General features: G+C 67.3%; 51 protein-coding genes and 1 pseudogene (1 of these 52 only partly in view). 30 read left to right on the top strand and 22 right to left on the bottom strand.

From position 1 onward, the window contains the following. The 3 genes from B5X90_RS18670 to B5X90_RS18660 all read left to right on the top strand — a co-directional run. Positions 1 to 960, top strand: partial view of a zinc-dependent alcohol dehydrogenase family protein gene (locus tag B5X90_RS18670; protein WP_079555420.1) — the 3' portion only. The gene continues 96 nt to the left of window position 1, outside the view; the window shows 960 of its 1,056 coding nt (coding positions 97-1,056); its start codon lies off the left edge, out of view; it ends in the stop codon at positions 958 to 960. Positions 961 to 1,115: 155 nt separating this feature from the next. Beyond that, entirely contained in the window at positions 1,116 to 2,753 is a 1,638-nt protein-coding gene (locus B5X90_RS18665) for a DUF4389 domain-containing protein (protein WP_079555419.1), read from the top strand. Between the two features lie 91 nt (positions 2,754 to 2,844). Next, entirely contained in the window at positions 2,845 to 3,624 is a 780-nt protein-coding gene (locus tag B5X90_RS18660; RefSeq protein ID WP_079555418.1) for an SDR family NAD(P)-dependent oxidoreductase, read from the top strand. 6 nt (positions 3,625 to 3,630) lie between these two features. On the opposite strand, the gene B5X90_RS18655 is transcribed toward B5X90_RS18660, so the two are convergent. The 4 genes from B5X90_RS18655 to B5X90_RS18640 all read right to left on the bottom strand — a co-directional run bounded on the left by B5X90_RS18655 (position 3,631) and on the right by B5X90_RS18640 (position 7,724). Continuing rightward, positions 3,631 to 4,290, bottom strand: a complete 660-nt coding sequence (locus tag B5X90_RS18655) for a GntR family transcriptional regulator (RefSeq protein ID WP_079555417.1) — start codon at positions 4,288 to 4,290, stop codon at positions 3,631 to 3,633. Positions 4,291 to 4,425: 135 nt separating this feature from the next. After that, the gene (locus B5X90_RS18650; RefSeq protein ID WP_079555416.1) at positions 4,426 to 5,418 is read right to left on the bottom strand and encodes a transketolase family protein; all 993 of its coding nucleotides are present in this window, start codon (positions 5,416 to 5,418) and stop codon (positions 4,426 to 4,428) included. Then, entirely contained in the window at positions 5,415 to 6,296 is an 882-nt protein-coding gene (locus B5X90_RS18645) for a transketolase (RefSeq protein ID WP_372702899.1), read from the bottom strand. The genes B5X90_RS18650 and B5X90_RS18645 overlap by 4 nt, the downstream gene beginning before the upstream one ends. Positions 6,297 to 6,386: 90 nt before the next feature. Further along, positions 6,387 to 7,724: an MFS transporter gene (locus tag B5X90_RS18640; protein WP_079555414.1), complete on the bottom strand. Its 1,338-nt coding sequence runs from the start codon at positions 7,722 to 7,724 to the stop codon at positions 6,387 to 6,389. Positions 7,725 to 7,918: 194 nt separating this feature from the next. On the opposite strand from B5X90_RS18640, the gene B5X90_RS18635 reads away from it, so the two are divergent. From B5X90_RS18635 to B5X90_RS18615, 5 genes are all read left to right on the top strand, one after another. Continuing rightward, positions 7,919 to 8,743, top strand: coding sequence for a sugar phosphate isomerase/epimerase family protein (locus B5X90_RS18635; protein WP_079555413.1), 825 nt, complete (start codon positions 7,919 to 7,921; stop codon positions 8,741 to 8,743). Positions 8,744 to 8,841: 98 nt separating this feature from the next. Next, the gene (locus B5X90_RS18630; RefSeq protein ID WP_079555412.1) at positions 8,842 to 9,615 is read left to right on the top strand and encodes an SDR family NAD(P)-dependent oxidoreductase; all 774 of its coding nucleotides are present in this window, start codon (positions 8,842 to 8,844) and stop codon (positions 9,613 to 9,615) included. A gap of 45 nt (positions 9,616 to 9,660) precedes the next feature. Beyond that, positions 9,661 to 11,403, top strand: a complete 1,743-nt coding sequence (locus B5X90_RS18625; RefSeq protein ID WP_079555411.1) for a dihydroxyacetone kinase family protein — start codon at positions 9,661 to 9,663, stop codon at positions 11,401 to 11,403. A 14-nt stretch (positions 11,404 to 11,417) separates the two neighbouring features. Further along, positions 11,418 to 11,882: a ribose-5-phosphate isomerase gene (locus B5X90_RS18620; protein ID WP_079555429.1), complete on the top strand. Its 465-nt coding sequence runs from the start codon at positions 11,418 to 11,420 to the stop codon at positions 11,880 to 11,882. Positions 11,883 to 11,952: 70 nt separating this feature from the next. Continuing rightward, complete coding sequence (locus B5X90_RS18615) at positions 11,953 to 12,834, top strand: cytochrome c oxidase assembly protein (RefSeq protein ID WP_079555410.1); 882 nt, start codon at positions 11,953 to 11,955, stop codon at positions 12,832 to 12,834. Between the two features lie 24 nt (positions 12,835 to 12,858). On the opposite strand, the gene B5X90_RS18610 is transcribed toward B5X90_RS18615, so the two are convergent. The 4 genes from B5X90_RS18610 to B5X90_RS18595 all read right to left on the bottom strand — a co-directional run bounded on the left by B5X90_RS18610 (position 12,859) and on the right by B5X90_RS18595 (position 16,654). Continuing rightward, entirely contained in the window at positions 12,859 to 13,980 is a 1,122-nt protein-coding gene (locus B5X90_RS18610; protein ID WP_079555409.1) for a sulfite oxidase, read from the bottom strand. Positions 13,981 to 14,142: 162 nt separating this feature from the next. Then, a complete protein-coding gene (locus B5X90_RS18605; protein WP_079555408.1) occupies positions 14,143 to 14,997 on the bottom strand; it encodes an SDR family oxidoreductase in 855 nt (284 codons plus the stop codon). 3 nt (positions 14,998 to 15,000) lie between these two features. After that, positions 15,001 to 16,005, bottom strand: a complete 1,005-nt coding sequence (locus tag B5X90_RS18600; RefSeq protein WP_079555407.1) for an aldo/keto reductase family protein — start codon at positions 16,003 to 16,005, stop codon at positions 15,001 to 15,003. A 40-nt stretch (positions 16,006 to 16,045) separates the two neighbouring features. Next, a complete protein-coding gene (locus B5X90_RS18595; protein ID WP_079555406.1) occupies positions 16,046 to 16,654 on the bottom strand; it encodes a hypothetical protein in 609 nt (202 codons plus the stop codon). A 290-nt stretch (positions 16,655 to 16,944) separates the two neighbouring features. Between B5X90_RS18595 and B5X90_RS18590 the strand changes: the two genes are divergently transcribed. Beyond that, complete coding sequence (locus tag B5X90_RS18590; protein ID WP_079555428.1) at positions 16,945 to 17,373, top strand: YchJ family protein; 429 nt, start codon at positions 16,945 to 16,947, stop codon at positions 17,371 to 17,373. Between the two features lie 26 nt (positions 17,374 to 17,399). Here the strand turns inward: B5X90_RS18590 and B5X90_RS18585 are convergent, their stop codons facing one another. The 4 genes from B5X90_RS18585 to B5X90_RS18570 all read right to left on the bottom strand — a co-directional run bounded on the left by B5X90_RS18585 (position 17,400) and on the right by B5X90_RS18570 (position 21,366). Continuing rightward, on the bottom strand, positions 17,400 to 18,224 hold the full coding sequence (locus B5X90_RS18585) for a hypothetical protein (RefSeq protein ID WP_079555405.1): 825 nt from the start codon (positions 18,222 to 18,224) through the stop codon (positions 17,400 to 17,402). A gap of 116 nt (positions 18,225 to 18,340) precedes the next feature. Then, entirely contained in the window at positions 18,341 to 20,377 is a 2,037-nt protein-coding gene (locus tag B5X90_RS18580; RefSeq protein ID WP_079555404.1) for an acyl-CoA dehydrogenase family protein, read from the bottom strand. A gap of 63 nt (positions 20,378 to 20,440) precedes the next feature. After that, positions 20,441 to 20,779 (bottom strand): hypothetical protein, encoded by a 339-nt coding sequence (locus B5X90_RS18575; RefSeq protein ID WP_079555403.1) that lies wholly within the window; start codon positions 20,777 to 20,779, stop codon positions 20,441 to 20,443. A gap of 203 nt (positions 20,780 to 20,982) precedes the next feature. Further along, on the bottom strand, positions 20,983 to 21,366 hold the full coding sequence (locus B5X90_RS18570) for a PepSY domain-containing protein (protein ID WP_143264813.1): 384 nt from the start codon (positions 21,364 to 21,366) through the stop codon (positions 20,983 to 20,985). Positions 21,367 to 21,530: 164 nt separating this feature from the next. Between B5X90_RS18570 and B5X90_RS18565 the strand changes: the two genes are divergently transcribed. The 3 genes and pseudogenes from B5X90_RS18565 to B5X90_RS18555 all read left to right on the top strand — a co-directional run bounded on the left by B5X90_RS18565 (position 21,531) and on the right by B5X90_RS18555 (position 27,657). Beyond that, positions 21,531 to 23,003, top strand: a complete 1,473-nt coding sequence (locus B5X90_RS18565) for a DUF3375 family protein (protein WP_079555401.1) — start codon at positions 21,531 to 21,533, stop codon at positions 23,001 to 23,003. A gap of 2 nt (positions 23,004 to 23,005) precedes the next feature. Then, a pseudogene (locus tag B5X90_RS18560) lies at positions 23,006 to 23,860 on the top strand (DUF4194 domain-containing protein); the annotation flags it as partial. A 233-nt stretch (positions 23,861 to 24,093) separates the two neighbouring features. Beyond that, complete coding sequence (locus tag B5X90_RS18555) at positions 24,094 to 27,657, top strand: ATP-binding protein (protein WP_079555400.1); 3,564 nt, start codon at positions 24,094 to 24,096, stop codon at positions 27,655 to 27,657. A 113-nt stretch (positions 27,658 to 27,770) separates the two neighbouring features. Here the strand turns inward: B5X90_RS18555 and B5X90_RS18550 are convergent, their stop codons facing one another. The 4 genes from B5X90_RS18550 to gabT are packed head-to-tail and all read right to left on the bottom strand — an operon-like array spanning position 27,771 to position 32,786. Further along, complete coding sequence (locus B5X90_RS18550) at positions 27,771 to 28,643, bottom strand: 3-hydroxyacyl-CoA dehydrogenase family protein (RefSeq protein WP_079555399.1); 873 nt, start codon at positions 28,641 to 28,643, stop codon at positions 27,771 to 27,773. Between the two features lie 14 nt (positions 28,644 to 28,657). Then, positions 28,658 to 30,145: an aldehyde dehydrogenase family protein gene (locus B5X90_RS18545; RefSeq protein WP_079555398.1), complete on the bottom strand. Its 1,488-nt coding sequence runs from the start codon at positions 30,143 to 30,145 to the stop codon at positions 28,658 to 28,660. A 54-nt stretch (positions 30,146 to 30,199) separates the two neighbouring features. After that, positions 30,200 to 31,360, bottom strand: coding sequence for an acyl-CoA dehydrogenase family protein (locus B5X90_RS18540; RefSeq protein WP_079555397.1), 1,161 nt, complete (start codon positions 31,358 to 31,360; stop codon positions 30,200 to 30,202). 31 nt (positions 31,361 to 31,391) lie between these two features. After that, on the bottom strand, positions 31,392 to 32,786 hold the full coding sequence (gene gabT / locus B5X90_RS18535) for a 4-aminobutyrate--2-oxoglutarate transaminase (protein WP_079555396.1): 1,395 nt from the start codon (positions 32,784 to 32,786) through the stop codon (positions 31,392 to 31,394). A gap of 112 nt (positions 32,787 to 32,898) precedes the next feature. On the opposite strand from gabT, the gene B5X90_RS18530 reads away from it, so the two are divergent. Both B5X90_RS18530 and B5X90_RS18525 read left to right on the top strand, forming a co-directional pair. Then, positions 32,899 to 34,122, top strand: coding sequence for a PucR family transcriptional regulator ligand-binding domain-containing protein (locus B5X90_RS18530; protein ID WP_079555395.1), 1,224 nt, complete (start codon positions 32,899 to 32,901; stop codon positions 34,120 to 34,122). Further along, positions 34,097 to 34,432, top strand: coding sequence for a helix-turn-helix domain-containing protein (locus tag B5X90_RS18525; protein ID WP_218670212.1), 336 nt, complete (start codon positions 34,097 to 34,099; stop codon positions 34,430 to 34,432). The genes B5X90_RS18530 and B5X90_RS18525 overlap by 26 nt, the downstream gene beginning before the upstream one ends. Here the strand turns inward: B5X90_RS18525 and B5X90_RS18520 are convergent. Next, a complete protein-coding gene (locus tag B5X90_RS18520; RefSeq protein WP_372702898.1) occupies positions 34,401 to 35,684 on the bottom strand; it encodes a CaiB/BaiF CoA transferase family protein in 1,284 nt (427 codons plus the stop codon). The genes B5X90_RS18525 and B5X90_RS18520 overlap by 32 nt on opposite strands. Positions 35,685 to 35,933: 249 nt before the next feature. Between B5X90_RS18520 and B5X90_RS18515 the strand changes: the two genes are divergently transcribed. From B5X90_RS18515 to B5X90_RS18495, 5 genes are all read left to right on the top strand, one after another. Beyond that, the gene (locus B5X90_RS18515; protein WP_143264812.1) at positions 35,934 to 36,707 is read left to right on the top strand and encodes a FadR/GntR family transcriptional regulator; all 774 of its coding nucleotides are present in this window, start codon (positions 35,934 to 35,936) and stop codon (positions 36,705 to 36,707) included. Then, positions 36,700 to 37,452 carry a cache domain-containing protein gene (locus B5X90_RS18510; RefSeq protein ID WP_079555393.1) on the top strand — a complete coding sequence of 251 codons (753 nt, stop codon included), beginning with the start codon at positions 36,700 to 36,702 and terminating at the stop codon, positions 37,450 to 37,452. The genes B5X90_RS18515 and B5X90_RS18510 overlap by 8 nt, the downstream gene beginning before the upstream one ends. A gap of 119 nt (positions 37,453 to 37,571) precedes the next feature. Beyond that, positions 37,572 to 39,005: an aminobutyraldehyde dehydrogenase gene (locus B5X90_RS18505; protein WP_079555392.1), complete on the top strand. Its 1,434-nt coding sequence runs from the start codon at positions 37,572 to 37,574 to the stop codon at positions 39,003 to 39,005. A gap of 113 nt (positions 39,006 to 39,118) precedes the next feature. Further along, complete coding sequence (locus tag B5X90_RS18500; RefSeq protein ID WP_079555391.1) at positions 39,119 to 40,636, top strand: APC family permease; 1,518 nt, start codon at positions 39,119 to 39,121, stop codon at positions 40,634 to 40,636. After that, a complete protein-coding gene (locus B5X90_RS18495; protein ID WP_372702897.1) occupies positions 40,548 to 42,065 on the top strand; it encodes a flavin monoamine oxidase family protein in 1,518 nt (505 codons plus the stop codon). The genes B5X90_RS18500 and B5X90_RS18495 overlap by 89 nt, the downstream gene beginning before the upstream one ends. A gap of 33 nt (positions 42,066 to 42,098) precedes the next feature. Here the strand turns inward: B5X90_RS18495 and B5X90_RS18490 are convergent, their stop codons facing one another. Then, on the bottom strand, positions 42,099 to 42,593 hold the full coding sequence (locus B5X90_RS18490) for an FBP domain-containing protein (RefSeq protein ID WP_079555389.1): 495 nt from the start codon (positions 42,591 to 42,593) through the stop codon (positions 42,099 to 42,101). Between the two features lie 539 nt (positions 42,594 to 43,132). On the opposite strand from B5X90_RS18490, the gene B5X90_RS18485 reads away from it, so the two are divergent. From B5X90_RS18485 to B5X90_RS18460, 6 genes are all read left to right on the top strand, one after another. Further along, a complete protein-coding gene (locus tag B5X90_RS18485; protein WP_079555388.1) occupies positions 43,133 to 44,242 on the top strand; it encodes an iron-siderophore ABC transporter substrate-binding protein in 1,110 nt (369 codons plus the stop codon). Between the two features lie 9 nt (positions 44,243 to 44,251). Continuing rightward, a complete protein-coding gene (locus tag B5X90_RS18480; RefSeq protein WP_079555387.1) occupies positions 44,252 to 45,319 on the top strand; it encodes a FecCD family ABC transporter permease in 1,068 nt (355 codons plus the stop codon). Positions 45,320 to 45,453: 134 nt separating this feature from the next. After that, positions 45,454 to 46,476 carry a FecCD family ABC transporter permease gene (locus tag B5X90_RS18475; RefSeq protein ID WP_143264815.1) on the top strand — a complete coding sequence of 341 codons (1,023 nt, stop codon included), beginning with the start codon at positions 45,454 to 45,456 and terminating at the stop codon, positions 46,474 to 46,476. A gap of 1 nt (position 46,477) precedes the next feature. Further along, the gene (locus tag B5X90_RS18470) at positions 46,478 to 47,308 is read left to right on the top strand and encodes an ABC transporter ATP-binding protein (RefSeq protein ID WP_079555386.1); all 831 of its coding nucleotides are present in this window, start codon (positions 46,478 to 46,480) and stop codon (positions 47,306 to 47,308) included. After that, positions 47,305 to 48,351: a siderophore-interacting protein gene (locus tag B5X90_RS18465; RefSeq protein ID WP_079555385.1), complete on the top strand. Its 1,047-nt coding sequence runs from the start codon at positions 47,305 to 47,307 to the stop codon at positions 48,349 to 48,351. Before B5X90_RS18470 ends, B5X90_RS18465 begins: the two co-directional genes overlap by 4 nt. Positions 48,352 to 48,491: 140 nt before the next feature. Continuing rightward, positions 48,492 to 49,346, top strand: coding sequence for an SGNH/GDSL hydrolase family protein (locus tag B5X90_RS18460; RefSeq protein ID WP_079555384.1), 855 nt, complete (start codon positions 48,492 to 48,494; stop codon positions 49,344 to 49,346). 10 nt (positions 49,347 to 49,356) lie between these two features. Here B5X90_RS18460 and B5X90_RS18455 read toward each other — a convergent pair whose 3' ends face one another. Further along, the gene (locus B5X90_RS18455; RefSeq protein WP_018776102.1) at positions 49,357 to 49,644 is read right to left on the bottom strand and encodes a YciI family protein; all 288 of its coding nucleotides are present in this window, start codon (positions 49,642 to 49,644) and stop codon (positions 49,357 to 49,359) included. A gap of 102 nt (positions 49,645 to 49,746) precedes the next feature. Between B5X90_RS18455 and B5X90_RS18450 the strand changes: the two genes are divergently transcribed. Both B5X90_RS18450 and B5X90_RS18445 read left to right on the top strand, forming a co-directional pair. Continuing rightward, a complete protein-coding gene (locus B5X90_RS18450; protein WP_079555383.1) occupies positions 49,747 to 50,226 on the top strand; it encodes a MarR family winged helix-turn-helix transcriptional regulator in 480 nt (159 codons plus the stop codon). Positions 50,227 to 50,308: 82 nt separating this feature from the next. Then, entirely contained in the window at positions 50,309 to 51,070 is a 762-nt protein-coding gene (locus tag B5X90_RS18445) for an SGNH/GDSL hydrolase family protein (protein WP_079555382.1), read from the top strand. A gap of 9 nt (positions 51,071 to 51,079) precedes the next feature. Here B5X90_RS18445 and B5X90_RS18440 read toward each other — a convergent pair whose 3' ends face one another. From B5X90_RS18440 to B5X90_RS18430, 3 genes are read right to left on the bottom strand one after another with little or no spacing between them, the layout of a single operon-like run. After that, positions 51,080 to 51,850 carry an FAD:protein FMN transferase gene (locus tag B5X90_RS18440; RefSeq protein ID WP_079555424.1) on the bottom strand — a complete coding sequence of 257 codons (771 nt, stop codon included), beginning with the start codon at positions 51,848 to 51,850 and terminating at the stop codon, positions 51,080 to 51,082. 40 nt (positions 51,851 to 51,890) lie between these two features. Continuing rightward, positions 51,891 to 52,406 (bottom strand): FMN-binding protein, encoded by a 516-nt coding sequence (locus B5X90_RS18435; RefSeq protein ID WP_079555381.1) that lies wholly within the window; start codon positions 52,404 to 52,406, stop codon positions 51,891 to 51,893. Then, a complete protein-coding gene (locus B5X90_RS18430) occupies positions 52,403 to 53,845 on the bottom strand; it encodes a ferredoxin reductase family protein (protein ID WP_079555380.1) in 1,443 nt (480 codons plus the stop codon). Before B5X90_RS18430 ends, B5X90_RS18435 begins: the two co-directional genes overlap by 4 nt. A gap of 503 nt (positions 53,846 to 54,348) precedes the next feature. On the opposite strand from B5X90_RS18430, the gene rpmB reads away from it, so the two are divergent. From rpmB to rpsN, 3 genes are read left to right on the top strand one after another with little or no spacing between them, the layout of a single operon-like run. Further along, a complete protein-coding gene (rpmB, locus tag B5X90_RS18425) occupies positions 54,349 to 54,585 on the top strand; it encodes a 50S ribosomal protein L28 (protein ID WP_011693744.1) in 237 nt (78 codons plus the stop codon). Then, a complete protein-coding gene (rpmG, locus tag B5X90_RS18420) occupies positions 54,585 to 54,752 on the top strand; it encodes a 50S ribosomal protein L33 (protein WP_003798558.1) in 168 nt (55 codons plus the stop codon). Before rpmB ends, rpmG begins: the two co-directional genes overlap by 1 nt. 4 nt (positions 54,753 to 54,756) lie before the next feature. Continuing rightward, on the top strand, positions 54,757 to 55,062 hold the full coding sequence (gene rpsN / locus B5X90_RS18415; RefSeq protein ID WP_026266887.1) for a 30S ribosomal protein S14: 306 nt from the start codon (positions 54,757 to 54,759) through the stop codon (positions 55,060 to 55,062). Positions 55,063 to 55,689: the final 627 nt, after the last annotated feature.

Below are 55,689 nucleotides of genomic sequence, written 5' to 3'. Positions count from 1 at the left end.
GACACGACCACCATCTGTGGGACCGATCTGCACATCCTCAAAGGCGACGTCCCCGCGGTGACCAAGGGCCGCATCCTGGGCCACGAAGGGGTCGGCACCATCACGGAGATCGGCGCCTCCGTGACCAGCCTCAAGGTCGGGGACCGCGTCATCATTTCGTGCATCAAGTCCTGCGGGCACTGCGCCAACTGCAAGACAGGTCTGTATTCCCACTGCCTTGGGGAGGAGGGAACCTCCGGCATCGGCTGGGTTTTCGGACATCTGATCGACGGCACCCAGGCCGAGTTCGTCCGCGTACCCTACGCAGAGAACTCCCTGCATCTCTTGCCTGAGGGAGTCAGCGACCAGCAGGCCGTCATGCTCTCCGACATCCTGCCCACCGGCTTTGAGATCGGCGTGCAGTACGGCCGGGTCAAGCCCGGCGACACTGTTGCCGTCATCGGCGCGGGCCCCGTGGGACTTGCCGCGATCTCCACCGCCGGACTCTACGGCGCCGCCACGATCATCGCCGTCGACCTCGACGCGAACCGGCTCGAGAAATCCCGCGAATTCGGAGCCACCGATGTGGTCCTCTCATCCGATGCCGACTGGAAGGAGCAGCTCATGCTCCTGACCGACGGGCAGGGCGTGGACGTGGCGATCGAGGCCGTGGGTGTCCCGGCGACCTTCACGATGTGCACCGACATCGTGCGTCCCGGCGGCACCGTGGCCAACGTGGGCGTGCACGGCAAAGCCGTGGAACTGCACGTCGAGGACCTCTGGATCCGGAACATCAACATCAGCATGGGCCTGGTGAACACCAACACCACCCCCATGCTGCTCAAGCTCGTGGCACAGCAAAAGATCCCCGCGGACAGTTTCGCCACCCACCACTTCACCTTTGACGAGTTCATGGAGGCATACGACACTTTCGCCCGCGCCGCGGAGACGAAGGCCCTCAAAGTTGTAATCACGGCATGAAAGCGTTCGTTGTCCTCCGCGCCGGCAGTGCCGGCGCGATCGACGAAGCCAAGCCGTTCGTGATCTCGCTCGGGCGGTAGCGGCCCGGGCCGCCAGCTTCCGGAAGCCACGCCCGGCCGGGCGTGGCAAACGGACCATCTGAAAGGACGGCGGCCATGAAGGCAGGCCGGATTGTCATGCTGGTGATCGGCTCGCTGTGCGCGCTGGTCGGTTTGGGACTGCTGACGGGCGCTGGCTTTGCGGGCTGGGTCAACTACCAGCAACGTGACGGCAGGTACTTCATCACTCCGTCGGCGCCTTTCTCGGGCAACTCCTACGCGCTGACGACCCCCCGGCTGGACCTCATGACCGGCGGCGGCGTGGACGACGGCGTTCCAATGGACATTGCGGGCAGTGTGCTGCTCCGCGGTTCCTCCACCGATCCCGGCAAGGAAATCTTCATCGGGATTGCGCCGCGGGCCGACGTCGCGACATACCTGGCCGGTGTCCGGCGCACCGAAATCGTCGACGTCAGGTTCAACCCCTTCCGTGCGCAGTACCGCGAAGTGGCCGGCTCCCAGATCCCGTCCAATCCGGCGCAGCAGACCTTCTGGGCCGCGACTGCCACAGGCCCGGGGGAACAGGAACTGACCTGGAACCTCCGCTCCGGATCCTGGGCAGTGGTGGTCATGAATGCCGACGCGACCTCTCCGGTGAGCGTGAATCTGCAGGCAGGGGCACGGACAGATCTGCTCCTGCCGGTGTTCATCGGCCTGCTGATCGGCGGACTAGTGATGCTGCTGATCGGCGTGCCGCTGATAGTGCTGGGCGCCGTTGGACTCGGCCGTGGCAGCCCCGGCCAAGGCGGGACGGGCAGCGGTGTCCCTCCCGGCCACTTGCCGGCCCAGCCCGGCCAGCCGTATCCCGCGGGTCCCTACCCGCCCAGGGCCACGCCCGGCCGGCAGAACAGTGCGGCCCCGCCGGGTGCCGTGGCGGCCTACGCTGCCCCGCCGGGGAGTCCGTATCCGATGGCTCCGGGTGCTACGACCCCATATGTGTACCCAGCCCGCCTCCACGGCTACCTCGACCCGAACCTGTCACGGTGGATGTGGCTCGTGAAGTGGTTCCTGGCCATCCCGCACTTGATCGTCCTGTTTATCCTCTGGTTCGCCTTCGGAGTGGTCACGATCGTGGCGTGGTTCGCGATCCTGTTCACAGGACGCTACCCGCGCTCGCTGTTTAATTTCAGTGTCGGCGTGATCCGCTGGAACTGGCGTGTGGCCTTCTACGCCTTCAGCGCGATCGGCACGGACGCCTATCCCCCCTTCACCCTGGCCCGCACCGATTACCCGGCGGATTTCGACGTCGACTATCCCGAAAGGCTGTCCCGCGGCCTGGTGCTGGTGAAATCGTGGCTGCTGGCCATTCCACACCTGCTGCTTATCAGCCTGCTGACGGGGACCGCGAGGACGTGGGAGTACCGGGACGGCGAGTGGGTGCAGCAAAGTGTGGGCATCTCTCTTTTGGGGCTGCTGGTCCTCATCGCCGGCGTGATCCTGTTGTTCACGGGCCAGTACCAGCGGGGACTCTTCGACCTCCTGCTCGGCCTGAACCGCTGGATCTACCGCGTCATCGCCTACGTTGCCCTCATGCGGGACGAATATCCGCCGTTCCACCTTGATATGGGTCCGGTCGATCCGGCCGAACTGCCGGTGCCTGCATACGCCGGACCCGCGCTCGGAACCGGAGGACCCGCCCCCGGGCCCGTTGGGCCTGGACCAGCCACCGGACCCGGAGGGCTGCCCAGAAGCTGATGCCGCGCTGCGCCCGGTCCTCTTGCCACCCGCCCTCCGCAAGAACATAGTTGAGGGAATTCACGTACTCCGCGGCACTAGGCAGGCGACCATGGTGAACATCGGGATTCCGGAAAACGGCGTGCTTCACGGCAAGACCGCCCTGATCTACGGCGGCGGCGGGGCGGTCGGCGGGGCGGTGGCAAGGGCTTTAGCGGCCGACGGCGCCACAGTGCACATTGCCGGAAGGACGGAATCGCGGCTGGAAAAAGTAGCCAATGACATTCGCGAGGCAGGCGGCACAGCCGAAACCGCCGTCGTCGACGCCCTGGACGAAGAGCAGGTGGATGCCTTCGTAAGCCGGGTGGCGAAGAAGAGCAAGAGGATCGACATCTCCTTCAACGTGATTTCATTCGGCGACGTCCAGCAGCCACTCATGGAGATTGATGTGGATGACTTCACCCAGCCCATCACCCTGGCTGCGCGGACGCACTTCCTGACCACCCGCGCGGCCGCCGCCTACATGGTCAAGCAACGCTCCGGCGTCGTGCTCATGTTCGGCGGCTCGGGCCCGCAGACGATCCCCGGCCTGGGGGGTTTCAAGGTGGCGCTCGACGCGATGGAAGGACTGCGCCGGCAGTGGGCCCTGGAACTGGGAAAACACGGCATCAGGGTGGTCACCATGGTCACCGGCGGCATTATCGAAACCATCCCGTGGCAGGCCGAGGGCCGCGACGAGATCGTGGTGGAGATTGCCAGGGCTGCGCATTTGAACCGGACGGCCACGCTGACGGACGTCGGTAACGTGGCCTCCTTCATCGTCTCGGACAAGGCGGCGGCCATCACGGACGCGACCGTCAACATCTCCGCCGGCGCGATCGTGGACTACTGAGGCCGGTCAGGCCACCAGGTTGGCTGCGGCGACGTCCATGTGTTCGAGGACAGTCGTGCGGGCCAGTGTCGCGTTGCCGGTCTCGATCGCGGCGACGATGTCGTGGTGCCGGTCCACGCTCATGTTCTTGACGGCCCTCTCGATCCCGGCAAACATGATGGACATCCGAATGGAGCCCTCAAGAGACTCCCAGGAGTGCAGCAGGGTCTCGTTTCCGGTGAGCCGGCACAGTGTTCGGTGGAACTCCAGATCGGATTCAATCCGTTCCTCCAGGCTGGCCTCGGCGGCCGCGGCCATGGCATCGACGGCCGAGCGCAGGGATGCAATCACGGAGGTCCGGTCCGGCAACTCACACAGTGTCCGGACCGCAAGCGATTCGAGCGCAGCCCGGACAGCGAAGATGTCCCGGATTTCCTTGCCGTCCAGGTGCCGCACAGACAGCCGGCCCCGCGGTCCGGCCGACAGCAGTCCTTCTTGCTCCAGCTGACGCAGTGCCTCGCGCAGTGTTCCGCGACTGATCTGGAGCATGTCGGAGAGCTCGGTCTCCACCAGATGCCGCCCTGGCTCCAGCTCTCCGCTCGTGATGGCCGTGCGCAGGGCGGATAGCGCCTGCTCGCGGAGGCTCTTCTTTTCCAGTCCGAGAAGCGGGGCTGTTGCTCCGGCCATCGTTAGTCCTCACGCTCAGCGGTCAACTTTTTGTCAGCGGTCAACTGTTTCAGTGGTCAACTGTTTACAGTTGGTGTGTTAACAGTTGATGGTACGGCATGGGCGGAGCCGGCGACTGCCGGCCCCGCGCCATCGTCAGCCAAGTTCGGCGAGCACCTTGGCTACGACCCTCTGCACCGAGAGGCCGTAGCGTTCGTGCAGGGTGGGCAGTGCGCCCGCGTCCAGGAATTCGTCCGGCAGCGCCACCGGCACCACCCGTTTGCCCAGCCCCGCGGTGACCACGGCCGAGGCCACGGTCTCGAACAAGCCCCCCACCACACTGTGGTTCTCCAGCGTGACCGCGAGTCGGTCGGTGTTCAGCTCGGCGAGGACCGTCGCGGTGTCGAACGGCTTGATGGTGGGCGCGTGGACGACCGCGACATCCACGTGGTGCGCTGCCAGGGCCTCGGCCGCCTGGAGGGCCCGCATGGTCATGAGCCCGCTGGAGATGAAGACGACGTCACGGCCGCCGCGCAGGACTTTCGCCTTGCCGAGTTCGAACGTGTAGTCGTACTCGTCCAGCACGGTGGGGACGTTGCCGCGCAGCAGACGCAAGTATGTGGGCCCCTCGCTGGCCGCCAACTGCGGGACCGCCTGCTCGATGTCCAGCGAGTCGCAGGGATCCACGATGGTCAGGTTGGGCATCCCGCGGAAGATCGCCATGTCCTCGGTCGCCTGGTGGCTTGGACCGTACCCGGTGGTCAGCCCCGGGAGCCCGCCGACGATATTGACGTTGAGGTTTGGCTCGGCGGCATCCAGGCACAGGAAATCGTAGGCGCGCCGGGCAGCGAACACCGAGTACGTCGAGGCGAACGGGACAAGTCCGATCTCAGCCAGGCCGGCAGCGGCGCCGAAGAGCAGCTGTTCGGCCATGCCCATCTGGAAGAAGCGTTCCGGGAAGGCCTGGGCGAAAATGTGCATGTCCGTGTACTTGCCCAGGTCCGCGGTCAGTCCCACGATCTTGTCATTCTCCTGCGCGGCCTTGACCAGGGCATGCCCGAACGGCGCGGACGCGGTCTTCTGACCCGGGTCCGCGAAGGAGGCGATCATGGCCGAGGTCTTCAGCTTCGGTGTTGTTGCGGTACTCATCGTGCGGCCTTTCCTTCGAAACCTGTGGTCAGCTGCTCGCGGCAGAGCTGCCATTCGTGTTCTTCGATGCGCATGAAGTGGGCTTTTTCGCGGTCCTCGAGCAGCGGCACGCCCCGGCCCACCTTCGTGTCGCAGAGGATCACGGAGGGACGTCCGACGGCGGCCGCCTGGGCGGCTGCGTTGTCGAACGCGGCCAGCAGCGCGCCGACGTCGTTCCCGTTCACGCGCTGGGCGTACCAGCCAAACGCCTGCCACTTTTCGGTGACGGGCTCGGTGCGCAGCACGGTGTCGGTCTTGCCGTCGGCCTGCAGGGCGTTGATGTCCACCATGGCGGTGAGGTTGCCGAGCCGGTGGTGGTGGGCGCCCATCGCGGCCTCCCACGTGGAGCCCTCGTCGAGTTCGCCGTCGGAGAGGAAGTTATAGACCCGGGAACCCGAACCCTGGTAGCGCAGACCCAGGGCGGCGCCGACGGCGATCGAGAGGCCGTGGCCGAGGGAGCCGCCGGAAATCTCCATGCCCGGGGTGTAGGTGGACATCCCAGACATCGGCAGCCGGGAGTCGTCCGAGCCGTAGGTCTCCAGTTCCTTGACCGGGATGATTCCGGCCTCGGCGAGAGCCGCGTAGTGGCCGATCGCGTAGTGGCCAGTGGAGAGCAGGAACCGATCGCGGTCCTCCCACTCAGGATCCTCGGCCCGGAACCGGAGCTGGTCTGCGTAAACCGCGGCGAGCATATCGGCCGCGCCGAGGGCCTGGCCCACGTAGCCTTGGCCCTGGACTTCGCCCATGTTCAGGGCATGGCGGCGGATCCGGTAGGCGGCTCCTTCGACCCGTGCCAGGCGTTCTGCCTCGACGTCGGAGGCTTTGCCTCGGGTGGTTATTTCCTGTGTTGAAACCACGATTCTGCCTTTCAAATATGACGTGACGAGCTGCTGCGGGAGGCCTTCGACGGCTTCCGGGGCGGTGCGTTTCTACGCGCTCACATGGGTGGGGGTGCTTTTGGTGGCCTGATCCGCGAGTTCACGTTCGCGCTTGCCCCAGGTTTCACGGGTGGCGACGGCGGCCCACAGGCCGATGGCGGCGTAGGTGCCGAAGAGCAGTGCCGGTCCCATCCAGCCGAAGCTGACGAAGAGCAATGTGGTGATGAACGGGGTGAACCCTGAGACCATGGCCGAGATCTGGTAGGCCAGCGAGGCTCCGGAGGCGCGGGTCTTGGCCTGGAACAGCTCCGGGAACCACGGGCCCTGGGCGCCGGCCAGGGAGTTCTGGCAGACGGCGTAGGAGATCACGAGAGTGGCGATGATGAAGATGAACAGTCCGGTGTTGACCAGCAGGAACATCGGCACCGCGAAGGCCACGGCGAAGGCGCAGGACCAGATGTAGAGCGGGCGCCGGCCGATCCTGTCCGTCAGCCGTGCCCAGGCCTGGGTGGCGAAGATGCCGATTGCGGAGGCGATGCACAAGGCCACGAGCGTCTGGGACTTGTCGGCCAGGTGCTGGCTGTTCAGGTAGGAAATCATGTACGTGATGGACACGGCGTAGCCGGCGGTCTCGGCGATGCGCAGGCCGATGCCCTTGACGATGTTGCGCCAGTCGGTCTTCAGGACCTCTGTGATGGGCGACTTGACGATGTCGCCACTGTCCTTGACCTCGTCGAAGACGGGGGATTCGGGGACCTTGGAGCGGATGATCAGGCCGACAACGACCAGCACGATGCTGGCGAGGAAGGGAATGCGCCAGGCAAGTTCGCCGCCGAGCTGGACACTGAAGAGGAACACGAGGTTGGCCAGCAACAGCCCGACCGGGAAGCCGGCCTGAACCATGCCGGTGTACTTTCCCTTCGATTTCCAGGGTGCGTGTTCGTAGCTCATGAGGATGGCGCCGCCCCACTCTGCGCCGAAGGCCAGACCCTGGATGATGCGGACGAACACCAGCAGAGCCGGAGCCAACAGACCCACCTGGGCGTAGGTGGGGAGCAGGCCGATGACGAAAGTGGCGATGCCCATGAGGATCAGGGAGGCCACCAGGACCGGCTTGCGGCCGACCTTGTCCCCGAGGTGCCCGCCGATGATGCCGCCGATCGGGCGGGCCGCGAAGCCGACACCCAGGGTGGCGAAGGCAGCCAGGGTTCCGGTCACGGGATCGCCGGTGGGGAAGAAGGCCGTACCGAAGTACAGGGCAGCCGCCGTGCCGAAGCCGATGAAGTCATAGGTTTCGATGACGGCGCCGACGCTGGAGCCGAGCGCGACCCGTTTCGCTTCCCTGGTGCCGTGCACTGGGCCCCGCATGGTCAGAGCTTCGTTGCTCATGTCAATCCCTTTCGAAGAGAGCTGCCGACGCTTCCGCACCGACACTGTCGACTGTTAACAGATGATACGCCAGTGTGACCCGCGCCATAAGGCAATGTCAACAGTCAACTTTAAAGGTTGACTGTTGACAGTCGAATTTTATAGTGTGGTCCATATCACCACCGCCTCCGGGCGCGACCAGAGGATCAACGACGATGTTCAATTCCCGACTCGGCTGCTCGTCTATCAGCTTCCGCCACCAGAGCCTGCCAGAGGCCCTGCGCACCATCGAGGGCCTCGGCTTCGAGGAAATAGATCTCGGTGCCCTACCCGGAGTGTGCGACCACGTTCCTTACGACCTCGACGCCGATGCCGTCGCCGCCGTCACGGCCGAGGTGCTCGCCTCCGGGCTGCGGGTCCGGTCGGTTAACGGGGACATCGGGGACCTGAACGCCTTGCTCGACGCCGACGCACAGTCGGCACGGAACCGGCACCTTGACGCGCTGCTCACCCTGGCAGCCGGTACGGGCGCCAAGGCGCTGGTCCTGCCCTGCGGCGCCCTCGGCCACGACCCGGTCCGGAGCCTCGACGAAGACCTGGACGCCATTGCCGCGCAGCTCACGGCCGCCAAGCGGCGGGCCGACGTGTTCGGCGTCGAGCTCTGGACCGAGTCCCTGCACTTCCTCAGGTTCTGCTGGAACCTTGAGCGCGCGGAACAGCTGGCCGGGCGGCTGGCCGGTTCCGGGGTCGGGATCGTCATGGACTTCAGCCATATCGTGGCCGCCGGCGAGGATCCGTTGGACTACCTCAGGCGCCATCAGGGCCGGATCGCCCACGTCCACTTGCGCGATGCCGTGCCGGGGAACATCAACCTCAGCATCGGCAACGGCCAGGCCGATTTCGCGGCCGGCCTGACGGCCCTCGCGGCTGACGGCTACACCGGCAACTTCTCCCTGGAGCTGGAGACCCGGGACGTGACGCACGGGGAGCGCCCCGCAGCGGCCGCCAAGGCCGCGAGCTTCATCACAGACCTCATCTGAACCATCGATTGCTCCGAAACGGCCCTTTTGGACCGCCAAAACGGCGCCATTGGAGCAATCGATTCAATCCAAGACACAACACCAACCCAAGGAGCATCATGAGCACCATCCAGCGCACCGCCGTCCTCACCGGGGCAACCTCGGACCGGGGCATCGGCATCACCACCGCACGCCGCTACGCCAGCCAGGGCTGGGCCGTGGTGATCCTGGACCTCGACGGCGAGAAGTCCGCCAAGGTCGCAGCGGAGATCGGCAACGAGTTCACCGTTCCCGCGTTTGGCTACGAGGTCGACGTCGCCAGCGAGGACTCCGTGACAGCCGCGTACAACGCCGTGGCCGCCGAGGTCCGCTCCGGCAGCCTCCCTGCTGTCGGCGCCCTGGCCAACATCGCCGGCATCACCTCCCCGGTCCCGTTCCTCGAGACCACCCTGGAGCTGTGGAACAAGGTCATGGCCGTGAACGCCACAGGCACCTACCTGGTCACCAAGGCGTTCCTGCCGGACATGATTGCCAGCGGCTGGGGCCGGATCGTGAACATGTCCTCCGTCTCCGCCCAGCGCGGCGGCGGCGTCTTCGGAAAGGTCCCGTACTCCGCAGCCAAGGCCGCCATCCTGGGCTTCACCAAGGCCCTGGCCCGCGAAATCGGCAGCACCGGCGTGACTGTCAACGCCATCACCCCCGGCGCCGTGGACACGAACATCCGCGTGGGCAGCACCGAAGAACAGGAAGCCGCCATCAACGCCGGAATTCCGCTGGGGCGCAACGCCAGCACCGAGGAAATCGCGGCCGTCATCACGTTCCTGTCCTCCGAGGAGTCCGCCTACCTCACCGGAACCACCATCGATATCAACGGCGGAAGCCACATCCACTAGCAGTCCCGCCGTCGGGAAGACCGCGAGCAGCTGAAAGAGCCCACGATGACCAGAATATTTAACGACCCGTCCGATTTCGCCGAGGAAGCCCTCGCCGGCTTCTGCGACGTCCATGCGAACCTGGTGCGCCAGGTCCCCGGCGGCGCCGTCCGCCGGCACCGGCCCCGCCAACCGAAGGTGGCCGTGCTGGCCGGCGGCGGCTCGGGGCACTACCCGGCCTTCGCCGGGCTGATCGGCACCGGACTGGCCGACGGCGCCGTCGTCGGGAATATCTTTACTTCGCCGTCGGCCCAGCAGGCATACTCCGTGGCCAAGGCGGCCGATTCCGGCGCCGGGGTGGTCTTCACCTATGGCAACTACGCGGGCGACGTCATGAACTTCGGTATGGCCAGCGAACGGCTCGCCGCCGAGGGGATCGCAGTGGAGAACGTCCTGGTGACCGACGACGTCGCCAGCGCGCCGCCGTCGGAGTCGGAAAAACGCCGCGGCATTGCCGGTGATTTCACGGTCTTCAAGATCATGGGCGCGGCCGCCGAAGCCGGCGCCGACCTCGCCGAGGTGGTGCGCCTGGGCCGGAAGGCCAACGACCTGACCCGCACCATCGGCAGTGCCTTCCACGGCTGCACCTTCCCCGGCGCCGAGGCGCCGCTGTTCACCCTCGAGGACCGGCAGATGGGCCTCGGCCTGGGCATTCACGGCGAACCCGGCCTGTTCGACACGGATCTGCCGCCCGCGAAGGAGCTGGGCCAGGAGTTCGTGTCCCGGCTGCTGGCTGAGGCGCCCCATGGTGCGGGAGACCGCATCGCCGTCATTCTCAATGGGCTCGGTTCGACTAAGCACGAAGAACTCTTCGTCCTCTGGCTCGGCGTCGCACCGCTGCTTCGCGCCGCCGGCTACACACTGGTGATGCCGGAAGTCGGCGAGCTGGTCACAAGCCTGGATATGGCCGGTGTGTCCCTGACCGTGACGTGGCTCGATGACGAACTCGAGCCGCTCTGGACCGCTCCGGCGGAGACCCCCGCCTACCGGCGCGGGAATGCCGCACTCCCCGGCACCGAGGCGGACGAGTCGATCCCGGCCGAGGACACCAAGGCGCCGGAGGCCTTCGCCGCGGCAGAAGCTTCACGCGACTATGCACAGCAGTGCGTTGCCGCCCTGGCGGCAGCCCGGGAAGCCATCCACGACGCCGAGAAGTTCCTTGGCGACCTCGATGCCATCGCCGGCGACGGAGACCACGGGCGGGGCATGGTCCGCGGGATTGATGCGGCGAGTGCCGCCGCGGCAGGCGCTGCGTCCCGCGGTGCCGGCGCCGGTGCCGCTCTGGCCGCCGCCGGCGATGCATGGGCGGACAACGCCGGCGGCACCTCCGGGGTGTTGTGGGGCGCCGGCCTGCGGGCCTTTGGCGAGGCCCTCGGCAACGACCGTGCACCGAGCGCAACCGAACTTGCGGCAGCGGTGGCAGCCTTTGCCGCCCGGATCGCCGAGCTCGGCAAGGCCGACGTCGGCGACAAGACCATGGTGGACGCGCTGGTCCCGTTTGCCGGGACCTTCAGCCGGCTCACCAGCGAAGGAGCCGGGGCGGATGCCGGCTGGGCGGAAGCTGCGCGGGAGGCTGCCTCCGCGGCGCAGGCCACCGCGGCCCTGCGCCCGCTGAAGGGCCGGGCGCGGCCCCTGGCGGAAAAGAGCGTGGGTACACCCGACCCCGGAGCCACGTCCCTGGCGATGGTGTTCACTGTGTTCGGTCCGCACCTTGCCGGTGTGCGGCAGGCTGCAGGGGCACGCCCGTGAGCCCGGCGGCGGGGATCCGGCTCATTGTGGGTGCGGACGAAGCCGGAGTGGATTACAAGGACCAGATCCTGGCGGACCTCCGGACGGACCCGCGGGTGGCCGAGGTCATCGACATTGGCGTCAACCGCGGCGACGCCCCGGAGGAGTTCGCCAAGCCTTACCCGTACGTGGGCATCGCCGCGGGCGAATTGATCCGGGACGGGCAGGCGGACCGGGCCATCCTGTTCTGCGGCACGGGGATCGGTGTCGCCATTGCCGCCAACAAGGTGGACGGCATCCGGGCCGCGACCGCCCATGACTCCTTCAGCGTGGAGCGGTCCGTACTTTCCAACGACTGCCAGGTCCTCACGATGGGCCAGCGGGTGGTGGGGTTGGAACTGGCACGGCGGCTCGCGCGGGAGTGGATCGGCTACACCTTCGATCCGTCCTCCGCCTCGGCGGACAAGGTCAGGGTGCTCACCGGCTACGAGGGATGCTGAGGCCTTCCCCGGGACGGTGTGCCAGGCACGGGCCCGGCGTCTTCCAAGAAATGGTATCTATTATGGGCCCGTGCCACCCATTGATGTAGTCCTCACCGCCTGGCAGATCGACTGGGCCGCCGCCGCCCTGATCGGCGGCTCGGCACTGCTGTATGCGCTGGGCCTGAGGGCCGCGGCGGCGCGCGGGCACCGCCATCCCGTGTGGCGGACGCTGGCGTTCTATCTTCTGGGCCTTGGGTCCCTGACAGTGCTGACCTGCGGGTTCCCTGGCGTCTACAGCGCGCAGCTCCGGTGGGCCTTCACGCTCAAGATTTCCCTGTTGCTCTTCGTGGTGCCGCTGCTGATCGGCCTGGGAAAGCCCATCTCCCTCGCCCGTGCGGCCCTGCCGCCGCGCGGCGTCGGCCGGCTGAACAGGGCGCTCGCTCACGGTGCGGTGCGGTTCGCCGGCAACTCCATGGCCGCCCCGCTCCTGGGCTTTGCCCTCTTCTCCACCTTCCTGACTCCGGCGTTCTACACCCTCCGCACAGCCCCTTGGGCCGAGGCGCTCCTGACGGTCGGGGTCCCGCTGCTTGGCATGATGATGGCCCTGCCGATCATCGAGGACGCTGACTTCCGCCGCTCCAGTGCGTTTTTCATCATGGAGTTCGTGTTTGTTTTCATCGAGCTGCTGGTCGATGCCGTGCCCGGGATCCTGCTGCGCCTCAACGGCCAGGTGCTGGATCACGTCGCAACGACGCCGTCCGCGTTGGGCTGGTTCCCCAACGCCCTGCGTGACCAGCAGCTGGCAGGGGACGTCCTGTGGTTCATCTGCGAAATTGTCGACTTGCCCCTGATCATCCTGATGTTCATCCGCTTCTCCCGCAGCGACAAGCGCGAGGCCCGCGGCTTTGACGAGCTCACGGATTCCCAGCTCGATGAACTGAATGCGGAGCACCTGCGGCGCGGCCGCTAAGTCCCCGCGCCCCGGGTGGGGCCGCTATGCCACGCTGACCTTGATCCGCTGCACCACATTGTTGCCCATGCCCTGGTAGTTCCATTCCGGCTCCAGCGGCTGGACCGCGCCGCTGGCATCCGTGGCACGGCAGGAGAGCTCGTGGTCGCCCGGATCGGCCACCCACGGCATCGACCACGCACACCATGCGAACGGCGCCGCCGGGTGCTCCAGATGGGCCGCGGCCCACTTTCCGTCGATGCCGACGTCGACGCGCTGCACGGCGCCCTGCCCGGACCAGGCCCGCCCGGTCAGCATCACCGGCCCCGGGGGCAGGATCCTGCTCCGGGTGAAGAAATCCGGGACACCCGGGGGAACCATGAGCGAGCGGACCTTGATCCAGTTGACCGGGGTTCCGGGATCCTCGGCATCATGCTGGTAGCGGTACGCCACCGCCTGCTGGAAACCGTCATAGGGTTTGGTCAGAACCTTGATCGAGGTCAGCCACTTCACGCTCGCCATGCCGTACCAGCCGGGCACCACAAGCCGCAGCGGATAGCCGTGCTGCGGCGGCAGGTCTGCGCCGTTCATCCGGTAGGCGAGCACGACGTCGGGCCGCAGGGCCTCCTCGATCGGCAGGCTGCGCGCGTACTGCTGGGCGACGCCGCCCTGGCTGCCGGCGTCAGCCCCGGTGAAGAGCACCTCCACGGCGTCGTCCTCCACTCCGGCCCGCGTCAGCAGGTAGGCGAGCGGGACACCGGTCCACTCAGCGGTCCCCACACCCTCGAGTACCCACGGCTGGCTCAGCGGGCGGGGCCGCAGGAGGGACCGGCCGTTGCCGGCGCACTCCAAGGTGACCGGGAGGGTGATGCTCGGTGCCCGGAGCAAGGCCCGCAGGCTCAGTTCGAAGGACCGCTGCACGGCGCCGCCGATCCACAGATGCCAGTGTTCGGCGTCGATGAACGGGATGTCGAAGTGCGTGAGCACGTAGTGCAGTCCGGGCGGTGTGGTGTCGCTCCGCAGGGCCTCGAGCGGCATGGAATGGTTCCGCACGGCGAGCTGGAGTTCCTCCGCCGTCAGCGGGCCGTGGCTCGGTTCGCCGGGATGCGCCCGGGGTTGCCCGGCCTGCCGGCGCGGACTCTTCAGGACAGAAGAGTGTCTGGACATTTGCTTTGGCATGGCACGCCGCGATTCTTTACGGACCAGCCCGGTCTCGGTCCTGTGAAGGACCCGCCGGTTTTAGGAGGTATCACCTGGTCTCAGGTCTACGCCGCAGCCCGGAAACCGTCAACACCGGGACGAGCCGGTCCGTCCCTTCCGGTCCGGGGGCTACAGCGTGTGTGCCTCGGCCAGGAACTGCACCAGGCTCAGCGGTTCCCGGCCGGTCAGCTCATGCACCGCCGACGTCGGACCGGCGAGTTCGCCGGCGGCGATGGCCGTGTAGGTGCTCACCCAGGCGTCAACCTGCCACGGCGGGGCGCCGTAGGAGGCGCGGGACGCGTAGGCCTCCGCCAGGGTCTCGTTGTGGAAGGTGATGGCCCGGCCGGTTCCGGCGGTCAGGAGTTCGGCGGCGCGGGCCAGCGAGATGTCTTCCGGGCCGGTCAGGTCATAGGTCCGTCCCACGTGCAGGGACGGGTCCCGCAGCACGGTGACGGCCGAACGGGCAATGTCTGACCGCGCCACGGCAGCCATGACGCCGTCCCCGGCGGGGCCGCGGATCACGCCGTCCTCGCCGGCCAGCAGCGGCAGGAAGTCCAGGTAGAAGTTGTCCCGCAGGAACGTGTAGTCCATGCCGGAGGCCTTGATGCGCTCCTCCGTCGCGAAGTGGTCCCGGCCCAGCGTGAACGTGGAGTCTGGCGCCGCGCCGAAGAACGAGGTGTACACGATGTGCTGGACGCCCGCTGCGGCCGCGGCCTCGACGAAGGCGTAGTGCTGCTGCAGCCGGTCCTCGGCCTCGGCTGCGGAGACCATGAACAAGATTTTCGCCCCGGCCAGCGCCGTCTTCGCCCGCTCCGGCTCGGCGTAGGTGGTGACGAAGGGGACGGCGCCTTCGAGCTCAGGCGCCCGGGCGGCATCCCGCACCAGGAGCCGTTGCTGGCTGCCGGCCTGGGCCAGCAGCCTGGCCACCAGGGCGCCCAGCTGGCCGGTGGACCCGGTGACGGCAAGCTCCGGAGCGCTGGGCATGGCCTAGGCCTCGCGGGAGGCGGGAGACTTGGTCTGGGCGGGGTCGCGTTCGGCCAGTGAGCCGATGACGGCGTCGATCTTGTCCATGATCACCGCGTCCAGCTTCACGCCCGCTGCCGCGACGTTCTTCTCGATCTGCTCCGGCCGGGACGCGCCCATGATCGCCGAGGCCACGTTCTTGTTCTGCAGCACCCAGGCGATGCTGAGCTGCGCCATGGTCAGTCCGGCCTCCTCCGCGACCGGCTTGAGCTGCTGGACGGCGGTGAGGACCTCGTTGGACATCCAGCGCTCGATCATCCGCGAGCCGCCCTTGGAGTCCGTGGCGCGGCTGCCCTCAGGGGCAGGCTTGCCGGGGTGGTACTTGCCGCTCAGGACGCCCTGGGCAATCGGGGACCAGACAATCTGGGACAGGCCCAGTTCTTCCGACGCCGGAATCACCTCGGCCTCGATCACCCTCCACAGCATGGAGTACTGCGGCTGGTTGGAGATCAGCTGGAAGCCGAGGTCCTTGGCGAGGGCATGGCCGTCGCGGATCTGGTTGGCCGTCCACTCGCTGACCCCGATGTACAGGGCCTTGCCCTGCCGCACGATGTCCGCGAAGGCCTGCATGGTCTCTTCCAGCGGCGTCTCGTAGTCGTAGCGGTGGGCCTGGTAGAGGTCCACGTAGTCGGTCTGCAGCCGGGTGAGGGAGCCGTTGATGGATTCCATGATGTGCTTGCGGGACAGCCCAAGATCGTTGTGGCCCTTGGGCCCGGTGGGGCCGAAGACCTTCGTGAAGATTTCCAGCGACTCGCGGCGCTCGTCCTTCAAAGCTGCTCCGAGGACCGTCTCCGCCGCTGTGTTGGCGTACACGTCGGCCGTGTCGAAGGTGCTGATGCCGGCGTCGAGCGCTGCCCGGACGCACTGGGTGGCGACGTCGTTCTCCACTTGGGAGCCATGGGTCAGCCAGTTGCCAAACGTGATTTCTGAAATCTTGAAGCCGCTGTTCCCGAGGTATCTGAATTCCATGGGTTCCAACGTAGCGGACTTGCCTGCCCGGGGTAAGGGCTCAGCCGGCCTTGCGTTCCTGGACGGGCTGTTTGGCCTTCCCGGCCGGCGGAGTGCCGCGCAGCGACACCAGCGATCCGGTGTCCAGCAGGGACTTCGCTGCCGGCATGGGTGGCTTTTTGAACGCCCGCGGGACGGCGCCAAGTGTTCCATTGGTGTCCGTGGCTGACTGCACGAGGGCAGAGACTTCCTTGATGTCCTGTGCCGGTGCCAGGGGGTCTGGCAGGTCCCGGACGGTGACCCGGACAGCCGGGCCGGCCTCGGCCTCGGCCCTCGCGGCGGCGCGGGCATCTGCCCGGGCCACGGCGGCCGCCCACTCCGGGGACAGCGCGGGTTCCTTTTTGGCTGCATTCCGGGGGGGGCGTGCGGGCTTCGCCGCCTTGGCTGGCCGGTGCGGCACCGGCTCTTCCCCGGCCCCATCTTCCCGTGATACGGGGGTCCCGCGGAGGAGCCCGGCGACGGCCAGGACAACGACTGCCGCCAGCCGGCCGATCCCCGCGAGCACGAGGGTGGCGGCAAAGACCAGGAAAAGGCCGAGGAACATGAAGAACGCCACGCCGAGGGTCCCGAAAAAAGTCAGGTTCAGCGCAATGGTCGTTGGATCTTCCATGTCACCTCTCCTTGCCGGCCTGCTTCAGCGTGGTCCCTGCCGCAAGCACGTGGCGGGCAGGAGCCCCCTTAACAATACGTACTTTTCGCTGGTCCCGTGCCGCCCCCGGCAGTCGTGGCGAAGATGTGTCAAAGCCGTTATCCGCGGGCGGGGCGCGGGCACCGCCGGCCGGGCGTCTATAGTCGGAGACAGCCCCGCCGGCGTCGTCCGGCCCGCCGGAAGGACACCTTGTGACGCACGCCGCAGCAGCCGAATCCGAGCCCGCCGGAGCATCCGGCACGGACCGGTCCGTGAGTATTCCGGAAGTGGCATATTCCGCGCCCTATGAGGGGAACTGCCCGTGCCTGTCGGGCGAGGCGTATGTGGACTGCTGCGGCCGGTTCCATCGCGGGGACGCCGAGGCGCCTACGGCGGAGCAGCTCATGCGCTCCCGGTACAGCGCCTTCGTGGTCCGGGACGCGGGGTATCTGCTCCGGACCTGGCACCCGGACACGCGGCCCGCGGAACTCGAGTTTGATTCCGGCATGCAGTGGCGACGCCTGGACATTCTCTCCACCAGCCGCGGCGGTCCGCTGGACAGCGAAGGCACGGTGGAATTCGCGGCGCACTACCGGCATGAGGGCGAACGCGGCCTGCACCGCGAAACCAGCCGCTTTGTGCGGGTGGACCGGCGCTGGTATTACCTGTCCGGCTACGAGTCCGGCGTCGTTGCCGGCTGAGGCTTCCGGAGCTGACGCCGTCGCGGCTAGGGGCGCCCGGCTGAGTTGTCCCGTGCTGAGTTGTCCCTTACGGGGTGGTTCTCAACCGTTGCTGCCGGGCTGAAGCCGGCGCGATCCACCCTGCGGTGGAAACGCATTCCCGCGAGGCCGCCCAACACTGCGCCCACCAAAGCCACCGCGGCCACGACAATCGCCGCGATGATGCTCAGGGTGTTCAATTCGCCCTCGTTGATCGGGATCCGCGGGAAGCTGTTCAGGTTGGCCAGGATGTTGAAGCGCTGCCCGGCGACCATGCCCAGCGCGGCGACGACGATCGCGGCGATCAGGGCCCAGATCCAGACCATGAAGCCCTGCCTGGCGCCGTTGAAGCGGGCCATCCGCCCGGCGACGTATCCGCCGCAGTAGTAGGCGATCAGGAGGATCACGAGCAGCACGATGATGCCGGTCAGCCCGACCGTCTGGTTGCTGGAGGCCTGGTCGACGGCGTCGTTCACATCGGTGTTGGTGGCCAGGCCGACGGCGGTTCCGCCGGCAGCGACCAGCGCGGTGAGCAGCACGGCCGTGCCCGTGGCCGTCAGCCAGCCGAAGAATGCTGAGCCGACCTTGATGCCGCCGAACTGTTCCTTCTCGCGGGCCACTACCGCCTGGCGCGTGGGGATCTCTTCCACGACAGTGTCGTGAACAGAGTCGCGGCCCGGTACGTCGTGAACAGAGTCGCGGACGGGGTCGTCGTCGTGAACAGAGTCGCGGACGGGGTCGTCGTGGCGGACTGCTGTCACCGGGCGGGTTGTGGCGTCGTCCTGCGTGGCGTGGCGTGGCGTCTTGTCGTCGGGGCCTGCGGTGCTGCTCATGAGGGCTGCTCACTTTCGCTGAATGACCGGGCACCCTGGAGATGCCGGTCTGGCGTCAACCTAACCACGGTGGAATCCGGTTAGCAAGGATGCTTACTATCCGTGGCGGCGGCCCGTCAGCGGTACTTGCGGTGCAGATCCTCCCGGACGGAGGCACGCCGGCTGGCGTCCGCAATCCATGGGCCGGTCCCTTCGGACTGGTCGAGAATCCCGGCCTCCAGCCAGGCGTAGTCGCCGGCAAGTGTCTTGCGGGCCAGGGCGTGGTCGGCGTCGTCGGTGTTCCGCCACAGCCGGTCGAAGTATTCGTCGACGCGAACACGGGCCTGTTCGCAGTACGCCTCGGCGAGTTCGTACGCGGAGGCGCCGCGTTCCGGCTGCGTCCGCAGCAGCATCTCGGCGCGCGAACAGCAGGCCGCCATGGCAAACAGCTCGGCACCGATGTCCACGATCCGGCCCAGGAACGCCTGCTTGTGCTCAAGTTTGGCCTGCCAGCGGCCCATCCCGTAGAAGGTCTGCCGGGCCAGGCGCCGCGAGGAGCGCTCCACGTAGCGCAGCTGTTTCGCGAGCCGGCCGAAGTCGCTGTAGGAGCGCGGGTCCATGCCGGCGCCGGCCACGAGTTTGGGCAGCCACTTCGCGTAGAAGCCGGAGGCGCCGACGGCGGCCTTCGCCTTGTCGGAGAGGCGGGCGTCCTCCGAGGCGAGGTCTCCCGCGGCCGCCAAGTGCGCGTCCACGGCTTCGCGGGCGATCAGCAGCCTCATGATTTCCGAGGACCCCTCGAAGATCCGGTTGATCCTCATGTCGCGGAGCTGCTGTTCCGCGGCGACGGCGCGTTCGCCGCGGGCTTCGAGGGAGTCTGCCGTTTCAAAGCCCCTGCCGCCGCGGATCTGCACGAGTTCGTCCGCGATGAGGCAGCTGATCTCCGTGGACCACAGCTTGGCCAGGGCCGCCTCGATCCGGATGTCTTTCTGCCCGGCGTCGGCCATTTCCGCGGAGAGTTCAAACACGGCGTCCAGGGCGAAGGCGCTGGCGGCGATGAAGGCGATTTTCTTGCCCACGGCTTCATGCTGGCCGATCGGCCGGCCCCACTGGGTGCGGGCGTCGGACCATTCGCGGGCGATCTTCAGGCTCCACCGGCCTGTGGCGACGCACAGCGCGGGGATGGAGAGCCGGCCCGTGTTCAGCGTGGTGAGGGCGATCTTCAGGCCCTGGCCTTCCCGGCCCAGCCGGTTGGCCGCGGGGACCCTGACCTGGTGGAAGCGGGTGACGCCGTTTTCGATCCCGCGGAGCCCCATGAAGGTGTTGCGGTTTTCCACGGTAATGCCGGGGGAGTCCATTTCGACCACGAACGCGCTGATGCCGCCTTTGTGGGCGGTCCCGTCCGCATCCGTATGCGGCGGCACGAGGGCCATGACCACGACGAGCTCGGCGATGACACCGTTGGTGGTCCACAGCTTGACGCCGTCCAGGAGGTAGGACTCGCCGTCGTCGGAGAGGACGGCCGTGCTGCCCATCCGGGCTGGATCGCTGCCGACGTCGGGCTCGGTGAGCAGGAAGGCGGTGACGGCGCCGGCGGCGCAGCGGGGCAGGTATTCACGCTTCTGGGCCGGAGTGCCAAAGACCTTGACGGGCTCCGGGACGCCGATCGACTGGTGCGCGGAGAGCAGGGCGCCGAGGCTGGGATGCACCGAGCCCAGCAGGGCCAGTGCGCGGCCGTAGTACACGAGCGTGAGGCCCAGTCCGCCGTATTCGCGGGGAATCTTCATTCCGAACACACCGAGCTCCGCGAGCCCCTTGAGATAGTCGTCCGGGATCCGGTCGTCGCGTTCGATGGTGCGCCCGGACATCGTGCGGCAGTAGTCGGCCAGCCGGGCCATGAACGCCTCGCCGCGTTCGACGTCGTCGGCGGGGGCCTCGGGCCACGGGTGAATCAGCGACAAGTCGAAGCTGCCAAGGTAGAGGCCCTTCGCGAAGCTGGGCTGGCTCCAACTGGTTTCGCGGGCGGCCTCGGCAATGGCGCGGGCGTCGGCGGCTGTCGCGTCGGGGCCGACGTGCTCAGGCGCCCCGGCTGCCGCCGGAATCGGAATGCCCGATGTTGGAGAACCTGACGCTGGAGTGCCGGGGGTGGTGGCGGGGTCTTCAATGGCGGAGCTCACTGGGCATCTCCTCTAACCGGGTGACCGGCTTGAGCCCTGGATCCGCCGCGGGTGGAGGACCCTTCAGCTGTCCCGCAATACTACTCGCGGGTAAGTGGCTGTGCTAGGGGAGGAATGGCCCGGAAAGTCGGACCGGAAGTCCGTGCCGAAGTCGACCTGGAAATCGGCGGGCATCTCCACCGTTGAGGCGTGGTGGACCAGCCGGTCCCAACCGTGGTTGATGCCGTGGACCAGGCCCACCACCGCGCCGGCCACGAGATACCAGGCGAGCCGGCCGGCACCGACCAAGACCATGGCCGCGAATGCGGACACCATCATGAAGGCGCCGATCATCACGGCAAACACGAGGGTTCCAATGACCACCATCGTGCCGGTTTCCACTGCGCTTAGGTCGAACTGCATTCTTCCCCCTGCACCATTGCTCCGGTTGAACCAGTAGCCCGAGCGTAGGGTGCCGTGGGCGTGCTGAACTAGGGTCCTTTGGATGTTGGCGGCCTCTTGATATGGGATCGAAATGCTACCGGGGCGTAGGTCACGGCGGAGTTGCGGCACCCTCACCGATCACGAGGTCGCACCGCTTGTCAGTGCCGGGATGCTGCCCGGTGTCAGTCTTCGTCGTGTTCAGGGGCGCTCTGGCTCATGACCTGGAAGTCCGCGCCGAGGGCGACTTCGACCTGGGACCCGTCGTTGAGGCGTACTTCGGCCTCGTAGGCCGCGCCGGAGTCGTCATCCCGCTCCACTTCGGTGACGCTGCCCTGGCCCACCTTTGCTAACGCGGCACTTGATGCCATGGCACGGTCGGCGTCGCTGAGCGCCGGTCCGTCGGAATCGTCACCGATCTCAAAGTTCCCGATCTTGGCGGCGAGGGCGCCCGCACTCCCGGACCAGATCTCCCGGGGCGGCTGGGTGGCCCCGACCGCAATTGACGCTCCCCCCAGCACTACCGCTGCAGAGGCCGCCCCCGTGATCCAGATCGTTCTCTTGCGCATGATCGTCTCCCTTCAGCTGGTCATTCCAGTGTGCGCCGACATAGGGGAGCAGACAACGATGAATGCGGACGGGGCCCTGCGTTAACCTTGTAGCTGGCAGTTTTTCGAATCCGCTGCCCCGCAACGCCACCCCAAACCATCCCCTGGCAGCCGAAGGAGAGCGCGTGTCCCGTTCCGCCGTGTCATCAGCCGACGCCATCAGCACCCGGCTCCGGGACCTCGAACTCCTTACCAAGGGACCTGCCTGGGCGCTGACGCGATCGGCACCGTGGGTGATCGCCGTGCTCCAGGCTTCCTTCACCCGCACGCGCGCGCAGCTGCCGCTGGAACAGTTCCACGCCGACGTCGACGCCTTCCTCGAACAGCTCCGCCGACAGGGCCCGGGCACGGGAGAGCAGCACAACGGCTCGGCCAGCGGCGCACTTTCCGGTAAGAAATATGCGGACGAATGGACCCGCAAGAACTTCCTGACCCGCCGGAACCAGTCGGGCCAGATTGTTTACGAAGTCACCGAGCCTGCTGCCCGCGTGCTGGCTTTCCTAGACAGCCTCTCCAGCGAGCGGTCCACGCTGAACGGCTCCCGGCTGGGCACACTGCTGGGCGACGTCGAGAAGCTCGCCAACGAGACGAACCCGGACCAGAGCGCACGCATTGAATCACTCGAAGAGGAGATCGACGAGCGCCGCCAGCTGATGGAGGACATCAGCTCCGGCGACTTCGACGGGCTGCTCGACGACGACGAGGCCGTGGAGGCCGCCGGCAACATCCTCGATCTCGCGGCCAGCCTGCCCGCGGACTACAAGAAGATGCGTGACCGGATCGAAGAGCTCGTGGGGGAGCTGCGCAACCAGATCATCGAGGAATCGCTCAGCAAGGGCGCCACCATGGCCCAGGTGCTCGAGGCCGACAAGCGGCTGCGGCAGAGTCCCGAAGGCCGGACGTTCCGCTCCTTCACCGCGTTCCTGGAGGACCCGCAACAGCAGCTGAGGTTCCGGTCGGCGATCGGCGAAGTCCTGAGCCGGCAGTTCGCGGACGAGCTCAGCCACGATGAACGCGAGACGCTCAAGAACCTTGTGGCCGAACTCCGCAGCCAGCACAGCCAGATCCAGCGGATCTACGGCAAGCTCAGCGAGAGCCTCAACACCTACGTCCAAAGTGACGACTTCCGGCAGTCGGTCCGGCTCCGCAAGGTCCTGCGGGAGGCTGAGCAGGCGATCCGCGCCCTGCCGTACGAGCGCGAACGGCCCGGCCTGGTCCGCGGCCCGGTGCTGTTCAGCGCCGGCTTCGAGTCCCTGGCCATGGTCAAGCTCTTCGACCCTGACGAATTCGCGGCTCCGCCCAAGCTGGCCGACCCCATCGCGTTCTCCGACTCGGACCGGGCGCGCTCGCCCCGGACCGCCAAGGCCAGGCCGGAGGCCATCCGCGCCGCGCTCGCGGGAGCCTCAACCCTCACCGAGGCCTGGGCGCAGCTGCCGCCAGAGGAACGCCACATCAACTCCATCCGAGCCTTGTTGTCGCAGACCCTCCACGAAGGCGCCGGCTTCGACCGCGGGACCTGGGGCCCCATCGAATTCGAACAAATCGACGGCACCACCCGCACCGCCTACCTGCCCGTCGTCACGCTCGCGAAGGATTGACCATGACTGAAGAGACTGTGACCGAGACCCTGACCGTGACCACGGACGCGCAGTCCGCGGACGCGCAGTCCGCGGCAGCGTCTGCCCCTGCGGCTGCGGCTGCGGACAGCGATGGCGCCCACGTCCGGAGCGACCCCTTCACCGTCACCCCCCGGGACACGTTCGTCGACGGCGCCGCGCTCTTCCCGGGCGACACCGGCGTGCTGCCCATGAAGGTGCGGCAGGCGCTCGTGAAGCTGCTCAAGGGCCCGTACATCGACGGCGGCCGCGACGAAAAGCTGTGGACCACGCTCCTGGACAACCAGCTGATCCTGCGCAGCCGCCTCTCCGAGCTCTTCCTTACGCTGCAACTGGATCACGAGCGCAAGGTCGCCGTCCTGCGCCCGGTTGACCCCGAGGCGATCGGTGGCAGTACGCGTTCCAGTATCCTGCGCCAGCAGCGTGCCCTGAGCCGGGTCGAGACCATCGTCCTGCTCCGCCTGCGCCTGCTCCTGGACCGGCACGTCACCGCCCAGACGGACCCCACGATCACGCGCGAGGAAATCGCCGAACTCGTCGCCCACTACCAGCCCACCGGCCAGCAGGACGCCCTGCGAGACGCCGACGTCGTCAATCGCGCCATCACCAAGCTCTTGGCCCGCCAGCTCCTGCTCGCCACGGGCCTGGACGAGGTCTACACCATCTCCAACGCCCTCCCGCTGGCCCTGCCATTCGAAAACATCGGCGACATCCCGGCCCAAATCGAAGCCCTGGTGGCAGCCAGCACAGACCAGTCGGGAACGGAGCCGCTCCTGGAGCTCGACGCCGACACCCCGGCAAACGCAGAGGAAGACCCGGACGACGACGCCGATGCCGCCCCCGCCCCTTCGCCGGGCGGCTCCGCTGCAAGCAGCGAGCCGCCCGGCTCCGACAGGCCCGATGCCACTCCCTGGGCGGCATCGGCGTCGTCTCTGAGCTCTGAAGACAGCGGCCGCGTCGGGGACATGCGGCAGCATGCGTCTAAGCGAGGAACGAGCGAGCATGCAGAGCATGTGTCCGGTGGGGCCGCGGAAGGTGACCATACGGGCGAAGACGAAGCCGAGGAGACCAAGTGAGCATCGCAACCATGCTCCCCATGGGAGAGCTCATTAACCCCGGCCAGATGCGCCTGGCCCTCGTCCAGGTGGTCAACTGGGGCACATTCCATGGCGCCCACACGATGCACGTGGACCGCAACGGCACACTGCTGACCGGCAACTCGGGTGTCGGCAAGTCCACGCTGTTCGATGCCATGCTTCGGGTCTTCGACGCCCGTCCGCGCTCCAACGAAGCTGCGGCCCAGCGGGCCGGCGGCGCTGTCGAGGACAAGCGCACCACGTTCACGTACATGCGCGGCAAGGTAGGCGACAAGGCTGTCGGGGAGGGGTCGGCGAGTGCGTTCCAGCGCCCCGGCGCGACTTGGTCCGCCGTCGCGCTGACGTTCGACAACGCCGCCGGCACCCGGGTGACGGTTTCGGCGCTGTTCGACCTGCCCAAGAACGGCACGGAATCCAGCGTCGGCCGGTACTACGTGATCGATAACAAGCCGCTGGACCTCGCGGCAATCGAGGGCATCGCGGAGAAGCGGTTCACCAAGTCGGCGCTGGACGCGATCTTCCCGGACGCCCAGATCTTCGATGTCCACAAGGCCTTCGCCGAACGATTCCGCCGGCTCCTCGGCATCAACTCGGATCAGGCCCTTCCGCTGCTGCGCGTGATCCAGGCCGGCAAGGGGCTCGGCGGCAGCGTCAACACCTTCTTTCGCGACCAGGTCCTCGACGCCCCTGCCACGCTGGCCGCGGCGGACGACGTCGTCGAGGAATTCAGCAACCTCATGTCCATCCGGCAGCGCCTCGAGGACGTCCGGCAGCAGCGCGACCAGCTGGCGCCCGTCCCCGGGCTGAACAAGGAATACGCGCAGGCGCTGCTGGATGCGAACCGGCTGCGGGACCTAACCGGTGAGGAATTCGAGGCCTACAAGCAGCAGCTCGCGGTCACGGTCCACGAGAAGACCCTGGCGCGGCTGAAGGAGCTGGCCCAGGCGAAGGCCACGGACCTGGCCGCCGAACGCGCTGTCCGTGACGGCTTCGCCAAGGAACTGCGCCAGCTGGAGGGCGAATACAACAACCAGGGCGGCAACGCGATTTCCGCGATCGAGCAGTCCCTGGAGAACGCCCGGGTGGGGCTCAAGCTCCGGCAGGAAGTCGAGGCGTCGACGCGCAAGGCGCTGACCGACGCCGGACTGGAACTCCAGTGGTCGGCCGCCGGCTGGGATCAGGCCCACGAGCACGCCGCGGCCCGCTCGGCTGAGCTCCAGGACGATTCCGAGGCGCTCAAGGAACTGCGCTTCGAGGCCTTTGATGGCCACGCCACCCGGAAGCGCGAACTCGCCGCGGCCCAGCAGGAGCTCGTCTCGCTGAAGACGCGCAAATCGTTGCTGCCGCCGTCGAGCATTGAAAACCGGAGCGCCATAGCCGCTGCCACGGGCGTGCCCGAGGAGCAGATGCCTTTCGGCGGCGAGCTGATCGACCTTGCCGAGGGCCAGGACCAGTGGCGCCCGGCTGCCGAGCGCGCGCTGCGGAGCCTGGCCACCACGCTGCTGGTCCCGGGCGAGCACTTCGCGGCAGTCACCCGCTACCTCAATGACCATTCCGTGCGCGGGGCGCTGCGTGCCGTGGACGTTTCCCGGCCCCTGGCCGGCGGCGCGCTGGCCGTCGAGAGCGTGGCCGATCGCGACCTGCTGACCAAGCTCAGTTTCCTCACCGACGCCGGGCTGCCCGCCGGGCCTCACGCCCAGGCGGTTGCGCAGTCCAGCGCCTGGCTCCGGGAACGGATTGCCCTCGACTTCGCCTACCCGTGTGTGGAAAACCCGGACGAGCTCGCCGGCCTGGACAAGGGCCTGAGCCTGGGCGGTGTGGTCAAGCGCAACCGCCACACGGTGGAAAAGGATGACCGCTTCACGTCCCGCCAGGACTACGTCCTCGGGTTCGACAATGCCGCCAAGCTCGAACTGGTGGCGGCCCAGGTTGAGGACCTGCAGCAGGAGCTGGCTAAGGCCGCCGAGCTGGCGCAAAGCCGGGAAGAGTCGCACCAGGGCATGACCCGGCAGCTTGAAGCCTTGCGCCGGGTGGCCGAGGACCACCGGCCCTGGGAACAGGTCTCGGCCGCCGTGGCCGGGGAGGAGCTCGCCCGGATCGAGCAGCGCCTCAAGGACGCCCTCGCCGCGCAGGCCGACCTCGAACCGCTGCGGGCCAGCATCGAAGCCGCGCGGCACAAGCACCAGACCAGCACCGAATCCGCGGCCGTGCTGCAGAGCGAATACAAGGCCCTCGATGCGCGCATGACCGCCGCTGATGCGCTGCTCGATGCCGCACGCACCCGGCTGGCGCAGGCACCGCCGTCGGACACCGGCGTCGCCGCGCTGGAACCGTACTTCACCGGCTTCGGCGACGTCCTGGAGATGCACGAACTCGACAACCTCGCCAACCAGGTCCGCACCAGGCTCCTGGCCGAACTGCACGTCGCCGAGTCCCGCGGGCAGGCCACCTCGGAGCGCCTCACCCGCATTTTCGAGGGCTTCGTCCGGGAGTGGGGCACGGCGATTTCCGCGGACCACGGCACCTCGATCGGCGCCGCGGGGGAGTTCGAATCCCGCTACCACGCGATTGTCAGCGACGGGCTGCCCGCCCAGGAGGCCGAGTTCCGGCAGTTCTTCAACCAGCGGACGCACGAATCCTTTTCCACCCTGCTGCACCTGCTCGACGAGGAGCGGCGCGCCATCACGAGCCGCATCCTGCCGTTGAACGGGATCCTGTCCGAGGTCAACTTCCACGAGGGCAGCTTCCTGGAACTCGACATCAAGCAGACGCTGCCGGCGACGGCGAAGCAGTTCAAGGACGCCATCCAGAACGCGCTCAAGGTCCGGCACACCCGCCCCGGCAAGACTGTCGCTGCAGCGTCCGCTGCAGCGTCCGCTGCTATGTCCGCTGCGGCCCCCGCCGCTGCGTCCGGGGCGGAGGGGGACGACGACGCCGAGCTCACCACCCGCTACAAGTCACTTGAAACGCTCGTGAAGCGGCTCGGCTCACAGACCCCGGAGGACCGCCGCTGGCGGGCCGAAGTGCTGGACGTCCGCGGCCACCTGTTCATCCAGTGCAAGGAACACCGCGAAGTCCAGGGTGCCGGTTCCAAGGGCGCCAGTGCCAAGGGGGCAGCGAAGGGCGCGAAGAAGACCGAGGTCTACATGCACGCCGACACCGGCTCCATGTCCGGTGGCGAGCGGCAGCGCTTCACCGCGTTCATCATGGCGGCGGCGCTGAGCTACCAGCTGGGTATCGCCGAGCAGGGCTTCACCACATACGGCACGGTCATGATGGACGAGGCGTTCGTGCTCGCCTCGGAAGAATTCGCCGGCGCGGGCATCAAGGCCCTGCATGAGTTCGGCTTCCAGCTCCTGCTGGCCGCGCCGGAGAACGTCATCGACCTCTCCCGGCACCTCGGCTCGGTGACGGAGATCCTCCGGGACAAGCGCACCAACCGTTCCGGCGTCCTGACGGCTCCAGTGATTGCCGCTCGTCCGGGCACAGAGGGCACCTGGCGCTCGGAGGCGAACCCCGTGGACATCGTCCTGCGCTGACGTCACTCCCCTCTTGGGACAACGCGGGGTCACTTACGGTCCATAAACCCCACCGTAATGGGCCGTAAGTGACCCCGCGATGCTTGTACTGGGGCTGAGGGGCGGCGGGGGGCTCAACGGGAGTAGCTGTACCACCCGGTGCCTGACTTGCGGCCGAGCTTTCCGGCCCTGACGAGGGCGGCAACGGACTCGTCCGGGGCGTCGGCGGGGTTGCCTGTCGCCGCATACGTGGCCTGGGCGATGTAGTCCACGACATCGAGCCCCACCAGGTCCATCAGCTCAAACGGTCCCATCGGATGCCGCAGGGCCATTCTTGCCGTGGCATCGATGTCTTCCATGCTTGCAACGCCGCCGGCCAGCAGCGCCAGAGCCTCCTTTTGCACGGCGCCCATCAGCCGGTTGGCAACGAAGCCCGGAACCTCATGGTTAATCAGCACGGGTGTCTTTCCCAGGCTCCGGGCCAGTTCGACAGTGGTGTCCACGGTCGCCTGGGACGTGCCGGCATGCCTCACCACTTCTACGCATTCCATGACCAGCACGGGGTTGAAAAAGTGCAGATTGCACACCTGGCCGGGCCGGCCGCTGGCGCCGGCCACGGCAGAGGAACCGATCGTGGAGGAATTGGTGGCCAGGATGGCGTGCGGCGGGGCGAGCTCGCCGAGCCGGGCAAAGATGGCTTTCTTGATTTCCAGCCGCTCGGTGGCGGCCTCAATGACAAAGTCGGCAGCGGCCGCCACCGCTTCCAGGTCGGTGCTGAACTCCAGCCGGTCATGGGCGCGCCGGGCCTGTTCCTCGGCCAGTTTGCCGGATTTCACCATTTTGTCCGTGCTTTCACGCAGCTGGGCGGCGGCGGCGTCCAGCCGGCCCTGCGCAATATCCTGAACGATGGTGGTGTGCCCGGCCAGGGCGGCTGTCAGCGCAATCTGGGACCCCATGGCGCCGGCGCCGATGACGAGGACGCGCGTGATGGTGGTGGGGGGTTGCATCGTTTCTCCGGTTCCTAGGCGCCAGCTCCGCGGAGGCTGGCGACCCGGCCGCCGCGTAGGTAGACGGTGGTGGTGTGCGTGTAGAACTCCTTGGCGCTCTGCCCTTGCTCCTTGGGCCCGTAGCCGCTCTTCTTGGCCCCGCCGAACGGCACATGCGGATCGGCGCCGGCGGACTCGGAGTTCACATGCAGGATGCCGACGTCCAGCTCGTCCATTGCCTCCAGCGCCAAGGTGACATCCTGGGTGAAGAGTGCCGCGGAGAGCCCGAATTCGCTGTCATTCGCGAGGTCAAAGGCGGCCTGCGTTGAAGCTGCCCGGCGGACGCTGAGCACGGGGCCAAAGAGTTCGTCGCGCCAGACATCTGCATGGCCCGTCCCCGGAAGCTCCAGGATCGTGGGGGCGACGAAGTGGCCTTCGGCTCGAGCCGCGTCGTGGTAGGGGAGTCCTCCCGTCAGCAGCCCGGCGCCCTGGTTTAGTGCGGTGGAGATGCCGCGCTGGATCGACGCCCGGGCGTCGCCGCTGACCACGGGTCCCATCTGGGTGGACGGATCCGCAGGGTCGCCCACCAGCAGGGACTGGGCCTTAGCGGTCAGGCCGGCGAGGAACTCATCGGCCACGGCGTCCGCCACGATCAGCCGCGAGGTCGCCGTGCACTTCTGCCCCGAGGAGCGGAACGCGCCCAGGATGACCTGTTCGGCGGCCAGTTCAAGGTCCGCGTCGGCCAGGACGACGGCGGCATTCTTTCCACCCATCTCCGCCTGGATCGGGACGCCACGGGCCGCCGCCGCGGCGGCCAGGGTGCGCCCCACGCCGGTGGATCCGGTGAAGGACAGCCCGTCCAGCGCCGGATGCTCCACTAAGGCGGTCCCAATGGCCCCGGGGCCAATCACCAGGTTCAGCACGCCATCGGGAAGCCCTGCCTGTTCCAGCGCCTGGGTCAGCCGCATGGCCAGCAGGGGCACCGAGCTGGCCGGCTTCCAGACCACCGTGTTGCCGTACATCAGTGCGGGGGCGATCTTCCACGCCGGGATGGCGATGGGGAAGTTGAACGGCGTCACCACCCCCACCACCCCCAGCGGCTTGCGCGTGACAAAGATCTTTTCGCCCCGCCGCGGAGAGGAATACACCGCACCTGCCTCGCGGTCGCCGTCGTTGCCGTAGTAGCGGAAGATCTGCGCGGCGCGCAGCACCTCGCCCTGGCCCTCGGCCAGCGTCTTTCCCTCCTCGCGGGCCAGTTCCAGTCCCCAGGCCTGCGAGTTGGCTTCCAGGACTGCTGCGGCGCGCAGCAGCACGGCGCCGCGTTCATGGGCGGGGGTGCGGGCCCAGCCATGCTTGGCGGCAACAGCGCTTTCCATGGCGCGTTCGACGTCGGCCGGTCCGGCCTGCAGGCCGTGCGCCACCGTCTCGGCCGGTCGTGCGGGATTGACGGAAGTGATGATGCCGCCGTCGCCCTGAAACCAGGTGCCCGAGATGTAATGCTGCAGTTCGACTGCTGAAGTCATTGCCGTGTTCCTTTACTGGCGTTCTTTTGCTGGCGTTCCGGTGCCGGGCGGGTCCTAGCGGAAGGCCGGGATGCCCGTGATGTGGTTGCCGAGGATCAGTGTGTGGACCTCGTCGGTGCCCTCATACGTGCGGACCGATTCGAGGTTGTTGGCATGCCGCAGCGGCGAGTAGTCGAGGGTAATGCCGTTGCCGCCCAGCATGGCGCGGGCGTCCCGGCAGATCTGGATGGCCTCGCGGCAGTTGTTGAGCTTTCCCACGGAGATGTGGTGCGGCTTGAGCTGGCCTGCTTCCTTGAGCCGACCAATCTGTAGTGCCAGGAGCATGCCCTTGTTGATTTCCAGGGCCATGTTGACGAGCTTTTCCTGGGTCAGCTGGTACCCCGCCAGCGGTTTGTCGAACTGCAACCGCTCCTGCGAGTAGCTGACCGCCGTCTCGTAGCTGTCGCGCGCGGCCCCCATGGCTCCCCAGATAATGCCGTAGCGGGCCTCGTTGAGGCACTCGAACGGGCCGCGAAGTCCCGTGGCGTTGGGCAGCAGCGCGGTGGACGGGAGCCGGACCTCGCTCAGTTCGATGTCGCACTGGATGGAGGCCCGCATGGAGAGTTTGGGCTCAATCGGGGTGGCTTTGAACCCGGCGGAGTCGGTGGGCACGATGAAACCGCGCACGCCGTCGTCGGTCATGGCCCAGATGATGGCGATCTGGGCGATCGAGGCCAGGCCGATCCAGCGCTTGGAGCCGTTGATGACCCAGCCGTCTCCGTCGCGGCGGGCGAAGGTCTTCATGCTGCCCGGGTCGGAGCCGGCAGTGGGTTCGGTCAGGCCGAAACAGCCGACGACGTCGCCGGCAGCCATCCGGGGCAGCCACTGGTTCTTCTGCTCTTCGGAGCCGTGCTTGTAGATGGCGCTCATCGCGAGCGAGCCCTGCACACTGACGAAGGTGCGCAGGCCGGAGTCGCCCGCCTCCAATTCCATGGCGGCAATGCCGTATTCAACGGCGGAACGGCCGGGGCAGCCGTAACCCTGCAGGTGCATGCCAAGCAGGCCCAGCCCGGCCATGTCCTTGATGATTTCCACCGGAAAGATGGCCTGTTCATACCAGGCGGCGATGTTGGGCCGGATGGTGCTGTCCACAAAGGACCGCACCTTGTCCCGCATGGCAAGTTCTTCGAGGCTGAAGAGGGAGTCGATGTTGAGCAGGTCTGAGGATTCGTTCATGGTGTTCTCCAGGAGTTTGCGGGGCTGGGACTTAGACGGCTGCCAGCGTCGCCGCGCTGGCAGTGGCGGAGTCTGTCTGGGCGTCGTTGGCGGCCACGATGGCATGGCGCAGCACGTCCAGGCCGTCGCGGAGCAATTCGGGGTCAATGACCAGGGGCGGCAGCAGCCGGATCACATTGCCGTATGTGCCGCAGACCAGGATCAGGACCCCCTGCCGGTGGCAGGCGGCCGCCACCTGGGCGGCAAGATCGGCGCGCGGTTCCAGAGTGTCCTTGTCCGCGAATTCGACGGCGAGCATGGCGCCGCGGCCGCGGAACTCCGCAATGATGGCCGTGCTGTTCATGAGGGGCTGCAGGACCTCCCGGGCGGCCGCCTCGATAGCTTGGGCGTTTGCCAGGAGCGTGCCGTCTTCGAAGGCCTCGAAGACACCCAGTGCTGCGGCACAGGCCACCGGATTTCCGGCGTAGGTGCCGCCCAGGCCGCCGGCGTGCGGGGCGTTCATGAGCTCGGCCCGGCCGGTGACGGCACTCAGCGGCAGGCCGCCCGCCAGGGCCTTGGCGGTCAAGGTGAGGTCGCCGGCGACGCCCTCGTGCTCGCTCGCGAAGAGTTTGCCAGTCCGCCCCATGCCGGTCTGGATCTCATCCATCACCAGCACAATGCCGTATTTGGTGGCCAGCTCCCGCAGCCCGGCCAGGAAGCCGGGGGCGGGAACCAGGAAGCCGCCCTCACCTTGGATGGGCTCGATGACCATGGCGGCGAACGTCCGGGGACCGTTCTGGCTCAACAGGGCCTCGACGCCGGCCAGTGCGTCGGCAGCCGTGGCTTCCTCGCCGTCTTTGGCCCACAACCGGGTGGCTGTGGGGGCGCGGAAGACCTCGCCCGGGAAGGGGCCGAAGTTCTTCTTGTACGGGTTCACCTTGGCGGTCATGGCCATCGTGAGGAGGGAGCGGCCGTGGTAGGCGTCGTCGAAGACCAGCACCCGTTCTCTGCCTGTGGCGGCGCGGGCAATCTTGACGGCATTTTCCACGGCTTCGGCGCCGGTGGAGAAAAGCGCCGTGCGCTTGTGGAAATCTCCCGGGACGTGCGCATTCAGCCACGCGGCCACCTGCGTGAAGGATTCGTACTCTGTCACCATGAAGCAGGTGTGGGTGAACCTGGCCATCTGGGCGGCCACCTGCGCCTGGACCCGGGGGTTCACGGCGCCCACGCTGGTCACCGCGATGCCGGAGGCGAAGTCGATGATGCGGTTGCCGTCCACGTCTTCCAGGATTCCGCCGGAGGCCCGGTTGATGAAGACGGGCAGGGTCACGCCGAAACCGGAGCTGACATGCGCCTCGCGCTCACGGTGCAGCGCCGTGGAGGCAGGACCGGGAATGGCGGTGGCAAGGTGGCGGGACTGGGGGAGGATGTCTGCGGAACTCGTCATGTAGTCAAGGTAATGTGCGCTCCACCGCCTGACATTGGATGGTCTGTCCTTGCTCGAGCCTACTTTGGTTAGAATATCCAAAGAGTCTGTATCTGCTTGAAAGGACCGCCGCATGATCAGTCTGGCCCAGCTGCACAGCCAACTCGGCAGCGATCTTCGCCCGGCCGCCGGTGGTCCGGTGGCCGTGCGGCAGATCTCGGGTGTCCACATCTCCGAGCTCGACGATCCCACGCCATATCTGGAAGGTGGCGAGCTCCTGCTCACCACGGGCATCCCCGTCTCGGGCGGAAACGCCAAAGTGCAGGCTTATGTCAGGCGCCTCGTGGAGCGCAACATTGCAGCCTTGGGGCTTGGCCTGGGCGCCGGCGTGGATGACGTGCCGCCCGCGTTGATTGCCGCCTGCGCATCGGAGGGGCTGGAGTTGCTGGTGGTGCCCGACGGCACGCCGTTCATGAACGTCTCCCGCGCCTATTGGGACCTCGTGGGCCGGGAAGGCCAGGCGGACCTGACCGCCAGTCTCGGCACGCAGACGGCGCTGGCCCGTGCGGCGACGCAGCCGGATGCGCTCCCTTCGGTGGTCAAGGCGCTGGCCCGGGCTCTGGGCGGCTGGGTGGCGTACCTGCCGGCCGACAACGGGGCGGAAACGCTGTGGCCGGCGGACAACCACACGATGGTGGAGCAGCTGCGCAGGGAGACCTCGCGGCTTGACATGGCCGTGACGCATTCAGCCTCCACCTTCCAGATCCACGGCACTGACGTCGTCGAGTATCCGGTGCTGGTCGGGCGGCGGGCGGTCGGGTTCCTGGCCATCGGTGCCGGTCGCAAACTGACGCGGGCCGACCGGCAGGTCATCATGACGGTGTGCGTACTGCTCTCGCTCAAGGCCGCCCAGCAGCAGGAGAGCGACGCTACCGCCGCCGCGCTCCGCTCGGCCGTGACCAAGCTTTTTCTCACCGGACATGTTGACGCCGGCCGTGCCCTGGCCCCGGATCTGGGCATCGGCGCGCCCACTGGGCCAGTCCGGGTCCTGGTGGTAAGCGGCGAAACAGATGCCGCGGCGGCTTCGGCGGAGCTGGAAGCGAGGCTGCGGTCCGGCGCCGGCTGGACCGGCTGGCCGCAGGCCGCAGGCCGCCGGTGCCCTGCGATCCTGCCGCCTGCGCCATGTGGCCGGGGGCCTGAGCTATTACCTGCTGGACGCGGAGCACGACGACGCCGGCACGTCCGGCAACGCTGCAGGCGCCACCCCGGCGGACCCCACCGACGTCGCCGCCGGCACGTCGGGCAAGCTCGCTGCGGTGCTGAGCCGGCCGATGCCGCTGGAACGTGTCCACGATGAGGCCGGTCAACTGGCCGCCATGGTGCGTGCGCTGGAGGCCGGGCAGATGGTCGAGGTCCCCGCCGGGGCGCTGGACCCGCGGGCCCAAGGCTGGGTGGCGGCACTGCGCGGGTACCAGCGCGCGGACCTGATCGGCACCGTACGCGCTTACCTGCGGCACCGGGGCCAGTGGGAGGGCGCTGCCCGTGAGTTGGGGATCCACCGGAACTCGCTGCGCCACCGGATGGGAATTGCCGCCGGATTATTGCACGCGGATCCGGACGATCCCGATGTCGCGGCTAACCTGTGGCTGGCACTGCGCTGGCTGTAGCGCCGTCGCGGTCGACGCTGGCTGCGCTGGCTGTAGCGCCGTCGGCCAGCCACGCCCGGACGCCGTCGTTGTGTTCGCCCAGCGACGGCGGGGCCGCCACGGGCGCCGGGAACGCCGGCGTCCAGGTAATGGGATGGCGGATCTGCCGCCCGGCGGACTGGCCCGCCGCATTGCGGACCTCGATGGTCGGTTCAAGGCCCAGCGACTCGGCATAGTCCAGCCCCTCATCTATGCCGGCCACATGGCCGGCCGGGACGCCGGCGTCGATGAGCTTGTCCTGCCAGATGAGGGCCGAAGAGGCGGACAGGGCATCCTCCAGCAGGGGCACCAGTTCCGTGCGGTGTTCCACGCGGGCGTTGTTGGTGGCAAAGCGCGGGTCACGGGCCAGCCCGGCAACGCCCAGGACCTGGGTCAGCTTGGCGAACTGTCCGTCGTTGCCGCAGGCCACGGCCAGCGGCGCATCCGCACACTCGAGCAACTGGTACGGCACGATCGAAGGATGGGCGCTGCCCATGCGGTGCGGCACCTTGCCCGCGCCCAGGAACGACTGGCCCTGGTTGGCCAGCGCGCCCTGCAGGCTGGAGAGCAGGTTGAGCTCCAGATAGGCCCCGCGGCCCGAGACGTTCCTGGCTGCCAGGGCTGCAAGAACGCCAATCGTGGTGTCCTTGGCCGTCAGGACGTCGACCAGGGCGACGCCGGCCTTGGTGGGGCTGCCGTCTTTTTCGCCGGTAATGCTCATCAGCCCGCCCAGGGCCTGGACGATGAAGTCATAACCCATCAGGTTGGCTCCGCGGGCGCTGCCAAACCCGGTGATCGAGGCATAGATCAAACCGGGGTTCTCAGCGGAGAGCTCCGCATAGCCCAGGCCCAGCTTTGCCATGCCACCGGGCTTGAAGTTTTCCACCAGGACATCGGCGCGCAGGGCCAGCTCCCTGGCCAGCTGCAGATCGCCGGGGTCGGCAAGGTCCAGGCAGACCGATTCCTTGTTGCGGTTCGCGCTCTCAAAGTAGGTGGCCCCGGTAGGGGAGAACGGCGGTCCCCAACTGCGGGTGTCATCGCCGGTGCCGGGGCGTTCCACCTTGATCACGCGGGCGCCCAGATCGGCCAGCGTCATGGTGGCCAGCGGGCCGGCCAGGACGCGGGAGAAATCGGCCACCAGCAGGCCGGACAACGGTCCGGCGGGCGTGTCCCTGGTCTCTTGGGCAGCGTCCCGCCCGGCGGAACCGGGCTGCGGGCCGGGCATCGAAGTCATGGGGATTCCCTTCGTGGATTGCCCGCGGCACATCGCCGTGCCCCGGATACCTGATCAAGGATTCGAAGCCTAACAAGGCGCAACCGGCCCATCATTGGATTAACCATCCAGGTCTTAGCCGTTCCGCACAATCACCCTCCGGCCGCGCATGGGACCAGCCGGGCCATGACGGGGCCGATAGAGTGACGCTATGGAAGCAGATCCTCCGGTTCGGACCCGCCCGGAACGCAGTTGGCCACGGGCGGTGCGGTGAGCCAGGAACCAGCCGCCCCCGCACAATCGCGCGGCGCCCGGGCCGCCGTGTTCGCCCAGCTGACCGGCGCAGGCAGATCCGAGCAGGTGGCCCAACGGCTGACCGACGCCATTCTGTTGGGCGTGCTGGCTCCCGGCGACCGGCTGCCCAGCGAGGCAGAGCTGGCCAAGCGGTTTGGCGTGGCTTTGGTGACGGCGCGCGACGGCCTGGGGGCTGTCCGTGAGGCCGGGCTGGTGGAGACCCGGCGCGGCCGCGAGGGCGGCAGCTTTGTGCTGGCCACCGAGCAAACGCCGGAGAGGCTCCTGCAGGCCCGGCTGCGCGGGCTCTCGCACGTGGAGATTGCCGACCTCGCCGTCTATTTTGGGATGCTGGCCGCCGGCTGCGCAGAACGGGCAGCCGAGCTGGCGTCCACCGATGAAGCCCAGCGGCTGACGGACTGGCTTCAGGGGGCCGACTTCGGTTCCGCAAGCGACTCCGGTCGGAATGCCGGGGGTTTCTACCTCGAAATTGCCGTGATCAGCCAGTCGCCGCGGCTGGTGCGCGAGCAGATCCGCCTGCAGGCGGAGTTTGGCCCCATGCTGTGGCTGTGCCTGACTGACCCCGCCATGCGGGCGCGGGTCTACGCGCAAAACCAGCGCACCGCCGAGGCGATCGCCGCCCACGACGCCGCCGGTGCCCGCGCCGCGGTCCGGGCACAGATCAGCGACCTTTCCGTCTGGCTGTTGGCAGCCAAGGAACGGCTTGAGCAAGGAGCAACAGCCGATGGCTGAGAACCACATTGCGGATCCACTCCAGGCCCGGGCGCGGGACTGTGCCGCGGCCATCGGCGCGCTCTTCAACGGCGTCTTCGACACCCTGCAGCGGTGGCGGAGCCTGGTCGAGGCCTCAACCGCCTGGGGTGCGGGAGACATTGACCCTGCCGTGTATGCGATGGTCAAGCCGGAGTTGACGGCCGCCGACCCGATGCTGATCGGCGCCGGATTCATCGCGGCGCCGGGGGTGGTGCGGGGCAAGGGCCTCCATTTCGCCTGGTGGCTGGGCCCCCTGGAAGACAACCCGATCCTGGGCACCACCACGGAACCGAGCCAGCTGGATCTGGCCTCGCGCGACTACGCCGACTATCTTCGTGACCTCAGCGCGCTCGAGTGGTACCGGGTGCCCGAAGCCACGGGGGCCCGCCACATCACGGGCCCGTATGTCGACCACTTGTGCACGTGCGACTACATCCTCACGCTCACCGCGCCCGTCACCGTCGGCGGGACCATGGCGGGAGTGGTGGGCGCAGACCTCCTGGTGCGCCGGCTGGAGCGGGACGCCTTGCCGCTGATGCGCGCCGTGGGGGCTCCGGCGGTGTTGTTGAGCGCCGCGGGAAGGGTGGTTGTCTCCACCGATCCGTCGCTCCCCGTGGGGACGCTAGCGGCCCCGGATGCCGCCCCGGCTGCCGGTCCGGGCCTGCGCGGTGCCTTTGCCTGCCCCGGCACCAACCTGAAGATCATGGTGGAAAAAGTCCCCTAAATTAAACATCCCATTTCAGATGAATAAGGTGTAGTCTCACCATGTGGCCGTGAACCAGGTCACATGGTGGCGTGGTCCGAGGCGAGGCCCGGCCCACCCAATTCACTGAAGGGAACCTCATGAGCGTGCGGAAATTGCGGAACTTCGTCGGCGGCCAGTTTGTTGACTCGGCCGCCACAAGCCGGCTGGAGATCCACAATCCGGCCACCGAAGAGGTCATCGCCACAACACCCGTTTCCACCGCCGCCGACGTTGCTGCCGCGTACGCTGCAGCCGCTGCAGCGTTTGAAATCTGGAGCGAAACCACGCCGGCGGAGCGCCAGCGGGCGCTGCTGCACATTGCCGACGCTGTCGAGGCCCGGGCCGAGGAGCTGGCCGACCTCGAGTGCGCCGATACCGGCAAGCCCCGCGCCGGGATTGTTCCGGATGAGATCGACGTGCTGGTGGACCAGATCCGCTTCTTTGCCGGCGCAGCCCGGACGCTGGAAGGCCGGGCCACCGCCGAGTACCTGGCGGACCACAGTTCCTCGATCCGGCGCGAGCCGATCGGCGTCGTCGGCCAGGTGGCTCCGTGGAACTACCCGCTGATGATGGCAGCGTGGAAGGTCATTCCCGCGCTTGCGGCCGGCAACACCGTAGTTCTCAAGCCGTCCGATTCCACGCCGAGCTCCACCCTGCTGTTTGCCGAGCTGGCCAGCGAATTCCTCCCCGCGGGCGCGTTCAATGTGGTGCTGGGCGACCGAGAGACCGGCAAGGCGCTGGTGGCGGACGAGGCTCCGGAAATGGTGTCCATCACCGGAAGCGTGCGGGCCGGCATGGAGGTGGCCGGAGCAGCGGCCGCCGATGTCAAACGCGTGCACCTGGAGTTGGGCGGCAAGGCTCCGGTCATTGTGTTCGACGACGTCGATATCGCCACCGCGGTGGCGGGCATCGTCCCGGCGTCCTTCTACAACGCGGGCCAGGACTGCACCGCGGCCACGCGGCTGCTGGTGCACGAAGACATCCACGATGAGTTCGTGGCTGCTTTTGCCGAGGAAGTGCGGCAGAACGCCAGGACCGGCGGTCCCGCCGAGGAAGGAATCCTGTACGGCGCGCTCAGCAGCGCCGACCATCTCCAGCGCGTGGCCGGATTCCTGGCACGCCTGCCGGAGCACGCCACGGTTGAAGTTGGCGGCAAGCGCCACGGCGGCGTGGGGTACTTCCACGAGGCCACCGTGGTGTCCGGACTGAACCAGGACGACGAGCTCATCCAGAGCGAGGTGTTCGGGCCGATCGTCACGGTGCAGAAGTTCGCCACGGACGCCGAGGCCCTGGCGCTGGCCAACGATGTGGACTACGGGCTGGCGTCCTCGGTGTGGACCAGGGACCACACGCGGGCCATGCAGTTCGCCAAGCGCCTGGATTTCGGCTGCGTCTGGATCAACACACACATCCCGCTGGTGGCCGAGATGCCGCACGGCGGATTCAAGCACTCCGGGTATGGCAAGGACCTGTCCATGTACGGGCTGGAGGACTACACCCGGATCAAGCACGTCATGAGCTATATCGGCTAGGCGGCGCCACCGCGACCGTCAGCACTTCCACTGGCAGCCCTGCCAGCACCTACTCCGGCATCTCCCGCCGGCACCCCACCAGAATCTCCCGCCAAAGTCGTCGGAAGGAAACCATGTCCACCGAACCCCGCAGCACCGCCGAGCTCAACGACAGTGAACATCTTGCCGTCCTGGGCTACCAGGATTCCTTTGACCGGTCCATGTCCTTGTGGGCCAATTTCGCCCTCGGATTCACTTACCTTTCGCCGCTGGTGGGGGTGTACTCCCTCTTCGCCGTCGCCATGGCGGCCGGCGGCCCGCCGTCGGTCTTCTGGATCTTCATCGTGGGCGCCGGGCAGATGCTGGTGGCACTGGTATTCGGCGAGGTGGTGTCGCAATATCCCATCCACGGCGGCATCTATCCCTGGACCAGGCGGCTCTGGGGCCGGCGCTATGCCTGGATGGCGGCCTGGGTCTACATCTGGGCCATGATTGTCACCATCACCGCGGTGGCCGAATTTGGCAGCGGTTTCCTGGCCAGCCTGTTCGGAATTGAGCTGAACCGGGAAAGCACGCTTGGCTTGTCGGTACTGCTCCTGCTGGTGGCCCTGGTCTTGAACTTCACCGGCACCAAGACGATGGCCCGGGTGGCCCGGATCGGGCTGGCGGCCGAGCTGATCGGCGTGATCGCCGTCGGCCTGTATCTGCTGATTTTCCAGCGCAAGCAGAGCTTCGGCGTGTTCTTCGACTCGATGGGCGTGCAGGGAGACGGCAGCTACCTGAACGCCTTCATGGGAGCCGCCCTGGCCGGTCTCTTCCTCTTCTATGGCTTTGAAGCCTGCGGCGACGTGGCGGAGGAGGTCGCCAACCCGGCCCGGCGGATCCCGCGCGCCATGATGATGACCATTGTGGTGGGCGGAGTTTCCGCGCTGTTCTCCTTCGGCGGCTATGTGCTGGCCGCGCCGAACCTGCAGGAGATCGTCAACGGCCAGGACACAGACCCGATTCCCGCCATTCTGGAGTCGGCCCTCGGCGCGGTGGGGGCCAAGATCTTCCTGATCGTTGCGATCACGGCGTTCCTGTCCTGCGTGCTGAGCCTGCAGGCGGCAGCCAGCCGGCTGATCTTCTCCTTTGCCCGCGATGGCATGGTGCCCGGCCACCGCTGGCTGTCCAGGGTTTCCGGCACCGCCAAGGTTCCCGCGAACGCCCTGATCGTCGCCGCCAGCATCCCCCTGGCCATCTGCATCACCATCTATCTGGGATCGGATGAGCTGCTCACCCAGATCACCTCCTTTGCGGTACTGGGCATCTACATTGCCTTCCAGTCCGTGGTTCTGGCAGCCCTGCGCCAGCGGCTCAAGGGCTGGCGGCCGGCGGGGCCGTTCAGCCTGGGCGCCGCGGGGTTCGCGGTCAATGCCGCCGCCCTGGCCTACGGAATCTTTGCCATGGTGCTGCTGGCTTGGCCCGGCTCCACGGGCGTCTTTGTCACCGACTGGACCGTCCTGCTCGGCCTGGGCGTGGTGGCGGGCAGCGGACTTCTCTACCTCCTGCTGGCCCGCCCGGATGCCAAGTCCACGGCCCCGGCCGGCGACGCCATCGACGTCGCCGCGAAACTGCGCGCCGGAAGCACCCGGCAAGCAGTGGTCAACTAATGCGCCAAACGAAAGAGCAAAAGTGAAGAGTACCGAACGCGATGTTGTCATCATCGGCGCCGGCCCGACCGGGCTGAACGCCGCACGGGACCTGAAGGCGGCGGGCTTGACGGTTGCCGTGCTGGAGGCCCGCGACAGGGTTGGCGGCCGGACCTGGACCAGCATTATCGACGGCGCCATGCTGGAAATCGGCGGCCAGTGGATCTCGCCGGACCAGACGGCGCTCAAAGACCTCCTGGGTGAGCTGGGCCTGGAAACGTTCAGCCGGTACCGCGAGGGAAAGTCCGTCTACGTTGCCCCGGACGGCACCCGCAGCCTGTATGCCGGGGAGATGTTCCCGGTCTCCGAACGCACCGAGGCCGAAATGCGGCGGATGATCGGCATCCTGGATGAGCTGGCCGCCGAGATCGGCGCCGAGGAGCCGTGGGCGCACCCCCTGGCGCGCGAACTCGACACCGTCTCGCTGCACCACTGGATGCGCCAGCTCTCCGAGGACGAGGAGGCATGCGGCAACATCGGCCACTTCCTGGCCGGCGGCATGCTCACCAAGCCGGCGCACTCCTTCTCCGCGCTGCAGGCAGTGCTGATGGCGGCATCGGCGGGCTCGTTCTCAAACCTTGTGGACGAGGACCTGCTCCTGGACCAGCGCGTGGTGGGAGGGATGCAGCTCGTATCGGAGACCATCGCTGCCGCGCTGGGGGACGACGTCGTCCTCGATTCCCCGGTGCGGACCCTGCGCTGGAACGGCGACGGCGTCACCGCCGTCTCGGACCGGGCCACGGTGAACGCCCGGTACGCCATCATGGCGGTCCCGCCCAACCTGTACTCGCGGGTGAGCTTTGAACCTCCGCTGCCGCGCCGGCAGCACCAGATGCACCAGCACCAGTCGCTGGGTCTGGTCATCAAGGTGCACGCTGTCTACGAGACGCCGTTCTGGCGTGAAGAAGGCCTCTCCGGCACCTGTTTCAGCCCCGACCTGGTGGTCCAGGAAATCTACGACAACACCAATCATGAGGATCCGCGCGGGACCCTGGTGGCCTTTGTGCCGGATGAGAAGGCGGACGCAATGTTTGCGCTCGAGGCCCCCGAGCGCCGCCGGGCCATCCTGTCGGCCATGGCGGAGTCGTTGGGACCCAAGACCCTGGACCCGGTGGTGTACTACGAGTCCGACTGGGCCTCCGAGGAGTGGACCCGCGGCGCCTTCGCGGCCAGCTACGACCTGGGCGGGCTGCACCGCTACGGGGCGGACCAGCTCACCCCGGTGGGCCCCATTTACTGGGCGTCCTCGGATTTGGCGGCCGAGGGCTACCAACATGTGGATGGTGCGGTCCGGATGGGCCGGGCAACGGCTGCCAGGATCCTGGCCCGCGACGCCGCGGGCACGGACGCCGCGGGCACGGACGCCGCGGGCGCGGAGGCCGCCGCGTAGCACCCGCGCCGCCCGTCGTTGCTTGTGCGGGGGCTACGTTCCCTGGACGCGCTCCACGAACTGGGCAGTGCGCGCCACCAGCCCGTCGATCTGCCGCAGCACGACGGCGGCGGGGTCCGGGTTGATCTCGTTGGCCGGAGGCTCTACCCGCACATTGCGGCTGCAGAGGAAATCGGCGCAGATCAAGGTGCCCAGCGTGTTGCCGTTTCGGCCGGACTGCCCGGCGCGTTTGGCTACCCACAGCAGTACATCGTCTTTGGAGAACACGTCCCGGCACAGCTCGCAGAGCACGGAACGGTTCTTCTTGGCCCCACCTTCAGGGGCCCGGAGCATGATGCCGGCGGGCCCCTTCGGTCCCTGCACCACGAGGTAGCCGCGGAGTGGCATCTTGGCGTCCCGCCAGGCCAGGAAGTCAATTTGTTCCCAGTCCAGGGTGTCGAAGTTCTTGGGCAGATTAAGTTTGGCGGCTTCTGAGCGGCTCGCGTTGATGAAGGACGTGCGGATCTGCTGCGCGGTGATTTTTTGCATGACTGACACTTTCGAAAATCGGATGGCTCCGGCCAAAGCAGGCGTACAGCGCGCCAGGGCGGATGGTGGGCAGAAGACTGCCAGCCTGCGACTCCGGTGTGGGGCACGGCGTCTCGCGGGACTAGTCCGTGGTGGTTCGGGACTCCGCGGAAAGGGCCTGTGCGGGAAGGAACTATGCGGGCGGGGCTGGCAGGAGCGAGGGCGCGTTGCAGGCCACAGCGGCCACCCCGCTAACCGTGGCAGCAGTCATCGTCGCGATGTCCATGCTCACTTCCCCCGTCCCAACACGTCGCCGGTTCCGATTATCCGGCGAGCCAATCCTTGCAAAGCCCGGGATTTGTGTCCAGTCAACTGCTCTCCCGGCCACCCCAACGCGGGGTCACTTACGGTCCGTAAACGCCACCGTCATGGGCCGTAAGTGACCCCGCGTTGTTTTTGTGGTGACCCGATCGAGACAATTACGTTACTCAAACCTTTCTTAATTACACAAAGGATAGGCTAGCCTTACTTAGGTTTGGATCACATACCTAAGGAGTTCCGTGGCTTCCGCCCTCTTCACCCGTTCAGGCGGCCGGCCCGCCGGCCGCCGCACCTTTGGTAAAACCGCAGGGCGGGCAGCGGCACTCCTGGCCGCCGTCGCGCTGACCCTGACCGCCTGCTCCACCGGCCCGGCACGTTCGACGGCGACGGACGACCCCACCCAGCCGGTCAGCATCGCCTTCCCGGTCACCGTCAAGCACCTCTTCGGCGAGACCACCATCAAGGAACAGCCCAAGCGCGTGGTCACCGTTTCCTGGGTCAACGACGACGTTGCCATCGCCCTCGGGGTGGTGCCCGTAGGCGTCCCCAAGAACGAATGGGGCGGTAACGACAAGGGCTCCACGCCGTGGAAGGACGCCGCGCTGGCGAAGCTCGGCGCCGGCTTCGGCTCGGCGAAGGCCCCGGCCCAGTTCTCCGAGGCAGACGGCATCAACTTCACCGAGATCGCCAGGCTCAACCCGGACCTCATCCTCGGCGCCTACTCCGGGCTGACGGAGGAGGACTACAAGAAGCTCAGCGAGATCGCGCCGGTCGTTGCCCAGCCGGAAATCGCCTACGGCACCTCCTGGCAGGACTCCACCGCCATCATCGGCAAGGCCCTCGGCAAGGAGGCCGAAGCCGCAAAGCTGGTCGCCGACACCGAGGCCACCATCAAGGACAAGGTCTCCAAGTACCCGCAGATCGCCGGAACATCCTTCATCTACGGCAACCTGGAGCCGGACAAGAGCGACGGCGTCAACGTCTACACGGCCAACGACAACCGTCCGCGCTTCCTCAGCGAAATCGGCATGAAGCTCGCATCTGTTGTGGAGGAGAACTCCAAGGGCTCCAAGGAATTCTTCATCCCGTGGTCCGCCGAAAAGGCCAACGAGCTGAACTCGGACATCTTCGTGACCTGGGTGCCGGACGCGGCCACCACCGGCTCCATCAAGGCCGACCCCCTGCTGGGCCAGATCCCCGCGATCAAGAGCGGCGCCCTGGTCGCCGACTCGAACAACACGCTCACGCTGTCCATCTCCGCTTCCTCGCCGCTGAGCCTGCCCTGGTCGCTGGACACGTTCCTGCCGCAGCTGGCCGCCGCGGCGGACAAAGTCACCGCAGCGAAGTAACACCCTCCCATGACGAACAGTACGACGACGGCGCCCGCCACCAGTGCGCCCGGCGCACCCCCGGCCCCCACCGGGAGGAAAGCCCCCACAATGCAGGCCGCCTGGCTGCTTGCCGCCGCCGTCGTGCTTGTCCTGGTCTGTGCGGCGTCCCTGGCCGTCGGAGCCCGCGGGGTTCCCCTCGACACCGTCTGGCAAGCGCTGACGCAGTTCGACCCCGCCGACGGCAACCATGCCGTCATCCACGCCCGCATCCCCCGCGCCGTGCTGGGCCTGCTCGCCGGCGGCGCCCTCGGGCTGGCGGGCGCGGCCATGCAGGGCGTGGCCCGCAACCCGCTCGCCGACCCCGGCATCATCGGGGTCAACGCTGGCGCCGCCCTCGCCGTCGTCACCGGGATCTACGTCTTCGGTGTGTCGTCCCTGTCCGGCTACATCTGGTTCGCGTTTATCGGCTCCGCCGCGGCCGCCGTCGTCGTCTACCTGATCGCGTCACTCGGCAGGGAAGGCGCGACGCCGGTCAAACTGGCACTGGCCGGCGCGGCCCTGAGCGCGGGGCTGTATTCGCTAATGAACGTCGTCCTGGTCTCCAGCCAGGACACCCTGGACCGGTTCCGTTTCTGGCAGGTCGGCGGGATCGCCGGCAGGGACTGGTCGGTGGTGCTCCCCGGCCTGCCGTTCCTGGCCGCCGGGGCACTGATCGTCCTGTTCACCGGACGGATCCTTAACAGCCTGGCCCTCGGGGATGACATCGCCCGCGGGCTGGGCCAGCGCGTCGGCCTCGCCCGCGGCATTACCGCGCTGGGCATAGTGCTGCTTTGCGGCTCGGCCACGGCACTGGCCGGACCGATCGGATTCGTCGGCCTGGTGGTTCCGCACGCCGTCCGCTTCCTGACCGGCCCGGACTACCGCTGGATCCTGCCCTTCTCGCTGGTCCTGGCGCCCGTGCTGCTCCTGCTTTCGGACGTCGTGGGCCGCGTCATCCTGTTGCCCGGCGAAGTCCCCGCCGGGATCATGACCGCGCTCGTGGGCGCGCCTGTCTTCGTGTGGCTGATCCGGCGGGGCAAGGGGGCCGGACTGTGAGCAAGGCAGACCTCGCCAGCGTCAGGCGCGAGCTGGGGGAGAACGCCCCCGCGGAATGCGAACCGGCGGATCCCGCCGGCCCGGTCCGCGCCAAGGGGAGGCCACTGCGCTGTGCCTTGAAAAACCGTGTGTTGATGGGCCGGACGGCCCTCCTGGCCTTCGCCGTCGTTGTGCTCTTCGCCGTCAGCATCCTGCTGGGCAGCTACACCGTCACCGTCCCGGACTTCGTCAGGATTCTCACGGCCCACCTCACCGGTGGCGAGAGGATCCCCGGCGCCAGCTTCATCGTGATGGAAACCAAGCTGCCGCGGGCAGTTATCGGCACCATGATCGGCATTGCCTTCGGGCTCTCGGGCACCCTGTTCCAGACGATGCTGCGTAATCCGCTGGCCAGTCCCGACGTGATCGGCATCAGCTACGGGGCCAGCGCGGCCGCCGTCACCGCCATCGTCGTTTTCGGCGCGTCCGGAGCGGCGGTGTCCGGCGCGGCACTGTGCGGGGCCATGGCGGTAGCCGTGCTGATCTACACAATCTCGCGGACTGGTTCCCTCGGATCCGGCGGCGGCCATCACGCTAACGCAGCCGGAAGCCGGCTCATCCTGGCCGGCATCGGCATCGCCGCGGCACTGAACGCCGTGGTCAACTTCCTCATGACCCGGGCCGATATCCGCACCGCGGCCGAGGCCCTGATCTGGCTGAACGGATCCCTGAATTCCGCCAGCTGGGACCGTGCCGGAGTGCTGGCCCTCGCGCTGCTGGTCCTGGTGCCCGCCGCCGCCGTCCTCGCCGGCCCGCTGCGCATCCTGGAACTCGGAGACGACGCCGCCGCCGGACTCGGCATCCGGGTGGACATCACCCGGCTGGGCGTGGTGGCCGTTGCCGTCGCCCTCGCCGCCGTCGCCACTGCCGCCGCCGGGCCCGTGGCCTTCGTCGCCTTCCTGGCCGGCCCCATCGCGCGCCGCTTCACCGGCAAGGCCAGCCTCCCGGCCGGCGCGTTCGTCGGCGCCCTGATTGTCCTCGCCGCAGACTACTTCGCCGCCAACATCGCCCCCCTGCTGCTGGACGGCACCGTCCTTCCCGTCGGAGTGGTCACCGGCGCACTGGGAGCACCGTTCCTGCTGTGGCTCCTGGTCACAGCCAACCGAAAGGACGCCTGACATGGCAGTTCTCAACGCCAAGGACCTGACGCTGCAGTACGACCAGCGCCGGGTGGTGGAAGGCCTCACGGCGGAGATTCCCGAGGGGAAGGTGACAATGATCGTGGGCGCCAACGCCTGCGGCAAATCCACGCTCCTCCGCGGCCTGTCCAGGCTGCTGAAGCCGGCCGGCGGCACCGTGACCCTGGACGGCAAGGACATCCATTCCCGCCCGGCCAAGGAACTCGCCCGCATCCTCGGCCTGCTCCCGCAGCACTCCACCGCCCCCGACGGCATTCTGGTGCGGGACCTCGTGGGCCGCGGACGCTACCCGCACCAGGGCTTCTTCCGCAGCTGGAGCACGGATGACCATCTCGCTGTGCAGCGCGCACTGGAAGCCACCGAAACGCTCGAGCTCGCCGAACGCAACGTCGACGAACTCTCGGGCGGGCAGCGCCAGCGCGTCTGGATCGCGATGGCGCTGGCCCAGGAAACCGAGGTTCTGCTGCTCGACGAGCCCACCACCTACCTGGACCTGGCCCACCAGGTGGAGGTCCTGGACCTGATCACGGACCTGAACAGGCGCCGCGGCACCACCGTCGCAATCGTCCTGCACGACCTGAACCTGGCGGCCCGGTACGCGGACCACGTCATCGCCATGAAGGGCGGCCGGATCGTGGCCGAGGGCACCTCTGCCGACGTCGTCACCGAGGACCTGGTCCGTGACGTCTTCGGGCTGGACTCGCGGGTGCTGCCCGACCCCATTTCCGGCACGCCACTGATCATCCCGCTCGGCCGGCACCACGCAGACTTCCGAAAATCAGAAACAGCAACCCTGGAGTTGGTCCCATGAGGGCAGTTAACAGCAGTGCAACAGCCACTGAACCCATGACCCGGGCGTTCGACGTGACGGTCGCCGCGGTGCAGGAGCTCAGCCCCAACTTCCGCCGGATCACCTTCGGCGGCTACTCCCTGCGTGGCTTCGGCGTCCACGGCGAAACCCTGGACCTGCGCGTGAAGCTGATGATCCCGTCCCTTGCCTGGGACGGGACCCAGCTGCCGCTGCCGGTGTTCCACATGGAAAAGTCCGGCTGGTATCAGGAATGGCTGGCCACGGATCCCGCGATCCGTGGCTCCATGCGCACCTACACGGTGCGGCAGGAACGCCTCGACTCCGTGTATCCGGAGATCGACGTCGACTTTGTCATGCACTTCGACGCCGCCGGAAACGGCGGACCCGCCGCGAACTGGGCCCTGAACGCCAGGCCCGGCGACGCCCTCACCCTCATTGGACCCAACAACCGTGCCGCGCACTGTGTCACAGCGGAGACCTACTCCGGCATCGAATGGCGGCCGGGCCTGGCCCAGCGTGTACTGCTTGCCGGTGACGAGACCGCTGTCCCGGCCATCAGCGCCATCCTGGAAAGCCTCCCGTCGTACATCAGCGGACATGCGTTCCTGGAGGTCCCCGAGCCCGGCGACTTCCTGGACCTGAGGTCCGACGCCGACGTCGAAATCACCTGGCTGGCACGCGGCGCCTCGATCGGCCGCTCGCGTCCGCACGGCGAACTCCTGCAGGAAGCCGTCCGCGCCGCCGTTCCCGAACCCGGCTGGGTGGGCATCAAGACCGCCGCCGGCGGGGCAGGGCCCGAACCCGATGACGTGAACGTGGACCAGGACATCCTCTGGGAGACCCCCGCCCGGATGGACGCCGCGGCAATCAGCGCCAGCCGGAACCCCGGCAAGCCCGCCGGGGCACTGCCGTTCTACGCCTGGATCGCCGGCGAAGCGGGCACCGTCAAGGAGCTGCGGCGGTACTTGGTGCGGGACGTGGGGATTGACCGGAAACAGGTCGCATTCATGGGGTACTGGCGGCAGGGGAAAGCCGAGCTGTAATCTTCGGCGTCGTGCCTCTTCCGGGCTTACGCCCGCAATCGCAGTTTTGCCGTCGCTTGCGGTTGCGGCTCAGCCTGCCGGTCATCTTCGGTTAACTCTCCCTTTCCCTGGCCGCTTTTCGCGGGGGTTAGTTTGGACGGATGGGTTCCATTCCTTTGCTTCCGGATCGAGGCGGGCGGCGGGTCTTCGTTGCCTTGGGGGATTCCTTCACCGAGGGCGTGGGGGACTACGATCCCCGCTTCCCCAACGGCGTGCGGGGCTGGGCAGACCGGGTTGCGGAGAAGCTGGCCAAGGCGCAGCCGGGGTGGGAGTACGCCAATCTGGCCATCCGCAGCAAACGGCTGCGCCACATCACCGGCGAACAGCTTGGTCCCGCCGTGGCCATGGAGCCGACCCTCGTCACGCTGTACGCGGGCGGCAACGACATCCTGGATTTCGGCACGGACATCGGGGCCCTCATGCGGGACTACGAGTCGCTGGTGGCTGCGCTCGCCGGCACGGGGGCAACGCTGGTGCTCTTCACCGGCTTCGACGTCAAGGTCTCCGCGCTGCTGGAGCCGCTGAAGAAACGTAACGCCTTCTATAACCGGCGCGTCCGCGAGATCGCCGGCCGCTACGGCGCCGTTCTGGTGGACTACTGGTGCTTCGACGCCTTCCATGACCCGCGGATGTGGGATTCGGACCGGCTGCATATGTCCAAGGCAGGCCACAAATACCTCGCCTCACAGGTCCTGGACCATCTCGGCGTGCCGCACAAGATCAAACGCAGGGAATGGGAACCGCCCGTGAAACCGGGCCTGCGGGAGTGGGAACGCCGGCAGCGCCGCTGGGTCCGCGACTGGGTATTACCGTTGTTCGGGCGGAAGCTCCGCGGCGTAACCCTCGGCGATCAGCTCCGGCCGCGCTGGCCAGAACCCGTGCGGGTCCCGCGCAAGGGCGGCCTGAAGAAACTGCTGCATGACCAGCGCGCCAGCGGCCAGTCCGGGGCCGGGTAGCCGCCGGGACTCAGCTGTCCAGCAGGTTTTCGTAGCCCGGAGCGACCCTGTTGGCGTGGAACTCCATGACCTCGAATTCAGCCACACCGTTGACGTAGAACGGGTCCTTGGCCAGGGCGGCGTCAAGGCTGGCCCGGTCCGCGTTCGAGAGCAACAGACCGCCGGTGCGGGGGATTTTGCGCCCCGCGACCATGAAGACGCCGTCGTCGAAGGCTGCCTGCAGCCACGTCACGTGCGCCGGAAGATGGAACTCCACAATGTCCTCGGGGACTTTGTATGTCAGGGAGACTACGTACATGCGGCCAGCCTACCGGTAGCCGGCCACTGACAGGCGGGAAGTTTTCCGGAAATGCCCGGCTGAAGTTGAATCGTCAAGCTTCCAGTCTCCTAGAATGTAGCCATGACCGAACCCCGCTGGCTCAACGCCGACGAACGCCGGGCCTGGCTGGCCCAGCTCAGCATCAACACCATGCTGCCGGCCGCCCTGGACACCCAGCTCCACGCCGCGGGCAAGCTTTCCCTGTTCGACTACAACGTGCTGGCGATGCTTTCCGAGGCCGAGGGGCGATTCCTGCCCATGAGTGAGCTCGCCGCGCGCACCAGCGCCTCCCTGTCCCGGCTCTCGCATGTGGTCACCAAGCTGCAGAACCGCGGCTGGCTGGAGCGCAGGCCGCACCCCGGCGACGCCCGCGTGACCACGGCCCACCTGACCGACGCCGGGATGCAGACGATCGTGAAACTCGCCCCGGGACATGTTGAGGCGGTCCGCTCACTGTTCCTCGATGCCCTGAGCCCCGAGGACGTCGCGGACCTGGCCCGGATCGGCGAAAAGATCGTGGCCCGACTCGACGACGACCACTGGATCCTGCGCGACAACTAAGCGCGACAGCCGAAGGCGCCGCAGTCCGACGTCGGGCCTCCCCGTCTTTGTTGCTCGCGGCAACTGCTGGCAGACTGGATCCATGGATTTCACGTCCCGCTACGTAGCCCTTGGAGACTCCTTTACGGAAGGCGTCGGCGACGACGACCCTACCCGGCCCAACGGCGTCCGGGGCTGGGCGGATCGGGTGGCAGAGGGGCTTGGCGCCGCGGATCCCGGCTTCGGGTACGCGAATCTTGCCATCCGCGGCCGGAAACTCCGGCAGATCCTGGCCGAACAGGTCGATGCCGCCGTCGCACTCAATCCCACCCTGGTCAGCATCTACGCTGGCGCCAACGACATCCTCCGGCCCAGGGTCGACATCGATGACCTGCTGGCCGAATACGACGCCGGGATCCGCAAGCTCAGGGCCACCGGCGCCACCGTGGTGATGTTCACCGGCTTCGACGCGCGGGGCTCCAAGATTTTCGGCACCATGCGCGGCCGTACGGCCATCTACAACGAACTGGTTCGCGGCATCGCCGGGGACCACGGCGCCCTGCTGGTCGACTACTGGCGTTTCAGCGAGTACTACGACTGGGGCATGTGGGCCACGGACCGGATGCACATGTCTGCCGCCGGCCACGCGAACATGGCCAAGCGCGTACTCACGGTGCTGGCACACGAGCACTCGATTGACGTCCCGCCCATGACGCCGGTTCCTGAGCTGAGCCGGGTGGACGCCCTCCGCGCGAATGCCCGGTGGGTCCGCGAATTCGCCGGCCCGTGGGTTGTCCGGCGCGTCACCGGCAAGTCGTCCGGCGACGGCCTGGAGCCGAAGTACGGGCAGCTGACCCATCTCTAGAACGGCACCCTAGGCGCGGAACCCCGGCGTCGCGAGCAGTTCCCCGTTGCGGCGGACGGCGAGGACATCGATCTCCCAACCGTCCGTGGCCCGGTGCAGCATCGCGGTCCCGCCGGCCACGATCGCCGTCGCGAGCACATCGGCGGTGACAATGTCTGCCGCAGCCACGGAGACCTGGGCGAACCCGGCGCCGGCGGAGCCCGCGGTCCGGCTTCCGGAGCCCGCTGTCCAGATATGGTCACCCCGCTCCGCCGAGCCCGACGTCGCAAGGGCGCACCGGGTGCCAGGTCCGCCCAGTTCGTAGGCGGCAATCAGCGCCGAGCGGTCCAGCGGGTCAACGACGCCGGCCGCCCACGAAGCTCCGCTGCCCGGAACGGGCGAGCCCATCACCAGCACGTCGCCGCCGGCATTCAGGCACCAATCGGTGATCCCGCGGCTCCGCAACGCCTCACCGGCCTGCCCGATCGCGTAGCCCTTGATAAGCCCCGAAAGGTCCAGCACGCCGTCGGGCCGTTCCGGGGAGAACGCGCCCTCCGTCCTCAGCCGCCAGCTGAGCGCCTCCGCGTAGCGGTCCCGCATCGCGGCGGATGAGTCCCGCAGGGAGAGCTCCCCGCGCGCCAGCCGGCTGGCCTCGGAGTCGGGACGGTACAGGCTGAACGTTTCGTCCAAGCCGGCAAAAACGCGCTCGACGGCGGCGCTTGCGGCATCGAGCCCGCCTTCCCCGCCCGCAGTTTCCGGGATGGCCCGCGCTGGAACGGTCAGGCTGATGACGGTGCCCATCGAGCCAAACGTCCTGGCCTGCAGGGCGGAGCCGCCGAGCTCAGAGGTTGGCTGCATCGAGGGCCGCCTGCAGGGAGTTCAAGTACGCCTCAGAAGTCACCGTGGCACCACTGATGGTCTGCACATCCGCGGACTGGGATTGGAGCACTTCGGCGCGCAGGAGCGGGGCGGCGCGGTTGCTGATCTGCACGGACTTTCGTTCAGCATCGGTCAGCTGCAGGGCCGTGACGTCGGTGATCTTTCCGGCTTGAACCGTGATTTGCACCTGGACGGAGCCGAACCGGGTCTGGACGACCGAGCCAGGGTAGGTCCCTACGGCCTTGGCCGAGGCCCCTGTGGTGCCCGCCCCCGACGCGCCGGAGGAGGCGGTTGAGTCGGACGTTCCGCTTGAGCTGGAGGTTCCGCTTGAGCCGGACGAACCTGTGGACCCGGTGGTCCCTGCCGCCGCGCTTGCGACGGGGCTGCCGGTATCGGCGACATGGATGCCGGACTGCCAGCCGGCGATGAGGATGCCGGCGGAGGCCAGGGCGGCTGAAACTGCTGCGCGGGTTCTCACCAGTCGAACCTTTCGTAGTGGATTTGGTCTTCCCGGACGCCGGCTGCGCGGGCGTCTTCAAGCACGTTGTGCGCCCAGGCGGAGGGGCCGCAGACGTACACGTCGGCGTCGGCGATCTTCGGGTCATAGCTGGCAAGGCGGTGGCCGGCACGGGCGGCGTGCTCCGGAAGCCAGGTCTGGATGCCGGCCGGGCGGGAGCCGGTCAAGTGGAAAAGCGTGGCGCCGCGGCGCCGGCAGAGGTCGAGGATCTCCTCGCCCAGGTAGAGCTCGGATTCACTGTGGCCGCGAAGAATGACAGTGGCGTTGCCGGGCTGGAATGGTGTGCTCTCCAGCAGGGCACGAACCGGCGTGATGCCAATCCCTGCTCCCACCATGACCACATGGTTGCGGCTCCGAGCGGACGTGCTGAATAGACCGTACGGGCCTTCCACTGCCACTTTGGTGCCGGGCTTCAGCGACGCCAGCTGGAATGACCCCTTGCCCAGGTTGCGGACGGTGATCCTCAGCGTGCCCCGGCCAGCGGCGTCGAAGTGGACGGGCTCGGCGGACAGGCTGAACGGATGCGGATGCCACCACAGGCCCGGAGCCAGGAACCGCCAGATAAAGAACCGGCCGCCACTGCCTGCCAGCTCGTCCAGTCGAAGGCCGGACATTTCAATGCTGACCACTCCGGGGGCCACCCGCACCACGCGCTTGACGGTCAACTGGTGCCTGAATGTTGCCATTACAGGCTGGACCACCCGGTAGTAGAGGAGTGCGGCGCCGGTCGCGATGCAGAGGGCCAGCCAGTACCAGCGCTGCCAGGTGCCCTCGGCAAAGAGACCGCCCACACTGAACTGGTGGGGGAGCGAGGTCAGGACGGCCGCGTACGTCAGGAGGTGGACGGCGTACCAGAATTCGTAAGGGAACCGACGTCGGACGGCTACCAGGGATGTGACGACGACGGCGATGAACAGGAGCATGGAAATGTAGGCCAGCCACATGTCAGGCACAAGGACCCAGAGCGCAACCGACTCGTTGACGGGGTCCAGTCCTTCCGCCATGCCGTAGCCGATCGCAATCAGGAGTCCGTGCGCCAGCAGCAGGTAGAGGGCCGGTTTGCCCAGCTTGCGGTGAAACTCAAGGGCGCGGTCGTGGCCGACTGTCTGGTCGATGAGTGGGATTCGGGCCGCCAGCAGCAGCATGAGAAGCACCAGGTCCATGCCGGCGAGGCCGGCCACGATCCCCAGTGCGGTGAAGGAGCCGGCTGGAGTCGAGAAGCCGGCCATTCCGCCGCCGGCCAGCCACAAGGCGACCGCGCCGGCCAGCGACGCCCAGAAAAGGACCGTCAGCAGATCCGCTCTTAGCAACCGCCGGCGGTACTGCGCCCTGAAGGGGTTCACAGCGCCACCGGAGCTGCGGCGAATCCCGGGACGGTTCGTCAGAAGTTGTGTGTTCATGGATCCAGAATTGCCCCGCTGCCTATCATTTCGCTGTGAAAAGCCTTCGCCGGGCATATGACCTGGGATGGTCCCGGCCCTACGCCTGCACTGGCTGTGGGGCGCTTCCCCATACACCATTCAGCGACGGATTGGTCTTTAAATCGCCGAACTCGTAGACTTGGTAGGCGCTAGGTGGCGCGGAGCGTGCGCAATTGCTCCGGTTGGCAGGGCCCGTCTGAAAATCGACGGTCCTGGAGGCCGGTAGTTAGGGGCTCAAGTTGCGCGCATTCCTGTATTCGCCCAGCATCCCGGCACTTCGCCATGACGGTCCAACAGGCCGCCGGCGCCAGGTGCCCGTGGCCCACAATCTTCGCCGCAGTGAGGAACCAGACGGTTTGTGCCGTCTGCTGAATCCCGCGGACAACGACGGTTGGGGGAGGGAGCCGGATGCGGACGCCGCCCAACGCACGGTCAACGGGAACTCCGTTAGCCGTTTCATTTATTTTTTGAGGAGAGTCGTCATGGCAGCACACTGCCAGGTGACCGGAGCCGAGCCGGGCTTTGGACACAGCATTTCGCACTCGCACCGTCGCAACAAGCGCCGGTTCGACCCGAACATCCAGAAGAAGCGCTACTGGGTTCCGTCCCTGCGCCGCAATGTCACCCTGCAGGTCTCTGCGCGTGGCATCAAGACCATCGACGTACGCGGCATTGACGTTGTCGTCGCCGCCATCCTGGCACGAGGAGTGAAGCTCTAATGGCAAAGGATAAGGACGTACGTCCGATCATCAAGCTGAAGTCGACCGCGGGCACGGGCTACACCTACGTGACGCGCAAGAACCGTCGTAACGACCCGGACCGTCTGGTCCTGAAGAAGTACGACCCGAAAATCCGCCAGCACGTCGAATTCCGAGAGGAGCGCTAAACACATGGCTAAGAAGTCAATGATCGCTAAGAACGAACAGCGTAAAGTCATCGTCGAGCGTTACGCTGCAAAGCGCCTCGAACTGAAGAAGGCTCTGGTTGATCCCAACTCAACCGACGAAGTACGCGAAGCTGCTCGCCTCGGCCTGCAGAAGCTGCCCCGCAACGCCTCACCGGTACGTCTGCGTAACCGCGACATCATCGATGGCCGTCCGCGCGGTACCTTCCAGAAGTTCGGCATCTCCCGTGTTCGCTTCCGCGACATGGCTCACCGCGGTGAGCTCCCGGGCATCACGAAGTCTTCCTGGTAATTCAGTACTCCTGAAGCCAGTGGCTTGAAGAAGGGCCGGCAACCATTTGGTTGCCGGCCCTTCTCGCGTTTAAGGCCTTGGCTTTCACGCCCCAGCTGCTCCGCGCCGCTCCCTGCCGCGGTGACGCACCACACAGGGCTGGCTTACGACGCCGGCGGCACTGGTTGGGTGGGTTTTGGGTTGTGGTGGCGGGGTTTTTGGGTGGTGGGGTGGGTGTGGGGGGTGGAGTTGCGGTGGGGGCGTGGTGGGTGTATTGTTTTCTAAGTCGCCGCGAGGGAGACCAGCGGAAATGCTGGGAACCGGAGGCGGCCAATCCCCTAAATTTCAAGACCGGATCTGGTCGGCGTTTTGTGCGCTCCGGGTTCGGGTGGGGCGGGTCGGATGGTTTGCGGGTCGCGGAGACGCTGATTTGCAAAGCGGTCCGGACTCGGGTAAGTTTGAAAAGTTGCTCCGGAGCGATCCTCGACCGAGATGGTTGTGGTGGTGCCGGGTGTGTCTGTTGTTTGAGAACTCAATAGTGTGCCAAGTTTGTTGATACCAATTTATTGTATTGAATTGGTTGAATTTGCCGGGCCCGCCACCCCGTGGTGTGGTCTGGTGTTTTTGGCTGGTTTCAAATTTTGTGCA

The sequence above is a fragment of the Arthrobacter sp. 49Tsu3.1M3 genome, assembly GCF_900168135.1.
Classification (GTDB): Bacteria; Actinomycetota; Actinomycetes; order Actinomycetales; family Micrococcaceae; genus Arthrobacter.
Note: the sequence above shows the minus strand (reverse complement) of the source record. Positions and strands in the feature narration are given on the sequence as shown.

Excerpts from the sequence above, each read along its gene's own strand:
- B5X90_RS18665 (WP_079555419.1), top strand. The coding sequence starts at position 1,116 with ATGAAGGCAGGCCGGATTGTCATGCTGGTGATCGGCTCGCTGTGCGCG.
- B5X90_RS18660 (WP_079555418.1), top strand. The coding sequence starts at position 2,845 with ATGGTGAACATCGGGATTCCGGAAAACGGCGTGCTTCACGGCAAGACC.
- B5X90_RS18655 (WP_079555417.1), bottom strand. The coding sequence starts at position 4,290 with ATGGCCGGAGCAACAGCCCCGCTTCTCGGACTGGAAAAGAAGAGCCTC.
- B5X90_RS18650 (WP_079555416.1), bottom strand. The coding sequence starts at position 5,418 with ATGAGTACCGCAACAACACCGAAGCTGAAGACCTCGGCCATGATCGCC.
- B5X90_RS18640 (WP_079555414.1), bottom strand. The coding sequence starts at position 7,724 with ATGAGCAACGAAGCTCTGACCATGCGGGGCCCAGTGCACGGCACCAGG.
- B5X90_RS18635 (WP_079555413.1), top strand. The coding sequence starts at position 7,919 with ATGTTCAATTCCCGACTCGGCTGCTCGTCTATCAGCTTCCGCCACCAG.
- B5X90_RS18630 (WP_079555412.1), top strand. The coding sequence starts at position 8,842 with ATGAGCACCATCCAGCGCACCGCCGTCCTCACCGGGGCAACCTCGGAC.
- B5X90_RS18625 (WP_079555411.1), top strand. The coding sequence starts at position 9,661 with ATGACCAGAATATTTAACGACCCGTCCGATTTCGCCGAGGAAGCCCTC.
- B5X90_RS18610 (WP_079555409.1), bottom strand. The coding sequence starts at position 13,980 with ATGTCCAGACACTCTTCTGTCCTGAAGAGTCCGCGCCGGCAGGCCGGG.
- B5X90_RS18605 (WP_079555408.1), bottom strand. The coding sequence starts at position 14,997 with ATGCCCAGCGCTCCGGAGCTTGCCGTCACCGGGTCCACCGGCCAGCTG.
- B5X90_RS18600 (WP_079555407.1), bottom strand. The coding sequence starts at position 16,005 with ATGGAATTCAGATACCTCGGGAACAGCGGCTTCAAGATTTCAGAAATC.
- B5X90_RS18595 (WP_079555406.1), bottom strand. The coding sequence starts at position 16,654 with ATGGAAGATCCAACGACCATTGCGCTGAACCTGACTTTTTTCGGGACC.
- B5X90_RS18585 (WP_079555405.1), bottom strand. The coding sequence starts at position 18,224 with ATGAGCAGCACCGCAGGCCCCGACGACAAGACGCCACGCCACGCCACG.
- B5X90_RS18575 (WP_079555403.1), bottom strand. The coding sequence starts at position 20,779 with ATGCAGTTCGACCTAAGCGCAGTGGAAACCGGCACGATGGTGGTCATT.
- B5X90_RS18570 (WP_143264813.1), bottom strand. The coding sequence starts at position 21,366 with ATGCGCAAGAGAACGATCTGGATCACGGGGGCGGCCTCTGCAGCGGTA.
- B5X90_RS18550 (WP_079555399.1), bottom strand. The coding sequence starts at position 28,643 with ATGCAACCCCCCACCACCATCACGCGCGTCCTCGTCATCGGCGCCGGC.
- B5X90_RS18545 (WP_079555398.1), bottom strand. The coding sequence starts at position 30,145 with ATGACTTCAGCAGTCGAACTGCAGCATTACATCTCGGGCACCTGGTTT.
- B5X90_RS18540 (WP_079555397.1), bottom strand. The coding sequence starts at position 31,360 with ATGAACGAATCCTCAGACCTGCTCAACATCGACTCCCTCTTCAGCCTC.
- gabT (WP_079555396.1), bottom strand. The coding sequence starts at position 32,786 with ATGACGAGTTCCGCAGACATCCTCCCCCAGTCCCGCCACCTTGCCACC.
- B5X90_RS18530 (WP_079555395.1), top strand. The coding sequence starts at position 32,899 with ATGATCAGTCTGGCCCAGCTGCACAGCCAACTCGGCAGCGATCTTCGC.
- B5X90_RS18525 (WP_218670212.1), top strand. The coding sequence starts at position 34,097 with ATGCCGCTGGAACGTGTCCACGATGAGGCCGGTCAACTGGCCGCCATG.
- B5X90_RS18520 (WP_372702898.1), bottom strand. The coding sequence starts at position 35,684 with ATGACTTCGATGCCCGGCCCGCAGCCCGGTTCCGCCGGGCGGGACGCT.
- B5X90_RS18510 (WP_079555393.1), top strand. The coding sequence starts at position 36,700 with ATGGCTGAGAACCACATTGCGGATCCACTCCAGGCCCGGGCGCGGGAC.
- B5X90_RS18505 (WP_079555392.1), top strand. The coding sequence starts at position 37,572 with ATGAGCGTGCGGAAATTGCGGAACTTCGTCGGCGGCCAGTTTGTTGAC.
- B5X90_RS18500 (WP_079555391.1), top strand. The coding sequence starts at position 39,119 with ATGTCCACCGAACCCCGCAGCACCGCCGAGCTCAACGACAGTGAACAT.
- B5X90_RS18495 (WP_372702897.1), top strand. The coding sequence starts at position 40,548 with ATGCCAAGTCCACGGCCCCGGCCGGCGACGCCATCGACGTCGCCGCGA.
- B5X90_RS18490 (WP_079555389.1), bottom strand. The coding sequence starts at position 42,593 with ATGCAAAAAATCACCGCGCAGCAGATCCGCACGTCCTTCATCAACGCG.
- B5X90_RS18480 (WP_079555387.1), top strand. The coding sequence starts at position 44,252 with ATGACGAACAGTACGACGACGGCGCCCGCCACCAGTGCGCCCGGCGCA.
- B5X90_RS18475 (WP_143264815.1), top strand. The coding sequence starts at position 45,454 with ATGGGCCGGACGGCCCTCCTGGCCTTCGCCGTCGTTGTGCTCTTCGCC.
- B5X90_RS18470 (WP_079555386.1), top strand. The coding sequence starts at position 46,478 with ATGGCAGTTCTCAACGCCAAGGACCTGACGCTGCAGTACGACCAGCGC.
- B5X90_RS18465 (WP_079555385.1), top strand. The coding sequence starts at position 47,305 with ATGAGGGCAGTTAACAGCAGTGCAACAGCCACTGAACCCATGACCCGG.
- B5X90_RS18460 (WP_079555384.1), top strand. The coding sequence starts at position 48,492 with ATGGGTTCCATTCCTTTGCTTCCGGATCGAGGCGGGCGGCGGGTCTTC.
- B5X90_RS18455 (WP_018776102.1), bottom strand. The coding sequence starts at position 49,644 with ATGTACGTAGTCTCCCTGACATACAAAGTCCCCGAGGACATTGTGGAG.
- B5X90_RS18450 (WP_079555383.1), top strand. The coding sequence starts at position 49,747 with ATGACCGAACCCCGCTGGCTCAACGCCGACGAACGCCGGGCCTGGCTG.
- B5X90_RS18445 (WP_079555382.1), top strand. The coding sequence starts at position 50,309 with ATGGATTTCACGTCCCGCTACGTAGCCCTTGGAGACTCCTTTACGGAA.
- B5X90_RS18440 (WP_079555424.1), bottom strand. The coding sequence starts at position 51,850 with ATGGGCACCGTCATCAGCCTGACCGTTCCAGCGCGGGCCATCCCGGAA.
- B5X90_RS18430 (WP_079555380.1), bottom strand. The coding sequence starts at position 53,845 with ATGAACACACAACTTCTGACGAACCGTCCCGGGATTCGCCGCAGCTCC.
- rpmB (WP_011693744.1), top strand. The coding sequence starts at position 54,349 with ATGGCAGCACACTGCCAGGTGACCGGAGCCGAGCCGGGCTTTGGACAC.
- rpmG (WP_003798558.1), top strand. The coding sequence starts at position 54,585 with ATGGCAAAGGATAAGGACGTACGTCCGATCATCAAGCTGAAGTCGACC.
- rpsN (WP_026266887.1), top strand. The coding sequence starts at position 54,757 with ATGGCTAAGAAGTCAATGATCGCTAAGAACGAACAGCGTAAAGTCATC.